Origin of the sequence: Allobranchiibius sp. GilTou38 (assembly GCF_017565325.1) — a bacterium.
Classification (GTDB): domain Bacteria; phylum Actinomycetota; class Actinomycetes; order Actinomycetales; family Dermatophilaceae; genus Allobranchiibius; species Allobranchiibius huperziae.
Map to the genome: position 1 here is coordinate 1 of NZ_JAGEKN010000018.1, position 57,255 is coordinate 57,255.

Below are 57,255 nucleotides of genomic sequence, written 5' to 3' on the forward strand. Positions count from 1 at the left end.
TGCGCGCCCTGTCCGCACCCGCACCACAGCCCTGCACTGTTGACACCACAGAACACGCGGCACCCGAATGGGACACCCGCACGCCCGCCAAGCGCCGGGCCGATGCCCTAGTCCGACTGGTCGATACCGCGGCCGGGGTGGTGGACGGCACGGCCCCGCGGCCGGTCGGGGAGTTCGGCGGCACCGCCAAGATCCTGGTCACGATGGATTACGCGACGTTGTACGAGGGGCTTCGCGACGCCGGCCGGCTCGGCCAACACAGCTCAGGTGGAGGCGGATTCGCACCGACCTACCTGCCGGGTATCGGGCGCACCACCGACGGTGAGCATCTCGACGCCGGGACTCTGCGACGGATGGCGTGCGATGCGGATCTGATCCCGGCTGTTTTGGGCACCGAGTCGGAACCGTTGGACGTCGGGCGCGCGAAACGCCTGTTTACCGGCGGACTACGCACCGCGATCATCCACCGCGACCAGCACTGCACCTTCCCCGGCTGCGAAAGACCACCCGACTGGTGCGATGCCCACCATGTGAGGCCCTGGTGGGCCGGCGGCGAGACAACACTGACCAACGCCGCACTGCTCTGCGCCCGCCACCACACCATCGTGCACCGCGACCTGCTCACCGCCCAGGTCACCACCACCGGCGTCACCTGGGACCTCACTCCCGGACTCATGCCCACCCGACCCGGCCAGAACCCACCAGCCTGACGCTGACGCTGTTTACGTTCGTTGACGGCGTTGCAACACCGTCAACGAACGCGAACACCGTCAGCGTGCGACGTGGGGCTGGCGGTGCGGACGAACGCTAGAGGGCTAGCCCGACGTACTTGGTCTCGAGGTACTCCTCGATGCCCTCGAAGCCGCCTTCACGGCCGTAGCCGCTCGCCTTGACGCCGCCGAACGGTGCAGCCGGGTTGGAGATGATTCCCTGGTTGACCCCGACCATGCCGTACTCCAGGCCCTCGCTCACCCGGATCGTGCGGGAGAGGTCGCGGGTGTAGAAGTACGACGCGAGGCCGTACTCGGTGGAGTTGGCGCGGTCGATCGCGTCCTGCTCGTCGGTGAAGGTCTGGATGGCCGCGACCGGTCCGAAGATCTCCTCCCGGACCAGGTCGGCGTCAGCCGGTACGCCGGTCAGCACGGTCGGCGGGTAGAAGAACCCCTCGCCGTCGCCGGGCTCTCCGCCGCAGACGACCTTGGAGCCGCGCTCCGCCGCGTCACGCACCAGGGCGGCGACCTTGTCGACCGCCTTGGCGTTGATCAACGGTCCGACAGTGACCCCGTCGTCCAGGCCGTTACCGACGACCATCGCGCCCATCCGCTGGGCGAGCTTGTCGCCGAACTCCTGTGCCACGTCAGCGTGCACGAGGAACCGGTTGGCCGCCGTGCATGCCTCGCCGATGTTGCGCATCTTGGCGAGCATCGCCCCGTCCACGGCCGCGTCGACGTCGGCGTCCTGGAACACGATGAACGGCGCGTTGCCGCCCAGCTCCATCGACAGCCGCAGCAGCTGGTCGGCGGACTGCTCGACCAGTTTGCGGCCCACCGCGGTGGAACCGGTGAAGGTCAGCTTGCGGGTGCGCGGGTCGCGGATGAGCGGCTCCATGACGCCGCCGGAATCGCTGGTGGTGACGACGTTCAGCACGCCGGCAGGTAGCCCGACCTCCTCCAGCAGTTGCGCCAGCGCCAGCATCGTCAGCGGCGTCTCGGCGGCGGGCTTGACCACCATCGTGCAGCCGGCCGCGATGGCCGGCCCGATCTTGCGGGTGCCCATCGCCAGTGGGAAGTTCCACGGCGTGATCATCAACGTGGGACCGACCGGAGCCTTCATCGTCACCAGCCGCGTCGCGCCGTTCGGTGCCGTCGACCAGCGACCGGAGATGCGCACCGCCTCCTCGGAGAACCAGCGGAAGAACTCCGCGCCGTAGGTCACCTCGCCCTTGGACTCGGCCAGGGGCTTGCCCATCTCCAGCGTCATCAGCTCGGCGAAGTGATCGGCACGCTGGGTGATGAGCTCGAACGCCGACCGCAGGATCTCTCCGCGGTCGCGCGGCGGCGTACGCGCCCAATCCGCCTGTGCCGCAGCGGCGGCCGCGAGCGCCGCGACACCGTCGGCCGGGGAGGCGTCCGCGACGGTCGCGAGTGCCTTCCCGCTGGCCGGGTTGTCGACCGTGAGGGTCTTTCCGCCCTCGGCGTCACGCCACTTCCCACCGATGAACAACTGCGTTGTGACCTGCTCGACCGCTCCGGTCATGTCATCTCCTCGTCGAACGCCGTGATGAATCGCTCAGCTGTTGATGTTGGCCATCACGTGCTTGATGCGCGTGTAGTCCTCGAACCCGTAGCGGCTGAGGTCCTTGCCGTAGCCGCTGTGCTTGAAACCACCGTGCGGCATCTCGGCGACGAGCGGGATGTGCGTGTTGATCCAGACACAGCCGAAGTCGAGTGCCTTGCTGACCCGCAGCGCGCGACCGAGGTCACGCGTCCACACCGATGACGCGAGGCCGTACTCCACACCGTTCGCCGCCCGGATCGCGGCCTGCTCGTCCTCGATGCGCTGCACCGAGATGACCGGCCCGAAGATCTCGTGCTGACTCATCTCGTCGTCCTGGGTGAGCCCGGAGACGACGGTCGGCTCCAGGAAGTAGCCGTCGCCGAGACCGCTCATCCGGTGCCCACCGGCCGCGATGTTCGCGTGGTCGGGCAGCCGGTCCAGCATCCCGGTCACGTGCGCGAGCTGGTTGGCGTTGTTGACCGGGCCGAAGAGCGCGTCCTCGTCGTCCGGCAGGCCCACCTTGGCCTCGTTCTTCGCGTACGCCGCGAGCGCCGCCACGAATTCGTCGTGGATCTTGGGCGAGACCAGCACCCGGGTGGCTGCGGTGCAGTCCTGCCCGGCGTTGAAGTAGCCGGCGGTGGCGATGCCCTCGACGGCGGCCTCGATGTCGGCGTCGTCGAAGACGATCACCGGAGCCTTGCCGCCCAGCTCCAGGTGCACCCGCTTCAGGTCGCGCGATGCGGCCTCGGCGACCTGCATGCCCGCCCGCACCGAACCGGTGATGGCCACGAGCTGCGGGGTCGGGTGCTCCACGACCTTCGCACCGGTCTCACGGTCGCCGGTGATGACGTTGAACGTGCCCGCGGGCAGGAACGGCGCCGCCAGCTCGGCCAGCAGCAGTGTGGTCTCGGGGGTGGTGTCGCTGGGCTTGAGGACGACCGCGTTGCCCGCGGCGAGCGCCGGCGCGATCTTCCACATCGCCATCATCATCGGGTAGTTCCACGGGGTGACCTGGCCGACCACACCGATCGGCTCGCGGCGGATCCACGAGGTGTGCCCGGCGAGGTACTCCCCTGCCGACACACCCTCCAGCACCCGCGCGGCGCCGGCGAAGAAGCGCAGCTGGTCCACCATGGGCGGCACTTCCTCGGATGCCGTGAGCGCGAACGGCTTTCCGGTGTTCTGCGCCTCCAGCTTCACGAAGTCGTCGGCACGCGCCTCGATGGCGTCGGCGAACTTCAGCAGCGCCTGCTGGCGCTCGCTCGGGGTGACCTGGCCCCACTCGGCGAAGCCCTTCTCGGCCGCCGCGTACGCCGCGTCGACGTCCGCCTGGCCGGAGATCGGCGCCTGCGCCACGACCTTCGCGGTCACGGGGCTGATCAGGTCGAGGCGCTCCTCGCCTCGACCGTCGACGTACTCGCCGCCGATGAAGTTGCGCAACTGGCGGGGGGAATCGGTCATGGTGCTGCTCTCCTTGTGGCTGCGAATCATGGGCGTCGTGTTCGTACTAGCACTCGATGACGTTCACCGCGAGCCCGCCCCGGGCGGTCTCCTTGTATTTCACGGACATGTCACGACCGGTCTCGCGCATGGTCTTGATGGCCTTGTCCAGGCTCACCGTGTGGATCCCGGTGCCGTTGCGGGACAGGCGTGCCGCGTTGATGGCCTTCACGCTGGCGATCGCGTTGCGCTCGATGCAGGGGATCTGCACCAGCCCGCCGACGGGGTCGCAGGTGAGCCCGAGGTTGTGCTCGATGCCGATCTCGGCGGCGTTCTCCACCTGGGACGGCGTGCCGCCCATGACCTCGCAGAGGGCACCGGAGGCCATCGCACAGGCCGAGCCGACCTCGCCCTGGCAGCCCACCTCGGCGCCGGAGATCGAGGCGCCCTCCTTGAAGAGGATGCCGATCGCGGCAGCCGTCAACAGGAACCGGACGATGCCGTCGTCGTCCGCGCCCTCGACGTAGGTCGCGTAGTAGTGCAGCACCGCGGGGATGATCCCGGCTGCACCGTTGGTGGGCGCGGTGACGACCCGGCCACCGGAGGCGTTCTCCTCGTTGACCGCGAGCGCCCACAGGTTGACCCAGTCCATGACCCGCAGCGGGTCGTCGCGCAGCTCACCGACCGTGAGCGCGGCATAGAGGTCAGGCGCCCTGCGCGGCACCTTGAGGCCGCCGGGAAGGCAGCCGCCGTGCCGCAGTCCGGACTGCACGCACTCGCGCATGACCTGCCACAGATGCAGCAGTCCGGCGCGAATCTCCGGCTCGGTGCGCCAGCTGAGCTCGTTGTGCAGCATCACCTCGCTGACACTGATCCCCTCCCGCTCGCAGATCGCCAGCAGCTGCCCACCGGTGGTGAAGGGGAACCGCACCTGCGTGTCGTCCAGGACGACGCGGTCCGCGCCGGTCGCCGCACCGTCGACCACGAACCCGCCGCCGACCGAGTAGTAGGTGCGCTCGAGTAGCAGGTGATCGCCGTCGTACGCCTCGAAGGTCATGCCGTTGGGGTGCGCCGGCAGCGACTTGCGCCGGTGCATCACCACGTCGTCCGCTGGGTCGAAGCGGATGGGTCGCTCACCGCCGAGCAGCAGCTCACCGACCTCGCGGACGGCAGCGACCTGCTCGTCGGCAGTGTCCGTGTCGACCGTCTCGGGCACCGCGCCCATCAGGCCGAGGACGACCGCCTTGTCCGAGCCGTGCCCGTGACCGGTCGCGCCCAGGGACCCGAACAGCTGCGCGCGCACCCGGGTGACCCGGTCGAGGATCTCGGTGCGGCGCAGCCCCGCGACGAACGTGCCGGCCGCGCGCATCGGGCCGACCGTGTGGGAGGACGAGGGGCCGATCCCGATGGAGTAGAGATCGAATGCACTCAGAGCCATGGCGTGCCACCTCCTGCAGGTCGGGTCGAGCCGTGTCCCGGCCGACGTCGCGCCGACCTTCGCAAAGTACCGCTGAGTAGGCTATCCGACAACGAAATCGGTCTCATACGCCTTGCCTACCTCCGAATTTCGTGAAAACCTACCGGTGTGAACGATGCTATTCGTACCTCGCCGGTGATGCTCGACGACACGTCGAAGGCCATCATCGCGCGCCTGCAGCAGGACGGTCGCGCGGCCTACTCCTCGATCGCCCGCGAGATCGGCCTGTCCGAGGCCGCCGTCCGCGGACGGGTGCAGCGGCTGCTGGACGCCGAGGTGCTGCAGATCGTCGCCGTCACCGATCCCGCCCAGGTGGGTTTCCGTCGGCAGGCGATGATCGGGTTGCGCGTCACCGGCGCTCTGGGCGACGTCGCCCAACGCCTCGGCGAGCTGCCCGAGATCGCGTACGTCGTGATGACGGCCGGCCGCTTCGACCTGCTCATCGAGGTCGTCTGCGAGGACGACGAGCACCTGCTGGAGCTTCTGACCGACACGGTCCGCACGATGCCGGGCGTCACCGACACCGAGACGCTCGTCTACCTGAAATTGCACAAACAACGCTACGACTGGGGCACGAGATGACCACAACTGCGCAAGAGACCACCGCACACGCCACGTCCAGCACCGGCGCGGGCACCACGCCTGCCGGCACGCCACGCTACGAGGCGGCCCGCGACCATCTCTGGGGACACTTCACTCGCCAGTCGGTCTACGAGCCGACGTCCTCCGGCGGCCAGGGCGCCAACGTGCCCGTGATCGTCAAGGGCGACGGCGCGTACATCTGGGACGCCGAGGGCCGCAAGTACCTCGACGGCCTCGCCGGCCTCTTCACCGTGCAGGTGGGCCACGGCCGCGAGGAGCTCGCGCAGGCTGCGGCCAAGCAGGCCAAGGAGCTCGCGTTCTTCCCGATCTGGTCCTACGCGCACCCCTCGGCGATCGACCTGGCCGAGCGGCTCGCGGCGTATGCGCCCGGCGACCTGAACCGGGTCTTCTTCACGACTGGCGGCGGCGAGGCCGTGGAGTCGGCGTGGAAGCTCGCCAAGCACTACTTCAAGTTGCAGGGCAAGCCCGGTAAGCACAAGGTCATCAGCCGCGCGATCGCCTATCACGGCACCCCGCAGGGCGCCCTGTCGATCACCGGCATCCCGGAGCTGAAGGAGATGTTCGAGCCGCTGGTGCCCGGCGCGTTCCGGGTGCCGAACACGAACATCTACCGCGCTCACGACGACCTGCGCGACGACCCGAAGAAGTTCGGTCGCTGGGCCGCCGACCGGATCGGTGAGGCCATCGAGTTCGAGGGCCCCGACACCGTGGCCGCCGTCTTCCTCGAGCCGGTGCAGAACGCCGGCGGCTGCTTCCCGCCGCCGCCCGGGTACTTCGAGCGGGTCCGGGCGATCTGCGACGAGTACGACGTCCTGCTGGTCTCTGACGAGACGATCTGCGCGTTCGGCCGGATCGGCGAGATCTTCGCCTGCCGCGACTTCGACTATCAGCCCGACATCATCACCTGCGCCAAGGGCATGACCTCCGGGTACTCCCCCATCGGTGCGATGATCGCCAGCGACAAGCTGTTCGAGCCCTACAAGCACGGCACGACGGCGTTCCCGCACGGCTACACCTTCGGCGGTCACCCGGTCTCGGCCGCGGTGGCGATGGCCAACCTCGACATCTTCGAGCGCGAGGGCCTGACCGAGCACGTGCACCAGAACGCCCCGGCGTTCCGCGCGACGCTGGAGAAGCTGAAGGACCTGCCCATCGTCGGCGACGTCCGCGGCGAAGGGTTCTTCTACGGCATCGAGCTGGTGAAGGACAAGGCCACCCGGGAGACGTTCAACGAGGACGAGTCCGAGCGGATGCTGCGCGGATTCCTCTCCAAGGCGCTCTTCGACGCCGGCCTCTACTGCCGCGCCGACGACCGTGGCGACCCCGTGGTGCAGCTGTCCCCGCCGCTCATCATCGGGCCCACCGAGTTCGACGCGATCGAGGGCATGCTGCGCGACGTGCTGACCCGCGCCTGGGACATGCTCTAGGCCTCATGCACGACCGATCAGGGTCGTCGCGCGCTCTATCGGGCGCGCGACGACCCTGTTCGTCCGTCAGTGACTGCCCCTAACCTTCGGCGCATGTCCCGCGCGGTCACCCACCAGCAGGTCGCGCGGATGCGGCTGGCCGCGCAGTGCCTCGCCGGACGATCGCTGCCGACGCCCGAGGACGTCGTGCGGCATCTGACCTGCACCCAGTCCCAGGACTGGCGCGCCTGCCGCATCGCCCTCGCGGCGCGCACGACTGCGCGTTCGGCGCAGGCCGTCGACGCGGCGTACGACGCCGGCCGCATCGTGCGCTCCTGGCCCGTCCGCGGGACGCTGCACACCGTGCTCGCCACCGATCTGCGGTGGTTGCTGGCGCTGACGTCCGACCGCATCCGCGCGCAGTACGCCACGCGTCTCGCGGGCCTCGGGGTCGACGCCGCGCAGCTCGACGGGGTGCGTGACCTGACCCGCGAGCTCTTGCACGGCGGTGCGGCGCTAACCCGCCGTGAGCTGTTGGACGCCTGGACCGCGGCGGGCCTCGACGTCAGCGGCCAGCGGGGCGCCCACCTGCTGGTCGACCTGTCGATCGACACGGTCGTCTGCCTCGGACCGATCCGCGACGGGGTCCAGCGGTTCGTTCTCTGCGACGAGTGGTTGCCGAAGGTGCAGCCGCCTCCCGACCCGGTCGCGGCCTGGGCACGGCGGTACCTGCTGTCCCACGGTCCGGCCGCCCGTGCCGACTTCCTGTGGTGGACCAAGCTTCTACTTCGCTTAGGGTGTCGCTATGGGAAGGACACGAGGCAGGCGGACACAGCGCCAAGACGACCAGACCGCCGTGATTTATGCGCGGCTGTCGCGTGACCGCAAGGGCACGAGTGAGGGTGTGGATAGGCAGATCGCCGCCTGTCGGGACCTGTGCGCCAGCAACGGCTGGGAAGTGGCCGACACATACGTGGACAACGACATCTCAGCGACGACCGGACGACGGCGGCCTGAGTTTGAGCGGCTACTCACGGACGGGCCGACCCGCATCGTTGTCTGGCACACGGACCGCCTTGTCCGACTGACCAGAGAGCTAGAGCGGGTCATTCAACTTGGCGTGCCAGTGAATGCGGTCACGGCTGGGCACTTGGACCTGAGCACTCCTGCCGGTCGGGCCACGGCGATGACCGTCACGGCGTGGGCACAGTACGAAGGCGAGCAGAAGACCCTGCGTCAGGAGTTGCAGTCTGACCAACGCGCCGACGCCGGGATGCCGAAGTGGGTCTACCGACCTTTCGGCTACAACCGAGACCTGAGCATCCGCGAGGAAGAGGCTGCGCTCCTGCGGGCGGCGTACGAATCGGTCATCGCCGGGATCGGCGTATTCAAGATCGCCAGGTCCTGGAATGACCAGGGCGTACTCACGTCGCAGGGTCGGGCGTGGTCAGGGCAACGGCTGGCCGAAGTGTTGAAGTCACCGCGCAATGCCGGGATTCTCGTCCACCTGGGGGAAGAGCACGGGTCCGGGAAGTGGGAGCCCATCGTCAGAGAAGCGACCTTCCGCGCCGTGGCAGACATCCTGAGCCGTCCCGAGCGGCGCGCTGGCGGCGTGAGCAGACGGTCCCGGCTCCTGACGGGCGTAGCCACCTGCGCCAAGTGCGAGAGCAACGTCAAGGGCAGTTCCCGCGCGCGCACCGGTCCATTCAAGGGCGAGGCCACCTACTCCTGTGTGAACGGGTGCTTTAGCCTTCCGGAGCCCTGGGTGGACCGGCTGGTCCTCGCGGCGATGCCTGCCGTCCTGGCCGATCATCAGCGCCACTGGTCCACCTTCACTGGGCAAGACACCGACAACAGCGCGGCCCTCATCACCGAGCGGGCACAGCTAGCCGAGCGGCTCGAAGCGCTTGCGGACGACTACGCAGACGGCGCGATCACCCGTGAGCAGATGCACCGGGGAACTGAGCGCGTCCGAGCGCGTCTGGATGAACTCGACGCCGAGCTAGCCACCGTGGGAGAGGCTGCCAGCTTTGCCCACCAGCTAGCCGATGAGGAATACGTGTGGCAGGTGCTCACCGAGCGCGGGAACGACGAAGCGCGAGCCCTCATCGGTGCGGTCTGCACCATCACCCTGCACCCGCGTGGGAAGGGCCAGAAGGGCCTGCGGGATGACCTTGTGGACATCAAAGTCAAGGGCACGGGCAAGCGGCCACGACGATAGAGGGGAACTCGAAATGCTAGCGAGCCCGCCAAGCATTGAAGCTGACCGGGCATGAAACTACGCCGCGATCTTTGAGATGACGAAAACCCATGGATGAAGACGCCATGGCAAGGCCGCACCCTCTTCCTTCGGATCCCCCTTCCAGCATGACTAACTCAGGTTCGCGATAAGCACCTTCACCGCAACAGTTAGCGCCGGAATCGCCGCACGCTCAGCTAACCGTCGAAGCGCTCCTGTCCGCTCCTGAACGAGTCGACCGCGCTCTCCCCCGTCCTCTCCGAGAGCACGCTCCGTATCTTCCAATGAGAGGGTCAGATCCTGCCGGAGGTCATCGTCCGCGATCTGGCCTATCTCCTGCCTGAGGGTTGCGAGTGCGTCCGCGACATCCCCATCGTGATGACTCTGATCAACGACCTGCTGAACATGCCTCCCTTGCCCGACGACCCCTTGGTTGTTCTCGGCATTGACGGTGTAATTGTCGCTCACGTTACTGACTCCTTGATTTATGAAAAGGGTGACCGCTCGGTCGGTAGCTTCGGTCGTAGGGGTGGCCAGATCTTGGTCGTATGCAGCCAGCTCGGTAACCAACTCGACAAGGGCAGTGCGTACGCGCCCCACGAGAGCGCGGATGGAGGCAGAGGATACTGTGAAATATATTCGGTCGACGTGTTGAAGCGAGTCGCTGCTACGATTCATGTATAGACGTGCGATTTCTAGCGAGCCGTGCCCCATCTTCGTGAACCCACCCTCAACCCTCCCAAGACTCTCGATTTCTTCAAGTGGTTGAGTTAGTGGCAGCCGCTCCGGAACGCGTTCGCGAGCATCCTTAGGCAGGTCCCAGACGCTCATCGCTTGGCCTCTGATCTGAGAATATCCAGATATGCCATCTAACGCTATGGCTGCCGCCAAGCGTCGGTAGTCAGGAACATTGTCAGGCGACCCGTAACCGTTGAGTTCCTGACGCGCCCAACTCTTGAGCTTCTCCGACTTTGCCTCCCCTCCAAGCGCCAAGGCTGTCCTCAGCACGTCAGTCGTGGCAAAGTCGGGGTCAAGGGCTTGCGCCCGCAAACGAGCGAGCACAGTTTCAGTCGTCACTTGGACATTATGGTCGACTCGACCTGACTGGCCACGCGCACCGGTCCCGATGGGCCCGCTTCAGAGGGCAAGTGCTGTCCCAATCTGCCCTGAGTGGTGAACCCAAGGCACGAGGTTTGACAGGTTCCGCGACTCAACTTCACGAGCGGAGTCCAGCCAGCGGTCGCACTGTCTGCGTCCGGGACGCGGGTGTCAGTGGGCCGGGTGACACTTGCGCGGACTTGACCAAGAGCGAGAGGACCGAGATGACTTACGCATTTCACCAGCAGGGGTACTACCGGGACCAGGTCGTCACCATCACCAAGGCGCCCAACTGGGTACGCCTGGGGTGGCTGGCCAATGGCACACACATGGCCAATGGGCACGCGACCTTCAGCCCAGGTGAGATCGCGGACTGGCTCGGCAAGATCGACCTGGAGACCGGCCAGGTTCTGGAGCCTCTCCCACGCAATCGGGTGAACGACGCTATCCGGGAGGCAATAGCAAATGGAATGGTTGCCGAGGGGTCGTGTCGTCAGTGCCTCATCGTTCCGTACCCCGGAATCTGGCAAGGGCCAGGGAGCGACGCTGCGCCGTGCCCGATCCATGCAGACGCTCTGGACAGGCGACTCCTCGCGGACGCGGCAGCGGCTCTGGCACGCGAGCGCGAAGCTGAGGCGACCACGAGTCACACCAAGGAGTACCGAGACGGCCGGCGTGACCTTGATCGAATGGATGCCTTCGCCCGTGGCGGCACCCCTGGTGCTGGCACTAGGCCCAAGTCTTGGACGCGTGGCTTCGTTCAAACGACCGGATAAACCGGCCACCTGACCGTGCAGTTGCAAGGCTAGAGGGCACCTCCTTATTGGCTATGCAATCCGACGTTGCAGTTCTGGCCCTACAGGCCCGAGTGCCAAATGCCCTGGGTTCGTCGGCGGCGGCGGTATCCGATAGGCCCGCGAGCCCCTAGGCGAGCGGGAACCGGTGACCGTAAGCCGCTTCACGCCCAAGCTCGACCTCGTTCAAGCGCTGGCGTTTCCGAGAGGAAGCAACGCGCAGGATCAAGGGCCTAGCCCAGAGACCACGTCCTGGACCTGGAACAGACCGGGCCCTGGGTCTGACCCTGGAACAGAACCCCAACCGTGATCTGGACCTGGACATGGACCCCGGACAGAACCAAGGACCTGGACCTGGACCTGGACCTGGACCTGGACCTGGAACAGACCTAGACCTGGGTCTGGACCTGGACCTGGACCTGGACAGAACCGGGGACCGGGACCTGGGTCTAGACCTGGAACAAAACCGGGACCGGGACCTGGGTCTAGACCTGGAACAGAACCTCAACCGTGACCTGGACCTGGACCTGGACCTCGACCCCGGACAGAACCGGGGACCGGGACCTGGGTCTAGACCTGGAACAGAACCTCAACCGTGACCTGGACCTGGACCTGGACCTGGACCCGGACAGAACCGGGGACCGGGACCTGGGTCTGGACCTGGAAGAGAACCGGGGACCTGGAACAGAACCTCAGCGGGGCCACGACCTGGGAGTCAGCCTTCCTAGGTCCCTGGTCTCTAAACTGTGGAACAAGACCAAACTCGAGACCACTCATTGGCCTGCTAAGTTAGTTCCAAGCGTCCGACTGAAGGTCCTAGGTCTAGAATTGGGTCTAAGGACCGGAAGTAGTGAAGCCGGAGACCTGAGCGCGTTAGGGATGTCGGGTCGGATTCTCTACGGGGGGAAGCTATAAATGGGCAACTCTGGTGAGTCCTTCCGGGATGAGACTCGTCGGTTGCGTAGATGACCCGCCCCCAGCGGTCGTCACCCATCCGTCGAGAGCCTCCTTTTATGAAGGCTTATCTATCAGCCCGATCCGTGGGGCTGGGAAATATTGGGACCGAGACTCGCCGCGAGATATGGTCTAGGTTGCCACGCGACCAGGCGCTGGTCTTGCTAGCGCAAATGTTGGCTGATGTGGATTTGTCTGTGCTTCCCGGACCCATTCAGTACGAAGCCGACGAAGCATGGGCATCGCGCGTAACAACTCCATCTCTAAGGACGCGCATCCAACTTGGTCTACGGCCCGTGTCGGGCCGCCAGAGTGTCCTGCTGGCACCGCAGTTGCTGCTTTCTGCCGTCGGGGAGGCTATTCGATTCTGCCCTGATGGGATCCAAGAGGATTCCTTCAAAGGCACGGACGGCATCTTGGCGTGTCTGCTCGGCATAGCTGACGACCTCGAGGTAGGCGATGACGCTCTTGCCAGCTCTCCCCCAACCGCCGAGCTGTGGGGCGGCCTTGATCCGCGCCTCGCAACCGATCTTATCGCCAATCAGCACTTCAACCGGTACTCTCCGCTGCATCACCTGATGGCTGCGGCGGAGCGCAGGTGGAGTGAGCACTGGCCGAGTATCACCCCAGCCGCAGACGTATCCGGGGTCGGAGGACAACCTGATCAACTCTTCCTCGAAGCTACTGGCGTGGATCCAAGCACGCTGCATCATGTAGCTGTTCATTTGTTTGTTCAGTGTATGCGGCACAGATATTTGCGATTCCCAGAAGAATTCTTCTCGAGAATTGGCCTTGACGTGGACTCGACCCACAATGTCTTAAACCTTATAAGCACGGACGCCGCCAGCCTGGGACGCGCGCTCGATGGCGAGTCTGCGTTATCGCGGTGGTCCTTCGATCCCATGCGTCGATGGCCCCTCTTGCGACTTGACGATGGTTGCTATCTGATATTACGACTTGGGTGGCTTATCGAGCGTGGCCTGAGTGATATCACCTACTTCGACATCCGAGAGAGTCTTCGCAGGTTCGATGTTGAACATACCTCATCTCGAGTAAAGCACTTCGACCGATGTATTCAGGCGCGGTTGGAGTATGACGTGGGTGAGGCCCTTAGGAGAACATTTGATAGACGCGGCGGGCAGGTGTGGGATGAGAAGGCATTGAACACAACGCTGGCTGCATCGTTCTCTAGTGCTCATAAGCCGAAAATGTGCGACTACGTCGTGCGAGTTGGACATATTTGGCTAGTCGTCGATGCTACTCGACGTGCGCTCCGTAGAGACGTTGTGCTGGGAGTAGCTGGCACCGGAGGTATCGAGGAAGAGCTAAACCGGGTGCTATTCGACCGGAAAATAGAGCAACTTGAATCAACAATCGACCTACTACGCACACAGATGCACCTGCTGACCGGAGAAGGTGTCGATGTGGAGGCAATTTTCGTGCCGATAGTCGTTACGGCAGATCAGGGTCTGGGCTGGGGCCCTTTTATTGCCCTCGAAGTAGAGAAGCGGACGAGCCGGGATGGGCTCCTGCAGGGGGAAGACCTAGCACCAGTGGCACTTATGTCACTGAAAGACATCAGTTTGCTAGAGCATGAAGGGGAGAGTCAAGGTGTGCGAGCCATAGATGCACTCTTGGAATGGCGCAGGGGGCCGAACGCGGCTTGGGCATTTGATCAACACTTGAGCCTGTCCGGGCGAAGGCTTGCAGCGACAAGACTCGAGCGGAAGGCCGCAGCGCGCATGATGACGGAAGCTGGTAAGCGGCTTCGTACTGGACGCGGCTAGTCGACGCCTACGAAACAACGTGAGGCACCGTTGGCTTCGACAAATTTGGAGATTCACTCGACAGGCCCAAGTTGGCCCGCTCTAATGTTGATTTGGATGAGGTGGATCGGCATTCGGCTCTGATTGAGAGCACCTTGCAACCTGCGCGCGGAAGGGGCGACTATGTACGACTGGTCAACGAGATCCGGTCGGCTGGGGGTCTACCCCCTGGGGGTTGCCATCCGTTTCATCGTCGGTCACATCGTCCCAGTCAGTGACCCACAGTCGCTGGAGGTCGCCGGGCTTCAAGTCCTTGTTGGACTGACCCGCGTCGGCCCGCATAGCCAAGAACACCCGCTCAAGGCTTAGGAGCTTCGAGCGGGCACCCAGACTGTCGAGTCCAGCCTCGGCCTTCCACGTCCGGATGGCCTGCAGCACTGCTGGCGAACCCCACAGAATCATGCCCTCCGTCAACCTGCCGAACACTCGACGCATCTCGTCGGTGTCCAGCTTGCGATCCGACTCCGGCACGGTCGCACCCATGGCCCGCAACAGCTCACTTGCGAATGCTTGATACACCGGGGATACCCGGTCGCGCCGCGTGGCGTTCCGCGCTGCCCGCGCACTCATCACCTGTCCGACAATGAGCGTCAAGGACCCAACGAGGATGGTCACCAGGCCGGTGATGACGGCCGCACCGACCGGCCCCTGTAGCTGCCTTAGCAACAAGGCGAGGCGCACCAGCAACCACAACACGAGCGCGCCGATCAGGACGATGAGAGCGAAACCCACCGCCGTCAGCCAACGAGGCTGATCCTCGGTGGAAACTTCCGAACCCTGCTGACTGTCGGCCATGGTCAGATGCTAGACAGCGAGACAGACACTCACGCCGCAATGCAAGGCCCTACACCGCCTGAGTGGTGGGGGTGGAGTGGCCTATCCCACCTGAGTGCCGTCGGGGAAATGGCCCGCCTGAGTCGGTGGAGTAGCACTCACGTGTGCGAAATACCGCCTGTGAGATGAAATCGCCGAAGGGCAACATCACTCCTAGCGAAGTTGCATCAAGCTGCTGGTACGCGAGGTCGCGCCCGCCTGGGAGCAGATCGTCGACGGCCTGGACGAGCTCACCCTGGACGGGGTGAGCCTCTACGCGGCACCAGAGGTCGTCGAGGCCGCGATGTCCCGCGCGACCCTCGCTCCACTGCTGACCGCGGCGTTCGACGAGATCCTGCTCGGGTACGCCGACCGGTCCGCGACCGTTCCCGCGCGGTTCGCCGACCACATCGTGCCGGGCGGGAACGGGATGTTCCGGCCCGTCGTCCTGGACGGCGCGCGTGCCGTCGGCACCTGGTCGGCGCCGATGAAGCCGGGAGCGCCGCCGCGGGTCGAGCTCTTCGAGCACCCGCCGAGCAGGCGCCTGGCAGCAGCCCGGCTCAGCATGCCCGCCCGCTGACGGTCACCGGTCCGTACCAGAGCGCGGGATCGATAGCCTTCGGTCCATGGCAACTCCCCGTGACCAACGCGAGCTCGACATCGTCCTCTTCGGCGCCACCGGTTTCGTCGGGAAGCTGACCGCCGAGCACCTCGCGGCGTACGCGCCCGAGGGCGTGCGCATCGGCCTCGCCGGGCGCAACACCGGCAAGCTGGAGGACGTCCGTAGGTCGCTGGGCCCCTCGGCTTCGGATTGGCCTCTGATCACCGCGGATTCGGATGACGACGCCGCTCTGGCGGTGCTCGCCGAGCGCACCCGCGTGGTCATCACCACCGTCGGCCCCTACGCGAAGTACGGCCTGCCCCTGGTGAAGGCCTGCGCCGAGGCCGGTACGGACTACGTCGACCTGACCGGCGAGGTGCTCTTCGTGCGCGAGTCGATCGATCGCTACCACGAGGCCGCGGCCGCCTCCGGAGCCCGCATCGTGCACTCCTGCGGGTTCGACTCGGTGCCCTCCGACCTGGCCGTGCTGACCCTGGCCGAGCGCATCGCGCAGGACTCCGCGGGCGAGCTCACCGACACCACCCTCTTCGTCACGATGAAGGGCGGTGCCAGCGGCGGGACCCTGGACTCGATGAAGGGTCAGATCGACGAGGTGCGCTCCGACAAGGCCAAGCGCGCGGTCGCCGTCGACAAGTTCGCGCTGTCCCCCGACCGCTCGGCGGAGCCGAAGGGCGAATGGCGCGACAGCGTCTCCGTGCGGTACGCGCCGGAGGTGAAGGCGTGGACGGGACCGTTCGTCATGTCCACCTTCAACACCCGGATCGTGCGGCGCAGCAACGCCCTTCGCGGTCACGACTACGGCAGCGCGTTCCGTTACCGCGAGGTGCAGAAGACCGGAGCGGGCCTCGCGGGACGCGCCACGGCGTACGCGCTCGCCGGCGGACTCGCGGTCGCCGTCGGTGCGCTGAGCCTGTCGCCGCTGCGGCCGCTGGTCAACCGGGCGCTGCCCAAGGCCGGTGAGGGCCCGGGCGCCGAAGCACGCGCCAAGGGCTTCTTCAAGGTCGATGCCCGCACGACGACCACGGACGGCAGCGCGTACCGCAGTGTCGTTGCGGCACAGGGAGATCCGGGCTACGCCGCGACGTGCGTGATGCTCGGGGAGGCCGCGCTCGCGCTGGCGACCCAGCGCGAGCAGTGCCCGCTGCCGGACGGTCTCACCGGCGGCGTGCTGACCCCCGCCACGGCGCTCGGCGACGTCTATGCCGCACGACTGCGCGACCGCGGTTTCACCGTGCAGGCCGAGCGCGTCTGACGAGGGGGGGTTCTGCGTCTGCGGCCAGTGCTGCAGCCCTGACCACGAACGCAAATCGCTCACACGGTCGCCGCGGCGTCCCTCACCGGCGGCGCAGCACCCGGGCCAGCGCGTCGAGCACCGCTGTGTCCTCGATGGTGCCGGGCACCTGCGGTTCGTCGCCGTCGGCGAGCTGACGCATCGTGCGCCGCAGGATCTTGCCCGACCGGGTCTTCGGTAGCGCCGCCACGATGTCTACCCGCTGCAGACCGGCGATGGCGCCGACCTGGTCACGGACCAGTCGGGTGAGCTCGGCGCGGATGCGCTCCTGCTCCTCCTCGGTGGGCTCCTCAGCGCCCTTCAGCACCACCAGTGCTCGCGGCACCTGACCCTTGAGCTCGTCAGCGACTCCGATGACGGCGCACTCGGCGACAGCCGGGTGGCCGGCGACGACGGCCTCGAGGCCGCCGGTCGACAGGCGGTGCCCTGCGACGTTGAGCACGTCGTCGGTGCGGCCCATCACCCAGACGTACCCGTCGTCGTCGATGTATCCGCCGTCGCCGGACAGGTAGTAGCCGTCGTACGCCGACAGGTAGGACTCGACGTAGCGGTCGTCGTCACCCCACAGCGTCTCCAGCGTGCCGGGCGGCATCGGCAGCTTGATGCACAGCGCGCCCTCCTGGCCCGGTGCGCACCGCTCGCCCTCCGCGTCGAGCACCTGCACGTCGTACCCCGGGCTCGGCATCGTCGCCGAGCCGGGCTTGATCGGGAAGAGCTGCGTGCCGATCGGGTTGGCGCCGATCGGCCAGCCCGTCTCGGTCTGCCACCAGTTGTCGATGACCGGCACCTGCAGGCGGTCCGTCGCCCATTGCCAGGTGTCGGGGTCGGTGCGCTCGCCCGCGAGGAAGAGGGTGCGCAGGCTCGACAGGTCGCGACCGGCGATCAACGTGCCCTCCGGGTCCTCCTTCTTGATCGCCCGGATGCCGGTGGGAGCGGTGAAAAGGCCTGCGATCTTGTGCTCTTCGATCATCCGCCAGAACGTCGACGCGTCGGGTGTGCCGACCGGCTTGCCCTCCAGGAGCACAGTCGTGCAGCCGGCGAGCAGCGGCGCGTAGACGATGTAGGAGTGCCCGACCACCCAGCCGACGTCGGATGCGGTGAACCACACATCGCCCGGCTGCATCCCGAAGATGTGCCCCATCGACCAGTGCAGCGCGACCGCGTGCCCGCCGTTGTCGCGCACGATCCCCTTCGGCCGACCGGTGGTGCCGGAGGTGTGCAGGATGTAGAGCGGGTCCGATCCCAGCATCGGCACGCAGCCCGCGGCGCCGACACCATCGGGACGCATCGCCGTACGCCAGTCGATGTCCCGCTCCCCCATCGCGGCCTCGGCCTGCGGCCGCTGCAGCACGACGACGCTCTCCGGCGGGTGCTGCGAGCGTTCGATCGCCGCATCGACCATCGGCTTGTACTCCACCACCCGGGTGCGCTCGACTCCGCAGGACGCGGTGATGAGCACCTTGGGGCGTGCGTCGTCGATGCGCGCGGCCAGCTCCGCGGGTGCGAACCCGCCGAAGACGACCGCGTGCACCGCACCGATGCGCGCGCAGGCCAGCATGCTGACGACCGCTTCCGGGATCATCGGCAGATAGATGACGACGCGGTCACCCTTCTGCACCCCCAGCGCGGTGAGCATCCCGGCGGCCCGCCCGACCAGGTCGAGCAGCTGCGCGTACGTGTAGGTCCGGCTGTCCTGCGTCACCGGGCTGTCCCAGACGACCGCGGGCTGGTCGGCCCGTCCCGCGATCACGTGCCGGTCGAGCGCGTTGAAGCAGGTGTTCATCCGGCCGTCGGGGAACCATCGGTACAACGGCGGATTCGACTCGTCCAGAACGGTCTTCGGGAAGTTGATCCAGTCGATGCCTCGAGCGGCCTCTGCCCAGAACGCCTCCGGGTCCTGCATGCTCGCTTCGTATGCCGCTTCGTACGCGCCGCTGCTCATGCCCGTCATTCTCCACGCGGAGGCGGCCGACCACCCCCGGTATGACGCGGCCCGGTCAGTAACCGGCCTCGCAGACCAGGTGCAAGTCCGACCGCAGCGAGGCGGGCACGGCGCAGCCGACCCCCGCCGTGCCGAGCGTGACGACGGTCCACCGACCGTCGACCCGGTGCAGCGCGACGAACGCGTCGTCGGTGCGCTGGTCGATCGGGTGCACCACGGCCGATGCCCACGACGTGTTGGCCGAGGCCACCCGGATCGAGCGCACCGAGACATCGGACGCCGGCACGTCCCCGAGCAGGGCGCTGTGGTCGATGGCCGACGTGATCGCAGCGCTCGTCGTGATCCCCCGATGGGTCACGGCGGCGGGCGACGTGCGGTGAACGACGGCCTTCGTCACACTGGTCACGCTTGTCGTGTGCTTCACCGGATGTGCCGCCGGGGTCGCCTGAGCCACCGAGACCGCCCCCGCCGCGGCGATCGCCACAGCCACCGGAACCACACACATCGCACGCTTCATCTGCTGTCCTACTCCCTTGCTCTGCGACCGATCGGCCGCTTCCCCGAGTACGCCGGCGATGTCCGCCGGCACATGGTCAGACGCACGAACCCCCGAAGAGGTTGTCTCGCCCGCGGGTTCGAGACCGAACCGTGATCCCACCGGGCAGGATGGAGGCGTGAGCACCCGCGAGATCACCGACAGTCGGGCGCTACGCAGCCGGATCGCCCGCGGCGACTCATTGCGAGGGCTGCGGCTGCAGGACGTGGACCTGCGCGACGCGGTGCCCGATCTGCTGCGCATGACCGACCTGACCGGTCTGGTCGTCCTCGGCGGCATCGTCCCGGACATCTTGGTACGACACCTTCGGGTGGCGGGCGCCCTGGTCTTCCCGCCGGACCCGTCGCTGCCGGTCGACCCCTACAGGTCTCGGTTGTACGAGCCGCGCGCGCTCTACGCCGGACTTACCGCCCACGGCTATGACGGCACGCCCGATCGGCGTGCGTACGACTGGCTGCTCGACCCCGTCACTGCCCACGACGTCTACGCAACGGTGATGCGGGCCGTCCACGACCAGTCGATCGACGACGCGCTGGACGAACGACTGGAGGGGCGGCGCGTCGTGGGCGTGATGGGCGGCCACGACGAGCCGCGCACCAGCGCGGCGTACGCCGACGCTGCGCGACTCGGACGCGCGCTCGCCGACGGCGACTGTCTCGTCCTCACCGGAGGCGGCCCCGGTGCGATGGAGGCGGCGAGCCTCGGCGGCTGTGTGACCGATGAGGCCGCCCTGCGGTCGGCCCTGCAGGAGCTGGCGAGTGTGCCGTCGTACCGGCCGGACATCGGGCGGTGGGCATCGACCGCCCTGGCGGTGCGCGAGCGCCACACCGACGCGGTGCACCGGGCCCGGGTGATCGCCGTCCCCACCTGGTACTACGGCCACGAACCGCCGCATGTCTTCTGTGCCGGCATTGCCAAGTTCTTCAGCAACGCGCTGCGAGAGGACACCCTCCTCGCGCGTTGCGACTCCGGCATCGTCGTCCTGCCGGGCGCGGCCGGCACCGTCCAGGAGATCTTCCAGGCCGTCACCCGGATGTACTACGCCACGCCCTCCGACGCCACCGATCCCCTGCCACCGCTGGTGCTCGTCGGCGAGCGGCAGTGGACCCGCGACGTGCCGGTCTGGGAGCTGCTGAAGACGCTCGCCGCCGACCGCCCGATGTCCGCTGCCGTGCACTTGGTGGACTCCACGCAGGATGCGGCCGAGCTGATCCTGCGACGAAACGGCCGACGCTGAGGCTCTGGGTCAGGCGGTAGAGGCCGCCAGCTGCCCGCAGGCGCCGTCGATGTCCGAGCCGCGGGTGTCGCGCACGGTGGTCGGGATGCCGCGGGCGCGCAGCCTTTCGACGAACTGCTGCTCGACGCCGTGCCGCGATGCGGTCCACTTCGAGCCCGGCGTCGGGTTGAGGGGGATCGGGTTGACGTGCACCCAGCCGCTGCCGCGGGCGGCGAGCTTCTCCCCCAGCAGGTCCGCGCGCCAGGCGTGGTCGTTGATGTCGCGGATCAGCGCGTACTCGATGGACACCCGACGTCCGGTCTTCTCGTAGTAGCGGTACGCCGCGTCGAGGGCCTCGTCGACCGACCACCGGTTGTTGATCGGCACCAGCTCGTTGCGCAGCTCGTCGTCGGGGGCGTGCAGCGACAGGGCCAGCGTGACCGGGATGCCCTCGGCGGCGAGCTTGTCGATGGCGGGCACCAGCCCGACGGTCGACATCGTGATGCCGCGGGCACTCATCCCGAGGCCCGAGGGCGGCGGCTCGACCAGCCGGCGGATCGCGTCGATGGCGCGCCGGTAGTTCGCCAGCGCCTCGCCCATGCCCATGAACACCACGTTCGACACCCGCAACGGCGACTCCCGGTCCTCGTCGACGCCCCCGGGCAGTTGGCCCGACCGCAGCATCCGGGCGCCCGCGACGACCTGCTCGACGATCTCGGCGGTCGACAGGTTGCGGGTCAGCCCCTCCTGGCCGGTGGCGCAGAACGGGCAGTTCATCCCGCACCCGGCCTGGCTGGAGATGCACATGGTCACCCGCCCCGGGTAGCGCATCAGCACCGACTCCACCAGGGCGCCGTCGAAGAGGCGCCACACGCTCTTGATCGTCTGGCCGTCATCGGCCTCCAGCGTGCGCACCGGCGTCAGCAATGGCGGCATCAGCTCCTGCACCAGACTCGCCCGCTCCGCCTTCGGCAGGTCGGTCATCTGCGCCGGGTCGTCCACGAAGTGTTCGAAGTAGTGGGTCGACAGCTGGGCTGCCCGGAAACCCTTGTGCCCCAGCGCCTCGACGGCCGCCTTGCGACCGGCAGGGTCAAGATCGGCCAGGTGCGTCGGCGGCTTGGAGCGCCGGGGCGCGGTGAAGGTCAGCTGCCCCGGCGTGGGACGCGGGGTCGGGGCGGGCAGATCGACGGTCGGCATACGACCATCGTCCCAGGTGCGGGCCGAGCCGCGAAAACTCCCAGCCTCGCGGATCAGGAGACGAACGGGGTGAGGATCGCCCAGACGACCGGCACCGTGATCAGCAACGAGTCCAGTCGGTCCATCAGGCCGCCATGGCCCGGGATCAGGTTGCTCATGTCCTTGATGCCGAGGTCGCGCTTGATCATCGACTCGCACAGGTCGCCGACCGTCGCGGTCACGACAGCCAGCGCCCCGAGCAGCGCGCCGATCCACCAGCGCCCGTCGAGCAGCAGGGCGACCGACAGAGCTCCGGCCAGGATGCAGCAGGCGACCGACCCGCCGAAGCCCTCCCACGACTTCTTCGGCGACACGCTGGGGGCCATCGGGTGCTTGCCGAAGACGACGCCGACCGCGTAGCCACCGACGTCGCTGGCGATGGTGACCAGCACGAAGGTGACGATGCGCAGCGGCCCGTCGTGCTCGTCGAGCAGCAGCATCGCGAAACCGACCAGGGCGGGCACGTAGAGCACCACGAAGGTGCCGCCCGCGGCGTCCTGCACGGCTGATTCCTCGTCGCCGAAGGACCTCCAGACCACGACCACCAGAACGGCGAGCACGACCGACGAGGCGAGCGCGACCGGTCCCCACTGATAGGCGATCACCGGTACGGCGGCTGCCGCGACGAGCGTCGGAACGGCCGGCGGGTAGATCCGACCGTGCTGCATCGCGCGCAGCAGCTCCCACACCCCGACGACCGAGGCGAGCGTCGCGAGTGCGACGAAGAACTCCTTGCGGATGAAAAGGGAGGCGAGCACCAGCACGCCGAGGAGGACGCCGACGCCGACCGCGGCGTAGAGGTTGCGACCCGCCCGCGGGGTGGGGTTGCTCTTGTCGGCGGTGGCGTCGACGGGTGCCGCGTCGGAGCGGCCCGCTCGTGCGTCCCGTCGGGTCAGCGGTCCGGGAGGCGGCGACTGATCGGGCATGGGCAGGGTGGGGTGGAGCGCGCTCAGACCGAGAGCAGCTCCGACTCCTTGCTCTTCATCATCTCGTCGACCACGTCAACGTACTTCTTGGTGGTGCTCTCCAGCTCCTTCTCCGCGCGGGAGCCCTCGTCCTCGCCGACGTCGCCGTCCTTGACGTGCTTGTCGATCTCTTCCTTGGCACGCCGGCGGATGTTGCGGATGGACACCTTGGCGTCCTCACCCTTGTTCCGGGCCAGCTTGATGTAGTCGCGGCGCCGTTCCTCGGTCAGCTGGGGCAGCTGGATCCGGATCAGGTTGCCGTCGTTGCCGGGGTTGACGCCCAGATCGGACTCGCGCAGCGCCTTCTCGATCGCGGCCATCGAGCCCTTGTCGAAGGGCTGAATGAGCACGGTGCGCGCCTCGGGCGTCTGGAACGACGCGAGCTGCTGCAGCGGAGTCGGGGCCCCGTAGTAGTCGACCAGCAGCTTGTTGAACATCCCCGCGTTCGCACGGCCGGTGCGGATGCCGGAGAAGTCCTCCTTGGCGACCTCGACGGCCTTCTCCATCTTCTCCTCGGCGTCGAAGAGACTCTCGTCGATGCTGCCGTCCATGGTGGGGAACTCCTTCGATACTGCGTGGTTGAGGGGTGGGCGTCGTACGACCGAGGGGTCAGGCCGGCGACACCAGCGTGCCGATCCTCTCACCCTGCAGCGCGCGGGCGATGTTGCCCTGACCCTCCATGCCGAACACCACCATCGGCAGCTTGTTCTCCGCGCACAGCGCGAACGCGGTCTGGTCGAGCACCTTCAGGTCCCGCTCGACGGCTTCGGCGTAGGTGAGCTCGTCGATCCGGGTCGCTGAGGGGTCCAGCTTCGGGTCGGCTGTGTAGACCCCGTCCACGCCGCTCTTGGCCACCAGCACCACGTCGCAGCGGCTCTCCAGGGCACGCTGCACGGCGACGGTGTCCGTGGAGAAGAAGGGCATGCCCATCCCCGCACCGAAGATCACGACGCGGCCCTTCTCCATGTGGCGGATCGCGCGGCGCGGGATGTACGGCTCGGCGACCTGGCCCATGGCGATGGCCGTCTGCACCCGGGTGTCGACGTCCTCCTTCTCGAGGAAGTCCTGCAGGGCCAGGCAGTTCATCACGATGCCGAGCATGCCCATGTAGTCGGCGCGGACCCGGTCCATACCCTTCTGCTGCAACTGGGCGCCGCGGAAGAAGTTGCCGCCGCCGATCACGACGGCGATCTGCACGCCGGAGCGCGCAGCGACGGCGATCTGCTCGGCGATGTCCTTCACAACGTCGGGGTCGACCCCGACGGCTCCCCCGCCGAAGACCTCGCCGGACAGCTTGAGCAGTACCCGAGCCGGGCGGTCGATGGGGGTCTGGGTGGTCACGTGGTTACTCCCGAGTGATCGGCGTCCAGGGGTCGGTAGATACTTCCACAGATTCTCGAAGTGCTGCCACGCCGACGTCCGCGGCCTCGTCGCTGCGGACCCCCGTACGCGCAAAACTGCGCGGGATCCAAGGGCTGACCCTCGTATCCCGCGCGGTTCACGCGTTCCGGTGCTGCGCGGTGTGACTAGACCTCGAGCCTTCTCGGCGACTTCCTCACACTTCGCTGCGGGCGCGCCTCGCTACGCTCGGCACACCCTGCGCCGCGTGTTTCGTCAGACCCCGAGCCTTCTCGGCGTCTTCCTCACACTTCGCTGCGGGCGCGCCTCGCTACGCTCGGCACACCCTGCGCTGCGTGTCTCGTCAGACCCCGACCTTGAAGCGGACGAAGTTGACGATCTGCACGCCCGCCTCGTCGGCGACCTTCGCGACGGTCTTCTTCGGCTCCTTGGCGAACGGCTGGTCGTGCAGCACGTTCTCCTTGAAATAGCCGTTGACCCGTCCCTCGATGATCCGCTGCAGGGCCTGCTCGGGCTTGCCCTCCTCGCGGGCCGTCGCCTCGGCGACGCGGCGCTCGTTGGCCACCGTCTCCTCGTCGACGTCGTCGCGGTGCAGGACCGTCGGGCTGAACGCCGCGACGTGCATCGCGACGTCGCGGGCGGTCTGCTCGCTGCCGCTCGCACCGACCAGGACACCGATCTGCGCAGGCAGGTCGGGGCTGGTCTTGTGCAGGTACGCGGCCACGACGGGGGCCTCGACACGGGCCACCCGCTTGATCTCGATCTTCTCGCCGATGGTGGCGTTGGCGTCGTCCAGCAACTCCTTGACGGTCTTGCCGTCCTCGCCGGTCGCCACCAGCAGGCTCTCCGCGTCCGGGGCGCCCGAGGAGACCGCGACCTTCAGCACGGCGTCCGCGAGGTCGCCGAACTTCGCGCTCTTGGCCACGAAGTCGGTCTCGCAGAGCAGTTCCACGAGCGTGCCGACGCCGTCACCGGCGGAGGCGGCCACGAGGCCGTTCTCCGTCGTGCGGCCCTCACGCTTGGAGACGCCCTTCTGGCCCTTGACCCGCAGGATGTCGGTCGCCTTGGCCTGGTCGCCGTCGGCCTCGTCGAGCGCCTTCTTGACGTCGAGCATTCCGGCGCCGGTCGACTCGCGCAGCGCCTTGATGTCAGCGGCGGTGTAATTCGCCATAGCTATGCCTCGCTCCTTCGCGAAGAGTCGTGAAAAGTGGGTACGACGAGCGAACGCTCAGGCGCCCGCGGTGTCGTCGGCCGGTGCCTCGGTGGTCGCGGCCTCGGCAGCCGGAGCCTCGGCAGCGGCCGCAGCCTCACCGGTGGTCTCGGCAGCGGCGGCTGCGGTGGCGGCCTCGATACCCGCGGCGTCACCGGTGGTGACATCGGCGTCGGCGGTCTCCACGGCGGCCTCGGCCGTCTGCGACGGACCGGCAGCGGTGTCGGTGTCGGCGGCAGCGGTCTGGGAGTTCAGCAGCTCCTGCTCCCACTCGGCCATCGGCTCCGCAGCCTCGCCCTCGCCGGAGCGACCCTGCGAACGGGTGATGAGACCGTCGGCGACGGCGTCGGCGACCACGCGGGTCAGCAGCGTGACGGAGCGGATCGCGTCGTCGTTGCCCGGGATCTTGTAGTCGACCTCGTCGGGGTCGCAGTTGGTGTCGAGGATCGCGATGACCGGGATGTTCAGCTTCCGGGCCTCGGTGACGGCAAGGTGCTCCTTCTTGGTGTCCACGATCCAGACGGCCGAGGGGACCTTGGCCATGTCGCGGATACCGCCGAGGGTGCGCTCCAACTTGACCTTCTCGCGGTTCATCACCAGAAGTTCCTTCTTGGTGCGACCGGAGCCGGCGACGTCGTCGTAGTCGATCTCCTCGAGCTCCTTCAGCCGCGCGAGGCGCTTGCTGACGGTGCCGAAGTTGGTGAGCATGCCGCCCAGCCAGCGGTGGTTGACGTAGGGCATGCCCACGCGAGTGGCCTGCTCGGCGACCGACTCCTGGGCCTGCTTCTTGGTGCCGACGAACAGGATCGTGCCGCCGTGCGCCACGGTCTGCTTGACGAAGTCGTAGGCCTCGTTGAGGTAGGTCAGCGACTGCTGCAGGTCGATGATGTAGATGCCGTTGCGCTCGGTCATGATGAAGCGCTTCATCTTCGGGTTCCAACGGCGGGTCTGGTGCCCGAAGTGGACGCCGCTCTCGAGGAGCTGGCGCATTGTGACGACGGCCATGCCGAAGTCCTTTCGTCGTATGTTTCCAGTTGTCTTCCACCGGCACGGGTGCGCCGGCGAACCTGGTGTCCAGACGACCCGGACCGCTCGCCCAGCGAGTGCTGCGGACGGACTGACGGGTGCGCCCCGGCATGCACCTCCCGGAGGAAGCGCGGCGCCGGACGTGGACACGCGAATTCGACCCTCGCAACATCACCCGAGGTGATCTCGCCAAGGCCGTGGATCCAGTGTATGGCGCACGCGGGCCGTGGAGCGAATCGGCCCGCCTAGCATGGCGGGATGACTGCTTCCCCGGTGCCGCTCGCGGCCCTGGTCGCCCGGATGCGCGGTTTCGGCGAGACCGTCTTCGCCGAGATGACCCAACGTGCGGCCGCGGCCGCGGCGGTGAACCTCGGCCAGGGCTTCCCCGACGCGGACGGTCCGCACGAGGTGCTGGACGCGGCGAAGGGTGCCATCGACTCCGGCCAGAACCAGTACCCGCCGGGCATCGGCGTGCCGGTGCTGCGGCAGGCGATCAGCGCCCACCAGCGACGGTTCTACGACCTGCACGTCGACCCGGACACCGAGGTCCTGGTGACCGCGGGGGCCACGGAGGCCATCGCCGCCACCATCCTCGCGCTCTGCGAGCCGGGTGACGAGGTCGTCACCTTCGAGCCCTACTACGACTCCTACGCCGCCTCGATCGCGCTGGCGGGCGCCGTACGCCGCACGACGTCGCTCGCTTTCCCCGACTTCGCGGTCGACGAGGACGCGTTGCGCGCGGCGTTCTCGGACCGGACGCGGCTCGTGCTGCTCAACACCCCGCACAACCCCACGGGCAAGGTCTTCAGCCGCTCCGAGCTGGAGTTGATCGCGTCTCTGGCCCGCGAGCACGACGCCGTGGTCGTGACCGACGAGGTCTACGAGCACCTGGTCTACGACGGCGAGCACATCCCGGTCGCGACGCTGCCGGGCATGGCCGAGCGCACCCTCACCATCGGCTCGGGCGGCAAGACCTTCGCCACCACCGGCTGGAAGGTCGGTTGGGTGCACGGGCCGGCGCAGCTCGTACAGGCCGTCCGCACGGTGAAGCAGTTCCTCACGTTCGTGGCCAGTGGACCGTTCCAACCGGCGATCGCCGTCGGCCTGGGGCTGCCCGACCGCTTCTTCGCCGAGCTGAGCGACACCATGCGACGTCGACGCGACCTGCTTGTCGACGGGCTGCGGCGGCTGGACGTGCCGGTCAGCGTGCCCGCGGGCGGCTACTTCGTCATCGCCGACCTCGCCCGCTTCGACCCCGACGCGCTGCGGTTGTGCCGGGCCATGCCGACGCAGGTCGGGGTGGCAGGCGTGCCGGTGAGCGCGTTCATGGACAGACCCGCCGACCCGGCCGCCGAGGTTGCTGCTGCGTCGCTCGTGCGGCTCGCGTTCTGCAAGCAGGACGACGTCCTGGCCGAGGGCGTACGGCGACTGGCCCACCTGGCGGACTGAGCGGGTCTACGTTCGAGCGATGAGCGATCACGCGGTGCGAACGGTGCTGTCCGGGATGTCCTACACCGAGTGCCCGCGGTGGCACCAGGGTCGGTTGTGGTTCGTGGACTTCTATCTGCACCAGGTGTATTCGGTCGCCGAGGACGGTTCCGGCCTGCGGGTCGAGGCGGACGTGCCCGCCCAGCCCTCGGGGCTCGGCTGGCTGCCGGGTGGAGATCTGCTGGTGGTCTCGATGAAGGACGCCAAGATCCTGCGCCGGACCGCGGACGGGTCGCTCGTGGAGCACGCCGACCTGGCGCGCCATGTGGCCGGGCTCCCCAACGACATGGTCGTCGACGGGCAGGGCAGGGCGTACGTCGGCAACTTCGGCTTCGACCTGATGTCCGGCGACGACGTCGAGACGGCTCCCCTCCTGCGGGTCGACCCGGACGGCTCCGTGACGAAGGTCGCCGACGATCTGTGGTTCCCCAACGGCAGCGTCATCACCGACGACGGAGTGCTGCTGGTGGACGAGACGTTCGGCAACCGGGTGTCCGCGTTCGACATCGGCGCCGACGGGTCGCTCGGCCCGCGCCGGGACTGGGCGAAGTTCGGCGAGCTGCCGTCGGCGCGCGACCTGGCGACCGCCGTACCCGAGGCTGTGGTCGCCCCGGACGGGTGCGGGCTGGACGCCGAGGGCTGCCTCTGGATCGCGGACGCCACCTACGGGCGGGTCGTGCGGGTGCGCGAGGGCGGCGAGATCGTCGACGAGGTGCATCCGGGGACAGGGGTCTTCGCGTGCATGCTGGGCGGCTCGGAGGGCACCACCCTCTTCATGTCGTGTGCGCCCGACTTCGACGAGCACGCCCGAAGCGCGGCCCGCGAGGCACAGATCAAGGCGGTCACCGTGTCGGTGCCGCGTGCCGGCCGCCCCTAGTCCGCTCGTCCACATCCCCCTCGGCGATCCACAGGCGCCCGCGTCGCCCATGACCGTTCAGGCGCCCCGCATCCACGCTGCTGCCCATGGATCTGATGCTGGTACTCGCCACCGTGTGGTCACTGTTGGCCGGCCCCGCCGCGGTGCCCGCTCCCACCACCGGCTACGTCTGGCCGCTCGACCCGCGACCGAGCCTCGTGCGCGGGTACGACGCGCCACCGCAGCCCTGGGCGGCCGGGCACCGCGGGGTGGATCTACTGGGTCGTCCCGGTCAGCCGGTGCTCACCGCCGGTGACGGAGTCGTGCTCTTCCGTGGGGCGGTCTCCGGACGCGGGGTCCTCACGGTCGCGCACCCGAACGGGTGGCACACGACGTACGAGCCGGTCGCCGGCGGTCTCGCGGTCGGGACGCAGGTGCGTGCCGGTCAGCAGATCGCCACCCTCACCGCGGTGCACAGCCACTGCGCGCCGCGGGCCTGTCTGCACTGGGGGCTGCTCGTCGCGCCGGACGTCTACCGAGATCCGCTCACTCTGCTGCGGGCTCTCGTCCCGATCCTGGTCCCGCTGACACCGTGACGATTCACGTGCACGCGCGGGACCGGCACCCATCGTCGGACGAGTGCCGGCCCGCTGCTGCCGTTCGATCTGTCAGTGGTTCGCCTGGAACCAGGGCTGCGCCCACCCGACGTAGTGCTCGCCCCACTTGCTCTTGATCTCGGCGATCGTCGTCGTGGTGTAGGTGCCGTTGCCGTGGATGTCGTTCGAGGCGAACTTGCCGCCGCCGAGCGAGATCATCACGTGCCCGAAGCTGCTGCTGTGGAAGAACGCCAGGCCGCCCGCGGGGACCGTCGTGTCACCACTGTGCTTGTACTTGCCCGGGATGGCCGCCCAGTGCGAGTTGGCGGACTGCGAGCCGCTCGCGCCGAATCCGTAGGCCAGGGCCACGACGTGGTCGCACCGGTGGGCGTAGTCCGAGCTGCTCCGGCCGAGGTGGGCCTTGGCCCACGCCACCGCTGCACCACACGAGTGCGGGTCGTTGAGACCCTTGGTCGAGCAGCCCTTGGTGGACGTCGGCGGGGCGGGGGTCTTGCCGCACTGCGGCGCGACCCGGCCGTCGCTGCCGGTCTTGACGTACGTGTCGGAGACGTAGCCCTTGCCGACCTTGTCCCACAGGGTGCTGGTGCCGTAGATCCCCGTGACCTTCGATCCGTTGGTCTGGCAGGAGATCGTCACCTTGGCACCATTGGCGTAGCTGCCGGTGCTGCGCGCCGAGGTCGACGCCGACGCGCGTGCCGTCAACGGAGACCCGTGGGTGTGGACGGTCCCCGCGTGACCCGCGGCGGAGGCAGCTCCGCTGAGGGCCAGCAGGCCGGCGGCGCCGATGCCCGCGACGGCTCCGGCTCGGGTGGCGTACTTCGTGATGGTGGTGCTCATGATCGTGCTCCTTTGTGACGGTTGGGTTCTCGGGGTTGACGTTGCGATGTGACGTAGCGAGTCGCGTTCAGGTTTCACACAGGTCGGACGACGTACGGCATGAGGTCCGAGCCCGGTGCGCTCAGCGAGGCCTCACGGACGCTGTGGCTGTCGCGAGGCACATCGGCCTCGAGAATCCGTCCCTTGCCGAGATAGATCGCGACGTGGTGGGTGCTCGATCCGCTGCCCCAGAAGACGAGGTCGCCCCGCTGCATCTGGGATCGCTTGACCCGGTGCGCGTGCGCGTACTGCGCCGTGGTGTTGGAGCCGACGTCCACGCCCGCGCCCTTCCAGAACGCGTAGAGGGTGAAGCCGGAGCAGTCGAAACCGAACCGGTTCGAGTCGTGGTAACCGCTCGGGGAGGTGCCGACGCCGTACGCGGGGCCGCCCTTGCCGCCTGCACCCCAGGAGTAGGTGAGGCCCTTGCCGGTCTGGGACGTGGCGGCCGCGATGACCCGGTCGACCTTCTGTTCGTGGGTGCCGCCCTGCGGCCCGCGCGGGCCGTCGATCCGGCCATAGCGCTTGGACGCCAGCGAACCGTCGTCCTGGGCGCACTTGGACATCCCGGACACGTAGCCGTCGGTGCCGGTGGTGAGGTACTTGTCCGGCACCCAGAGCTTGTCGGTCGTCTTGTCCCACAGCGTGCCCTTGTGAGCGGCCTGACAGGTGACGGGCACCTGGTGGCCGGCCTTGTACTTGTCGACGACGGCGCCCTTGGCGTTGGCGCTGTCCCCGATGTGCTGGCGCCCGTTGAGCGTCACCTTCGCCGGGAACGATCGGGTGGCCGCGTCGGCGCTCATCCCGTGACCGACCGTGGTGACCCCGATGGCAGCGGTCAGGCCCGCCACCGTGAGGATCCGAAGCGGTGTTCTGGTGCTGGTACGGATGGACATGCGATGCCTCCTTCGTCGCTGCGCCGGATGCGCGGCATGGCAACGAAGTTCGCAGGCAGGACGGGCTGTTCGGCACCCGTGGACGGAACCTGACGACACCTGACACCGTCTTACAGACACGTTCTGCCGTTACATTGCGGCGGGAGCAACCGTTGGGGGACGGTTGGACGACGCGACGACCGAGGAGCACGAGCGTGCCGACCAACGACCGTCAGCAGACGGTGCAACGATTCGCCGACGAGCTGTCCGCGCTGCGGGAGTCCGTCGGCAGCCCCTCGTTCCGCAAGATGGCCGAGACCTCCGGGTGCATCTCGCACACCACGTTGCACGAGGCGGCCTCGGGCAATCGTTTCCCGTCATGGGACACCACCAAGCAGTTCGTCCTCGCGTGTGGTGCCGACCCCGCGCCGTGGCAGGAACGCTGGCACGCGGCCGCGCGCCAGGTCGACCCGTCGACGGAGCCCGCCACACCGAGCACCTCCCCCGTAGCCTCCGAGCCCGTCGCCACGTCTGCGGCCTCCGCGGGCCCACCCCCGGCTGACGGCACGACCGGCGCCGCGGTCTCGGCGGACCGCCCCCGCCACCGCTGGTGGGAGCCGACCTGGGTGCCCGTCGCGATCGTGCTGGTGGCGGCGATCGCCGTCGCCGGCCTCTTCCTCGCCCTGAGCAGGCGCTCCTCTTCCGCGAGCCCGTCCAGAACGTCGTCCACGGCCGCTCCGCAGGTGGCCGCGGGGCAGACGGACCCCGGCCAGTCGGGCGGGAGCTCGTCCGGATGCGTGGTCTCGAAGGCAGCAGCGTCGCCGATGTCGCCGGTCACCCCCGGGGACTCCTCGACGTTCGGTGCGGACATCTCCTATCCGGACTGCGCAACGGTGAAGGTGGGGCAGAAGTTCACCAAGGAGTGGCGCCTGGACAACGTCGGGTCGGTCACGTGGACCGGTCGCTCGCTCTCGCGGATGGGTCCGCCCCAGGGCGCCACGGACTGTCGGACACCGAAGCGCGCCGTGGTCCCCTCCACCGCACCCGGACACTCGGCCGTCGTCTCCATCGCGGTGACCGCACCGTCGACGGCTCGGACCTGTTACGTGAAGTTCGAGATGCTGGACGCTCAGGGACGACGTACGTTCCCGGGCAATCGTCCCGTCTACTTCTACGTGTACGTCGTGAACTGACCTCTCAGGCCCTCGGGTGGGCCTGGGTGTACGAGGCCCGCAACCGTTCCACGGACACGTGGGTATAGATCTGGGTGGTCGACAGGCTGGCGTGACCCAGCAGCTCCTGCACCATCCTCAGGTCGGCGCCGCCTTCGAGCAGGTGTGTGGCGGCGCTGTGCCGCAGGCCGTGCGGTCCGAGCGCCGGGGCCTGCGGCATCTCCCGCACCAGGGCGGTGAGGCTGGTGCGCACGGTGCGCGGGTCGACCCGACCGCCGCGGCGGCCGAGGAACATCGCGGCCCCGGAAGCCGGGGTGACCAGCGTGGGCCGGTGGGAGATCCACCGGCGCATCGCGTCGGCCGCCGGCACCCCGAAAGGCACCGTGCGCTCCTTGTCACCCTTACCGATCACGCGGACCACCCCCGTCGCCAGGTCGACGTCGTCGACGTCGAGCCCGACCAGCTCGCCGACCCGGATCCCGCTGGCGTAGAGCAACTCGAGCATCGCGTGGTCGCGCACCCGCACCGGGTCGCTGTCGTCGGCCGCCGTACCGGCCAGTGTCAGGAGCTCGTCCGCCTCCTGGCGACGCAGGACGGCCGGTAGATGACGGCCGCGGGCGGGTGAGACGAGGCGCAGCGCCGGATCCACCTCGATCCGGCCCGAGCGCCGGGCCCAGCGGAAGAAGCCCCGCGCCGCGGCGGCGCGGCGGGCGATGCTCGTGCGCGCCGCGCCCGCCCGGTCCTGCTGGGCGAGCCAGGACCGCAGATCCGCCAACCCGATGTCGGCGAGCGCCGTGACGCCGGCGTTCGAGAGGAAGTCGGCCAGGCCGTGCAGATCGGTCAGGTAGGCGCGGACGGTGTGCTCCGAACGGCCCTTCTCGAACCGCAGGTGGCGCTCGAAGGCCGGCAGGGATTCCAGCACCTCGCTGGGTGCCGTGCTCACGTCCGATGCGTCGCTCGTCACCCGGCCACGCTAGCCCGCGCGCCGCCACCCGTCCGAGGAGCGCGCCGCCAGCCCGCGCATCTCCAGTGCCCCCAGTCCGCCGAGCACGTCACCCACGGACAACCCGGCGGATCGCGTCAACTGGTCGACCGTCGAGGATCTGCGCACCGGCAACGCCTCCAGCACGCGACGTGGCACCTCGGGCAGGTCGTCTCCGACCGCCGGCGCCCCCTCGACCCGTGGCGCGAGGTCCGCGCCGAGCTCTCCGAAGAGTTCCGCACACTCCGCCGCGTCGGTCACCAGCGACGCGATTCCCTGCCGGATCAGTTCGTTCGTGCCGACGCTCGCCGTCGAGGTCACCGGCCCCGGCACCGCGGCCACGACCCGGTGCAGCCGCTCGGCGTTCCGCGCCGTGTTGAGCGAGCCGGACCGGATGCCCGCCTCGACCACCACGGTGCCCGGCGTCATCGCCGCAATCAGGCGGTTGCGTGCCAGGAAACGGTGACGCTGCGGTGACGCGCCCGGTGGGCACTCGGACACCACGGCACCGGTGCGGGCGATCTCCTCGAGGAGATCGTGATTGCCGGCCGGATAGAGCCGGTCCACGCCGCCAGCCATGGCCGCGATCGTCACGCCGTCACCGGCCAGTGCGCCGCGGTGGGCGGCGGTGTCGATGCCGTACGCGCCGCCGGACACGACGGCGAAGCGGCGCACGGCCAGATCGTGGGCGATCTCGCCGGCGACCGACTCGCCGTACGCCGTCGCGAGCCGCGCACCGACCACCGAGACGCTGCGCGCGAGGACGGCGGCCAGATCGACGAAGCCGCGCACCCACAGGCACAGCGGCGCCAGCTGCAGATCATCCAGCCCGCGCGGCCACCCCGGGTCGCCGGGCACCAGCACCTCGATGCCGAGGCGGTCGGCCGCGTGCAGGACCCGGGCCAGATCGAGGTCGGACACGCGGGCGGCGAATCGGTCGTAGGCACCGTCGGCGTTGGTGGCGATCGCCTGCCACGCGCCGACCGTCCCCCTCTCCTGGACCAGGGTGGCGATCGTCGGGTCCATCGGCTCACACACCTTGCACAGGGCCACCCGGGCCGACCGGTCGTCCGGCTGTGCCTTCGCGGTCCTCACGCCGCCGCCGCACTGGTGCGCAGGGCCAGGGCCTGCAGCAGATGCTCCGGGCCGGGCGCGTCCGACTCCTGCAGGTCGGCCAGGGTCCACCCGACACGCAGGCACCTGTCGTAGCCGCGCATGGTGAGCGTGCCGGTCTCCAGGGCGCGGTCGAGCACCGCGGTGGTCTCCCGCGGCAGGCGCCAACGACCCCGCAGCGCCGGCCCCGGTGCCGTTCCGTTGATGAGCCACCCGCAGCCGTGCCAGCGACGTGCCTGCCGCTCGCGGGCACGTACGACGCGCGCTGCCACGGCGGCGCTCGGCTCGCCACCTGGTCCTGCAAGGCTCGCGCGGGTCACCGGCGCGACCTGCAGATGCACGTCGACACGGTCCATCAACGGACCGGACAGCTTGTTCAGGTAACCGCGACGCATCAGCACCGAGCAGCTGCACGCACCGCCCTTGCCGAAGTTCTTGCCACACGGGCACGGGTTCGCGGCCAGCACGAGTTGGAACCGTGCCGGGTAGGTGGCGACCCGGTCCGCGCGGGCGATCGTCACCCGCCCGGCTTCCAGCGGCTGCCTTAGTGCGTCGAGGACGTCGCGCCGGAACTCCGGCGACTCGTCGAGGAAGAGCACCCCGCGGTGGGCGCGGCTGACCGCGCCCGGCCTGATCGGGCCGCTCCCGCCGCCGATCACCGCGGCCATCGACGCACCATGGTGCGGTGCGACGAACGGCGCCCGCTCGATCAGCACCTCTGCGCCGAGCGCCCCGAGCACCGAATGGATGGCGGTGACCTCCAGAGCCTCGGCACGCTCGAGGGGCGGCAGGATGCCCGGCAGCCGCTCGGCGATCATCGTCTTACCCGCACCGGGCGGGCCGATCATCGCCATGTGGTGCCCACCGGCGGCCGCGACCTCCAACGCATGCCGCGCCTCCTGCTGCCCGGAGACGTCGCACAGGTCGGGAAGCGCTCGGGGGACCGCGGCCGCCGGCGGGTGGATCGGCAGGTCGGGCAGCGGGCGTCGCTTCCGGACCAGGTCGTAGCGGGCGACCAGCTCCGGAAGCGTGCGCATCGGCGTCACGAGGACACCCGGCACGAGGGCAGCCTCCGCGGCGTTCGCAGCAGGGACGACGACGTGCGTCACCCCTGCCGCCACCGCGGCGAGCACCGCGGGCAGGACACCGTGCACCGGGCGGATCGACCCGTCGAGCGCGAGCTCGCCCAGGTGGACGATGTCGCGCACGACCTCGCCGTCGACGGCGCCGGTGGCCGCGAGCGCGGCCACGGCGATCGCCAGGTCGAAGCCGGATCCGTGTTTCGGCAGGGCGGCCGGCGAGAGGTTGACCGTGATGCGGCCCGAGGGCAGCTCCAGCTCGCTGTTGCCGCAGGCCGCGCGAATGCGCTCCGGCGACTGCCGGCAGGCGGCGTCCGGCATCCCGGTGATCGTGAACGCGGGCAGGCCCTGCGACGCGTTGGCCTCCACGTCGACCACCGTCCCGTCGATCCCTCGCAGCGTGACGCTGCGGGTCCTCCCGAGGCTCACCAGACGTCCCGGACGTGCTCGACGACCGGTGCACTGTGCGGCCGGACCAGAATGCCGACGACGTCGATGCGCACCGCTGCCACACCGACCGGGTGCTCGCGCAACCAGGCGTGCGCGAGATGCCGCAGTCGCGCGGCCTTCAGCCGGGTGACCGCCTCGACCGGTGATCCGAACGTCGTGGTGCGGCGGGTCTTTACCTCGACGATGACGAGAGTGTCGTGCGCCTCGTCGAAGGCGATCACGTCCAACTCACCTTCGCGGCACCGCCAGTTGCGCTCGACCACCACCATGCCCTGCGACCGCAGATAGTCCACGGCGTAGTCCTCACCCGCGCGCCCGAGCGCATGACGCGGATCGACCCGATGTGCTGGTCCCGAACTCTTCATCCCTCATCACCTCCGCCACCGACCCTGGCGTGGGAGCGCCAGGGCCGGCAGCCGCCGTCATCGCGGCTGTGGACGGGCTGCGACAGCGGAGGGGGATGTGGACGAGCACGGACTCCCGTGACGACATGCCGTCGCGCCGCTACCGTCGGACGGACTGGACCGGACCGTTCCCGAGTCGCGAGGACCCCCGATGAACGCTCGTCGCATCACTCATGCCGCCACCATCTGCACCGCCACCCTGGCCGCCGTCTTCGTCACCGGCCCCCTCACGTCCACCGCACAGGCCGCGAGCGCGGAGCGGCACGGCCACGGGCACCGGCCGGTCTACGACTGCCCGCCGCGCGCCCGCGCGGTCGGCTACAGCGACGCCCTCGACAAGCTGAACATCCTGGGCGCCGAGGTGGGCGGGCTGTCGGCACTGACGTACGACGCCCGCCGCCACGCGTACGCCGCGATCGAGGACCACTCCGGTGACCAGGCGTCCCGGATGTGGTTCTTCCGCGATGCCGCGCACCCCCAGGTGACCGGCACCCTCACCCTGACGCAGGCCGACGGGACGCCGTACACCGGTGCCGACTTCGATGCCGAGGGCCTCGCGGTGCTGCCGAACGGCGACTACCTCGTCAGCTCCGAGGTGGAGCCATCGATCCGCGTCTTCGACCGGTCGGGACGCGAGGTCGGGCAGCTGCCCGTCCCCGCGCGCCTGCACGTCCCACCGACCGGCGAGGCCACGCCGAACGCCACCCTCGAAGGCCTGTCGATCTCCCCCGACGGGGCCACGATCTACGCCGCGATGGAAGGCACCCTCAGCGGCGACGTCTCATCCACCGGCGATGCCGGTTACCGCCGGATCCTGGTCTACACGAAGGGCCGTTACGGCTACGCACTCACGCGGCAGCTCGGTTACCACGTCGATCCGGGAATGCGGATCTCCGAGGTCGCCGCCTACGGTCGCGACGGGCTGCTGGTGATGGAGGCCGCGTACGAGCCCGCCACCGGCAACGCGATCGAGCTGTACGCCGTGCACACCCGCCACGCCCGCGACGTCAGCGCGATCGGCGACCTCGGGAACTCTCCGCACGCGGTGCTGCGCAAGACACTGGTGTCGAACGTGACCGCGTGCCCGAGCCTCGGGGCCACCGCGAAGGAGCCCCAGAGCAACCCGCTGATGGACAACTACGAAGGCATGACGATCGAGACGCGGCACGGTCGCGATGCGCAGGTGCTGCTCATCTCCGACGACAACTTCAGCGCCACCCAGACCACCCGGCTGCTGCGCCTGCAGGCCGCACTGCCCCGACACTGACGTCCCCCACTCAGTCGGGCAGCTCCATCTCGCGGGCCGGCAGCTCTTCCACGTTCACGTCCTTGAAGGTGATGACGCGTACCTGTTTGACGAACCGGGCGGGACGGTAGACGTCCCAGACCCACGCGTCGCTCATCCGCACGTCGAAGAACACCTCGGCGCCCTCACCGCGGACGAGGACGTCGACCTCGTTGCACAGGTAGAACCGGCGCTCGGTCTCCACGACATGGCTGAACAAGCCCACCACGTCACGGTATTCGCGGTAGAGCGCGAGCTCCTGCTCCGTCTCGTACTTCTCCAGGTCCTCCGCGCTCACGCCCACTCCTTCATCGCGTCCGGTGCACCCTGTTCGACCGTATCGGCGGCGCCGGCGGACGCGCGGACGATTGCGCCATCGGCGCCGTCGCCCATACCGCCGAACGGTCGCCAGCTGCGCCGATGCAGCTCGCACGGCCCGTGCAACTGGATGGCTGCCAGATGGTCGGGCGCCGAATATCCCTTGTTGCCGGCCCAGTTGAACTGCGGATACGCCTCGTGGAAGTCCCGCAGCATCGCATCACGCTCGACCTTCGCCAGCACGCTGGCCGCAGCCACCGACGAGCACTTCATATCGGCCTTGATCATCGTGGTGACCGGCGGGATCGGGCGGCCGACACCGTCCGCTCCGGCCGCCGTCAGATCCGGCTGGGCCCCGGTCACCTGCTCGACGGACAGCAGCACCGGTGCCGCCTCGCGATCCGACAGCCAGTCGTGGTTACCGTCCAGGATCACCAGGTCGGGCTGCACGTCGAGCATCGCCAGGGCACGTCGGCCGGCGAGGCGCAGCGCGGCCATGATGCCGATGCGGTCGATCTCGGCGGCACTGGCGTGGCCGACGGCGTACGCCACCGCCCACCGACGCAGCCGGGGCACCAGCCGTTCGCGCGCTGCGGGGGTGAGCAGCTTGGAGTCGCGCACCCCTTGAGGCGCGGTCGGGCAGTGCTCGTCGATGACGACGGCGCCCACCGAGACCGGCCCGGCGAGAGCACCGCGACCGACCTCGTCCATGCCGCAGAGCAACCGATGGCCCTCGCGCTGCAACGCACGTTCCACGCGCAGGCTCGGTCGAGCGGGTGTCATGGCGTCATGGTCTCGGCTTGGGCACATCGGCGAAGACCGAGCCGTACGTCGGCAATCCGCCGATACGGCTGATCGGCCAGGCGATGGCGACGACCTGACCGGTGATGTCGGAGATCGGCACCGTCCCGTCGACGCCCTTGCCGTCCAGATTGTGCACACGCGAGTCGGCGGAGTCGGCGCGGTTGTCGCCGAGCACCCACACCTTCCCGGCGGGCACCGTGATGTCGAACCGGGCGTCGGGTCCGTCGTCGGACTTCTCGCCCGGCGGCAGGTACTTCTCAGTGATCGCGTACTCGTTGACGGTGATCTGGTCCTTGGAGTTGCAGCACACGACGTGGTCCCCGGGCAGTCCGATGACCCGCTTGACCAGGTGGTCCGGCCCCCCGGGCAGCACCCCGACGCCGATCAGGGCGTCCTTGACGATCCGCTTGACCGGGCCGGGATTCGACTCGTCCGGACCCCAGGTGTTCGGTTTGGAGAAGACCACCACGTCGCCGCGGTGCAGCGCCGAGTGCTGCGGGGTGAACTTGCTGACCAGGATCCGGTCGCCGGTGATGAGGGTGTTCTCCATCGAGGGCGACGGGATCGAGAACGGCTGCACCAGGAAGGTCTTCACCAGGAAGGACAGCGCGAGCGCGATGACGACGACGATGGCCAGTTCCCGCAGGAACACCCAGCGGTGATGAGGCCGGGGGTGCTCGGCGGTGGCTGGTACCTCACCCGGTGCCGGGCGGTCGTCGGGGGTGTCCGATGCGGCGCGGTGCGCCGATGCGTCGGAGGAGGCGCCCGATGGGGGGCGGTTGCGGGAGTCGTCAGTCATACGTCCGTCAATGGGAAGGAACCTTCGCGAAGGTCGCGGAGTAGTTGCCGAGCCAGGTTATGCGGTCGAGGGGCCAGACCACTGCATCGGCCCGCCCGGTGACGTCTTTGATCGGCACCGACCCGGTCGCACCCGACCCGTCGTCGTGATAGCGCGAGTCCCCTGAGTCGCCGCGGTTGTCACCCATCACCCAGATCCTGCCCGCCGGAACGGTGATGTCGAATCGGGTGAGGCTGGGCTTGGTGCCCGCCGCCAGGTACGGCTCGGTGATCGCCACGCCGTTGATGGTGATCTTGCCGGCGCTGTCGCAGCACGTCACATGGTCACCGGGCATCCCGATCACCCGCTTGATGAGGTGGTTGTCCCCCGCGGGGTAGAGACCGACGAATTCGAGCAGCTTCTGCACCGGGCCGGGATTGGGGGCGCTCCCCTCGTCACCGAGCCAGTTGTCGGGATCATCGAAGACCACGACGTCTCCGCGGTGCAGGTCGAACGGTCCCGGTGTGAGCTTGCTGACCACGACACGGTCACCGGGCACCAGCGCCGGCTCCATCGACTCCGAAGGGATCCAGAAGGGCTGCAGCAGGAAGGTCTTGATGACGAACGACAGCAGCATCGCGATGACCACGACCAGCACGAGTTCGCGGATCGCGACGAGCCAGCGCTGCGTACGACGTGGCGGCGCGGCGGGGGCCGGTTCCTGCACCGGCTCCTCGGTCGCCGCTGGGACCGGGACGTCGCTGCGCGGAATCTGCGTCGCGGTGGCGTCAGCGGTCGGTTCCGGGCCGGGCTGGGGAGGCCGGTGCAGCCGCAGACCGAGGGTGGGCTCGTCGGCCGGGTCAGCGGCGACGGGAGACGCAGACTGCGGGAGCGGCCCGAGCCTGCGCTGGGGAAGGGTGGGGCTGTCGGCGGGGTCCTGGACGGGACCGACCCGCATCGCGTCCGTCGTGTCGGAGCCATCGGTGGAGGGCTGCGCGGGGCCCGGTAGCGGGCCCAGCACCTTCTGTGGGCGGGTGGCGCCGGCCGGCAGCTTCCAGGCGTGGGTACCCGGACGCAACCACCGTCTGGGTCCGCGTCCTCTGCCCCCGGGATCGGATGTCACCACGAGAGTGTGCCCCACGAAGATGGGACGGGGCCGTGCAGGGACGACCTCAGCGGGGCGGCGAGTCGCGGCGAACGCGACGATGGCGCGACCCCCGCGGGGATCGCGCCATCGTCGGTGCTTGCTGAGTCGATGACTCGGGCGGTTCAGGCCTTGACGGGCTTGACCGAAGGAACGTCGCGCTTCTCCTTGATCTTGGCGGCCTTGCCGCGCAGGTCGCGCAGGTAGTACAGCTTCGCGCGGCGCACGTCGCCGCGGGAAGCGACCTCGATGTGGTCGATCACCGGGGTGTGCAGCGGGAACTTGCGCTCCACGCCGACGCCGAAGCTGACCTTGCGGACGGTGAAGGTCTCGCCGATCCCGCCGCCGTGACGGCCGATGACGACACCCTGGAAGATCTGCACGCGGCTGCGCGTGCCCTCGATGACCTTCACGTGCACCTTGACGTTGTCACCGGCGCGGAAGTCGGGGATGTCGCTGCGGAGGCTGGGGGCGTCGATCGCGTCGAACTTATGCATGACGAGCTACTTCCTCGTGGCGCCACAGGTCGCCACCGTTGATGAACGGGGAGTGCGTCGAGCTGCTCGGACCACATGCCCCGAAGGTTCTCGGGGTCACGTCCCCCTGTGGCGGGGGTCCGCTTGCGTGCACGGCGCGACTGCACAGTCTGCCAGACCGGGGCGCCAGGGCTGAAATCGAGCACACCGGACCGGCGCGGGTCAGACGCGCGGCTTACGCAACCGCACGGTCCGCCCGAACGGACCCTGCCCGGCGCGCCGGTATCCCGCCCTGCGGTACATCCGCAGCGGACCGAGGCTGCGTTCGCCGGTGAAGAGGCTGTACGCCGTCGCCTCGGCGGGCGCCTGCGCCTCGATCTGCTCCAGCAGCCATCGCCCGAGGCCCCGTCCGCGCAGGTCCGGCGCCACCATGACCCGCTCGATCTCCCACGCGTCACCGTCGAGCCTGCCCCGCGCCGACGCGACGAGCCGGCCGTGGGAGCGCGCGACGTACGTCGACGTCGTCAGCAGCGAGGCGGCCAGCGACTCGTAGGTCTCGTGCTGGGCCGGGATCTGCAGGGTGTCGTTCTCGATGCCGGTCGTGAGCCAGCAGGCGTGCGTCAGGGTGAGCAGCTCCCCCACGTCGCCCGGGCCGGCCGGGACGAGTGCCAGGTCGTCGGGATCCGCCGCGGCGGAAGCGTGCAGCAGGTCGGGGCGCCGACGGGCGGTGCGATGCAGCTGCTGCTCGCGGCGCCAGCGGGCGATCGCGCCGTGGTCGCCGGAGAGCAGGACGTCCGGCACGGCACGGCCCTGCCACTGCGCGGGCTTGGTGTAGACGGGGTATTCGAGCAATCCGTCCTCGTGCGACTCCTCGTCGAGCGACGCGGCGTTGCCGATCACGCCCGGCAGCAGCCGAGCGACCGCTTCGATGATGGCGAGCGCGGCGACCTCGCCGCCGTTCAGCACGTAGTCGCCGAGCGAGACCACGCGCACGTCCATCCGGTCGGCGGCGTGCTCGTAGACCCGCTCGTCGATGCCCTCGTAGCGACCACACGCGAAGACCAGCCACTCCCGGTCCGCGAGCTCACGGGCGGTGTGCTGGGTGAGGGGCTCGCCACCGGGCCCCGGCACGATCAGGACGGGCCGCGGATCACCCTGCATCGCCAGGGCGTCCAACGCCTCACCCCACGGCTCGGGCTTCATCACCATGCCGGCGCCGCCGCCGTACGGCGTGTCGTCGACGGTGCGGTGCCGGTCGTGGGTGAAGTCGCGCAGGTCGTGCACCCGGATGTCGAGCAGGCCGTCACGCCGCGCCTTGCCGATCAACGACAGGTCGAGCGGGGCGAGATAGTCGGGGAAGATCGAGACGACGTCGATGCGCACCGGTCAGTCCCGCCCGAGGTCGAGCAGGCCGGGCGGCGGGTCGATCTCGATCCGACCGGCCTCGATGTCGACGACGGGCACGATCTGCTCGACGAACGGCACGTACGCGGTACCGCCGCCCTCCAACGCGATCTGCAGCAGGTCCTGTGCCGGGCGCTGCAGCAACGCGACGACCGCCCCCACGAGAGTGCCGTCGACGTCGTAGACGATCAGGTCGACCAGATCGTCCTCGTACCAGCCGTCGTCCTCGTCCTCGTCCGGCGCGGCCATGAGCCGGGTGTCTCGCAGGCCTTCGGCGCCGGTGCGATCGTGCACCTGCTCGAAACCGAGGACCCACGTCGTGCCCTGCACGCGCGCCGAGCGCACCGTCAACTCCCCGATCGACGGCTCGGTGCGGAAGCGCGCACCGGGGGTGAACCGCTCCTGCGGCCGGTCGGTGTGCAGCTGGACCGTCACCTCGCCCTTCAGCCCGTTCGCGCGGCCGATGCGGGCCACCATCACCTCGTCCATGCCGGAAAGTCTCCCAGCTACCGCTCGACGCCGCCTCGACCCGTCTGCCGCTATCGGCCCCAAGCGGTCTGGTACGTGGTTGGATCGGCGCACGATCGGCCATCCGGCAACCGTCACTTCTTTCGGAGGAAGCATGAGTTACGACCAGTCAGCGCCACCGCCCCCGCCCGGCGACTACGGCCAGGGCGGCGGTCCCGGCGGCGGTTACGTGCAGCCTCAGAAGAACACCAAGGGCGTCGTCGCCGTCGTCCTCAGCGTGCTCGGCCTGTTGTGCGGCGTGCTCTCGATCGTGGGCATCGTGCTCGGTGTCATCTGCCTCAACGAGTCCAAGACCCCCGGCCGCGAGAACCAGCGCACGCTGGCGATCGTGGCGATCGCCGTCGGCGTGCTGACGCTGGTCCTCAACGTGATCGCCGGGATCATCCGCCTCCGTTGACCTCGCGAGCCGTCTGACATCGAACGGCGGGCACCGGGGATCCCCGGTGCCCGCCGTTCGCGCATGCCACCCGTCAGGGAGCGAGCGCAGCCCCCCAGGGCGTGTTGCGCACGATCATGAAGATCACCGCGACGACGGCGATCACATAGGTCAGGACCGTCGCGTGCTGCCGTGCGAACGGTGCTCCGGGCACGCCGCGCCAGCGGTTGCGCAGTGCCGTGAGCCACCAGCCGACGGCGACCGGCATGAGCAGCACCACGAAGACATTGCTGGAGAGCGCGGCCCGCAGGTTGCTGTTGGTGAGGTCGTTGACGGCGCGCAGGCCCCCGCACCCCGGGCAGTAGATCCCGGTGAGCGCATAGAGCGGGCACATCCCCCACGACCCGTGCTGGTGCGGATCCCGAAAGTGCAGTGCCACGGTGGCGACGCCCACGAGCAGTCCGCCGACCGCGAGCGGACGCATGCGGCGCCACGGCGACGTGGCATCGCGCGATGCGGCGTCGTAGGTCGTCGACGACTGCGCGGGCACTGCTCCGAGCTGGGTCATGCCGTCAGTGTCTCAGGCGCCGCTCGCGACCGGGGTCGGTTCGGGCTCGGCATCTCGGCGCACGTCGGGCATCACGACACTCAGCGCGGACAGCGCGGCCGCGAGCACGAGCGGGACGATCAACGCGTCGGCGATGCCGAACGCGTGCACCAGGCTCCCGATGACCCCCGGGCCGAGCAGCCCCGCGGCGTATCCCATCGACACCACGACGGACAGCCCGCGGCCCCCCGCGAGGTTGCCCGCGGATCCGTAGACCTGCGGGGCGACCAGACCCATGCCCAGGCCGACCACCGCCCACCCGAGCAGCAGCAGCCACAGCGGCGACGCGATGACGGCGATCAGGTATCCCGCCGCGGCGACGGCGGCGCCGAACCGCACGACGGCACGTCGTCCGATCAGGTGCACGGCCGCGTCACCGCACAGCCGGATGGTGACCATGGTCGCCGAGACCGCGACCACGCCGAGTGCCGCAGTCGAATCAGACACGCTGGCAATCGATTTCACGTCGTACGCCGACCAGTCCATGGCCGTGCCCTCAGCGACCGCGAAGCAGATCGCCATGAGGCCCAGCAGCCAGGCGGCGCGCGGGATGGCGGAGCGCGCACCGTGCGCGTCGGCGTGTCCGACGATCTGGGACTGCGCGGAGAGTCGCTCCTGGAAGACCAGGCTGACCAGCAACGTGATGCCCACGACCGTCATCGCGGCCAGCACCAGGTGGCCACCCGACAGGTGCGCGCGGCCGAGCAGCAGTACGAGCAGTGACACGGCGAGCGTGCCGACGGAGAAGAAGGCGTGCAACCGGCTCATGACGGGACGCTCGCGGTGCTGCTCGACCTGCACCGCGAGCGCGTTCATCGACACGTCGAGCGCTCCGTTGCCCACGCCGAGCAGGACCCCGGCCACGCAGGCGGTCCACACCGATCCCGCCCACGGGAGCAGCAGCAGGCCGAGGGCCATCGCCAGGGTGCCGGCCTGCATCGGGCGCAGCGCGCCGTGCGCGTCGGACAGACGCCCGCCCAGGTTGATACCGACGATGGCGGCGAGCCCCAGCACCATCAGCAGCACGCCGATGCCGAGCGCGTCGGTGTGCAGCTGCTCGCGTAGCGCCGGGGTCAGCGCACCGACGGCGCCGTACCCGAATCCGTTGGCGACGAAGGCCACGAGCACTCCTGCCAGAGCGGAGGAGCTCCCGAGAGCCGGGCGGCGTACGGAGTGCATGAGCGGGTTCCTTCGAGGTGGGAAAACGACGACGCCAGGTGTCCGGGATGTTCCCGGGCCACCTGGCGTCGCTGGAGTGCTGTCGAGCCGGTCAGCGCACCTGGTCGGTGTCGACGATGTCCACGCGGATGTTGCGGCCGCTCGCGAGAGCGCCCACGACGGTGCGCAGCGCGGACGCGGTGCGACCGGAGCGTCCGATCACCCGGCCGAGATCGTCGGGGTGCACGCGCACCTCGAGCATCTCGCCCCGGCGGCCGTCCTTGTGCTGGACCACGACGTCGTCATCGTGGTCGACGATGCCCTTGACCAGGTGTTCCAGCGCCTCTTCGAGCAAGGTGCTCAGCTCTCCGAGGGGGCGGCGGTGTCGTCCGCGGCCTTGGCGTCAGCCTCGTTCGACTTCTCCGCCTTGTCCGACTTCTCCGCGGCGGGCACGTCGTCGGCGGGAGCCGCGGCGGCCTTCTTACGGGTGGTGGTCGCGCTGCCCTTGCCCGCGTCGTCGGACGCGTTCTGGGCGGCGGCCAAGGCGGCCTCGTACGCGGCCTTCTTGTCGCGCGGGGCTTCCTTCACGCGCAGCGTGCCCTCGGCACCCGGCTCGCCCTTGAACTTCTGCCAGTCGCCGGTCACGCCGAGCAGCGCACGCACCTGCTCGGTGGGCTGCGCGCCGACACCGAGCCAGTACTGCGCGCGCTCGGAGTCGATCTCGATCAGGCTGGGGTCTTCCTTGGGGTGATACTTCCCGATCTCCTCGATCGCCCGGCCATCGCGCTTGGTGCGCGAGTCCATGACGACGACGCGGTACTGGGGGGTGCGAATCTTGCCGAGTCGCTTCAAACGAATCTTGACGGCCACGTTGGTGGTGTCTCCTGTATCTCATTGGTGAGCGCGGCGAGACCGGGTGGGGAACACACGGGGAGCCGATGCTCGGGGTAGGCGCGCGGGCACAAAAAGGGCCGGCCGCACGCGGGTACGCCGATCAGTCTGCCAGAACGCCGCGCCGCGCCGAAATCGTCACGACGCCGGGTAGAGCCCCGACACGCGCGCTCTGCTGCGCGCCAGCCCGAAGAGCATGCGGGCGATCGGCAGCGGCACACCGGTCAGCTCCCCCAGCTCGACGACGGCGCCGAGCAGCGCATCGAGCTCCACCGGTCGTCCGGCGTCCAGGTCCTGCAGCATCGAGGTGCGGAACGCTCCGAGCCGCCGGGTGATCCGGTGCCGATCGGAAGGGTCCTGGTCCATCGGGATCCCGAGCGTCGCACCGAGGGCCTTGGCCTCGAACATGACGGCGTCGACCAGCTCCATCACCAGGTCGTCGTCGAGGATCGTGTCCATCGTGCCGGTCGTGAGCAGGCTGACCGGGTTCATGGTCATGTTGCCCCACAGCTTCCACCAGACGTCGCGTTGGATCTGCTGTGACGTGGTCACCGACAGGCCACCGCTGCCCAGCACGCCCGCCACGCTCTGCGTCACTTCATCGGCGCCGCCCGCAGGATCGCCCAACACGAGGCCGTCCCCGGTCTCCCACCGCACCACCCCCGGCGCCGGCGTACTGGCGCCGAGGTGCACGACGGAGCCGATGACGCGCTCGCTCGGGAACGCGCGTGCGAGCGCACCTTCGGGGTCCACACTGCGCAGGGTGCGGCCGGAGACCGGGCCGCCGAATCCCCCGTCCAGGAACCACCAGGGCAGTCCGTTCATCGCGGTCAGCACCCTGGTGTGGTCGCCGAGCAGCGCCGCGACCGAGGTGGCGACGGCCGGCAGGGAGGGCGCCTTGACCGCCAGGACGACCAGATCCTGGGGGCCGAGGTCGGCCGGGTCCGCGCTCACCGGGAGGGGATGGCGTTCGGTGGCGCCGTCGTGATGGAGCACCAGACCGTCACGGGCGAGGGCGGCGAGCGTGACGCCACGCGCGAGCAAGGAGACCTGCGCGCCGCCGCGGGCGAACGCCGCAGCGAGGGTGCCGCCGATGGCGCCGGCACCGACGACGCACACCCTCATGAGCCCGCCGCGACCGCGGGGCAGGAGCCCAGCGCGTTCATCGCCCGCGTGGTGCGGCCCCACGACGCGGGGTCCGACTGCGGCGTCGACAGCCGGACGGTGTGCTTGTCCGCGTCGTCGACACGGGTGGGCTGGTAGCGCGCCCGCTGGCTCCAGGTGCCCGAGGCGGTCTTGGTGAAGGTGATCTGCGCGAGCACGCCGTCCTGGTTGGAGTCCGTCTGGCCCCCGCCACGGGTCGGACCCTGGTTAGAGATGAAGTTGCCGAGGCCGTAGAAGACGTACTTGCCGTGGATCGTGGTGCACGGCTGCACGACGTGCGCATGGGTGCCGAAGATCGCGTCCACGTACGGCGACGCGAGCAGCCGGCCCGCCAGCGTGGTCTGGGCCGGCGTGGGGTGCTGCACCCCCTCCTTGCCCCAGTGGATGTTGACGACCACGATGTCGGCGCCCGCCTTCTTGGCGGCCCGGGCGTCGGCGATGATCGCGGAGGCCCCGATGGCCGGCCACAGATAGGCCTTCAGCCACGGCGCGTCGGACGGCACGTGCGTGGTGGGCGTCGCGGAGTTGGGCAGCGTGTAGGTGAACGCCAGATCGGCGACCTCGACGCCCTTCGCCTCGTACATCGCCGGAATGCCCAGCAGCCCCGGCGCGCCCGTCGGCCCCGCGACCTTCAGCCCCGCCGCCTGCAGTTGCCGACGGGTCGACACGATGCCCGCCACTCCCCTGTCCATGGTGTGGTTGGACGCCGCGTCACACCCGTCGTACCCGGCCCGCTTCAAGGTGCCGGCGATCTCCCGCGGCACGTTGAAGGACGTCGAACCCGGGGCGCTCAGATCCGCATCGGTGGAGGAGATCGGGGTCTCCTGATGGCAGATCGCGATGTCCGCGGCGCTGATGGCGCTCTTGACCTGCGCGAACATGGGATCGAAGTCGTAGCCGGTGCGACCCGCGGCCTTCGCGTACGCCGCGGCCTCCCGCCACAGCGGCGAGTGCAGCAGGATGTCGCCGCTCCCGCTCACCGTGACGCTCGGCGTGCGAGAGCGGGCGCTCGCGGCGCTCGCGCTCGAACCGCCGGCGCTCGTACCGGAGGACGGGGTCGGTGACGGGCGCGCGTGGGGCGATGGGCTGCAGCCGCACAGAGCGACCATCGCCGTCGCGGCGACCACCGCGCTGCCCCGGGTCCCCCGGCCTCGTCCCATCCCGGCACGCTATTGCATCGGCCGCGCGATCTTCCCGGTCACGCCGGAGCGTGTCGGTCGAGGAAGCGGTAGACCTCGGTGTCGTCCACTCCGGGGAACACACCCGGCGGCATGGCCGCCAGCAGGTGGGAGTGCGCCCGGGCGCTCGGCCATGCATTGCCGCTCCACCGGTCGGCCAGGTCGGCGGGCGGCAGGTTGCAGCAGGTCGGGTCCGGGCAGCGGGACGTCGCCCGGTGGGTGGTCTCGCGGCCGCGCATCCACTTCACGTCCTGGTAGCGCACCCCGACGTTGACCGAGAACACCCCCGCCGGCGTCCGGTCGATCGCTGCGGTGCACCAGTAGGTGCCGGACCGGGTGTCGGTGTACGCGCAGAACGCCTGCGACAGATCCGGCTGCTCGAAGACCCGGCGTGCCGTCCACGCGCGACAGACCCGCTGGCCCTCGATCGCCCCTGTCGCGTCGCTGGGGAAAATCACCCCGTCGTTCTCGTACGCCTTGTAGATGACGCCGTCCTGCCCGATGCGCATGAAGTGCACCGGGATGCCGAGGTGACGGGTGGCGAGGTTGGTGAAGCGGTGGGCGGCAGTCTCGTACGAGACGGCGAACGCGTCGCGCAGGTCCTCGATCGCGATGTCCTTGGCGTCCATGGCCCGCCGTAGCAGCTGGACCGCGCCCTCCTGCGGCATCAGCACGGACGCCGCGAAGTAGTTGATCTCCACCCGCTGGGTGAGGAACTCGGCGTAGTCGACCGGCACGTCGTGCCCCAGCACCAGATGTCCCAATGCCTGTAGCGCGAGCGAGCGCGAATCGTGTTGTCCCGCCTCGGGTTGCGGCAGGTAGATGCGCTTGTGCTGCAGGTCGGTCACGGTGCGCGTGGAGCCGGGCAGGTCTCCGGTGTGCACCAGGGAGAAGCCGAGGTGCGCGGCCATCCGGTCCACCGAGACCCGACCCACCGGACCGCCGGTGTAGTTGATGGCACCCAGCAGCTGGGCCGCCTCGTCCTCGATCTCGCCGAAATAGTTGTCCGCGGCCCGCATCCGCTCGCGCAACCCCAGGTTGGCGCGTCGTGCGTGCTCCGGCGTCGCCGCGCGTTCGGCCGACGAGGCCGCCATCGCCTCGTGCAGGCCGACCAGCGCCTCCAGCGCCTCGGTCGGCAGACGAGGACCGATCTTGACCCGGGGCAGACCGAGCGCGTCGTACCCCTCCCCGCGCTGGGCGCGTTCGAGGCGGATCTCCAGAGCCGCGCGCCGCGAGGGCGGGGCCGTCGTCAGCAACTCCGACAGCTGGGTGCCGAGCGCCTGGGCGAGCGCGTTGAGCACGGACAGCCGAGGTTCGCGCTTGCCGTTCTCGATGAGCGACAACGCCGACGCCGACATCCCGATCTCCGCGGCGACGTCGCCGAGGGTGCGACCGCTCTCCTGGCGCACGTGGCGCAGGCGCCGGCCCACCGTGAGCGGATCGGGGACGTCACCGCCGCCGACGCTGGTGCTCGGGGCGGGGTGCGGTGAGGTCAGGCGACCCGTCGGCGCATCGGGGACGCCGTCGACCTCGGGAGGGGTGGGACCGGCGGTGGTCATCTGGACAGAGTTGCGCTTCTTGACGCCCGTGCGAGGGGCGTTGCGGCGGTCAAGACCTGGCATCAGCGCACCCTAGCGCAATTTGCGCACTTTTTGACTGCGAATTTCTTCGTACTTGCCGGTTACATCCCGCAGGATCGTCACAACGCCGTATCCGAAGCGGCCCACTGAGCACCCCGAAAGGACTGCCCGGAGCCATGACCTCCACGATTCCCGACAATGAGATCAACCAGGCCCCCAGCACCGCTGCCGCCGACCGCAAGGCCGAGGCTGCAGCCGCCCTCCAGCAGGAGTGGGACGCCAACCCCCGCTGGAGCGGCGTCGCTCGCGACTACACGGCCGCCGACGTCGTCACGCTCCAGGGCTCGGTGCAGGAGGAGTTCACCCTGGCCCGCCGTGGCTCGGAGCAGCTCTGGGAGAAGCTGCACACCGAGGACTACGTGAACGCCCTCGGCGCGCTCACCGGCAACCAGGCCGTCCAGCAGGTCAAGGCCGGACTGAAGGCCATCTACCTGTCCGGTTGGCAGGTCGCCGGTGACGCCAACGCGGCCGGCCAGACCTACCCCGACCAGTCGCTCTACCCCGCCAACTCGGTGCCGCAGGTGGTGCGTCGCATCAACAACGCGCTGATGCGCTCGGACCAGATCGAGTACGCCGAGGGCATCAAGACCGTCGACGAGTGGATCGTGCCGATCGTCGCCGACGCCGAGGCCGGTTTCGGTGGCCCGCTGAACGCGTTCGAGCTGATGAAGTCGATGATCGCCTCCGGCGCCGCCGGTGTGCACTGGGAGGACCAGCTGGCCTCGGAGAAGAAGTGCGGCCACCTCGGTGGCAAGGTGCTCATCCCGACCCAGCAGCACGTGCGCACCCTGAATGCCGCGCGCCTGGCCGCCGACGTCAGCAACGTGCCGTCGATCGTCATCGCCCGCACCGACGCGGAGGCCGCGACGCTGCTCACCACCGACGTGGACGAGCGCGACCAGCCGTTCATCACCGGTGAGCGCACCGCGGAGGGCTTCTACAAGGTCACCAACGGCATCGAGCCGTGCATCGCGCGCGGCCTCGCCTACGCCGAGTACGCCGACCTGCTCTGGATGGAGACCGGCACCCCGGATCTGGAGCACGCCAAGAAGTTCGCCGAGGGCATCAAGTCCAAGTTCCCCGACCAGATGCTGGCCTACAACTGCAGCCCGTCGTTCAACTGGAAGAAGCACCTGGACGACGAGACGATCGCCAAGTTCCAGCGTGAACTCGGCGCAATGGGCTTCAAGTTCCAGTTCATCACCCTCGCCGGCTTCCACGCCCTGAACTACTCGATGTTCGACCTCGCCCACGGCTACGCCCGCGAGCAGATGAAGGCGTACGTCGAGCTGCAGGAGAAGGAGTTCGCCTCCGAGGCCCGCGGCTACACCGCGACCAAGCACCAGCGCGAGGTCGGCACCGGCTACTTCGACGCGGTCTCCACCGCGCTGAACCCCGACAGCTCCACCACCGCCCTGAAGGACAGCACGGAGAACGCCCAGTTCCACTGAGTTCACCCCACGAAGTTCTCCGTCTCCACCTAGTACCGCTCAGGGCCCCCACGGCCACCTGGCTCCGGCCGTGGGGGCCCTGAGTCTCCCCCTCCATCTCCCGCCCACCACATCAGCACCCGCAGCAGGGAAGGTCAGATCATGCGCGACACCTACGGCTCACCGAAGATCCGCGGCGCGTTCGGCGATCGCTACGACGAGATCCTCACCCAGGACGCGTTGGCGTTCGTCTCCGCACTCGACGGGGAGTTCGCCGGGCGTCGCGCCGAGCTGCTCGCCCGCCGCCGGGAGCGCGCCCGCGCCATCAACGCCGGCGAGGACCTGGAGTTCCAGGCCGACACGGCGCCGGTGCGCGCCGACAGCAGCTGGCAGGTCGCGACCCCCGGCCCCGGGCTCGAGGACCGACGCTGCGAGCTGGTCGCGCCGGTCTACCGCAACACGGCCATGCACGCGCTGGAGTCCGGTGCCGCCGTCTGGGTCGCCGACCTCGAGGACGCGATGGCCCCGAGCTGGTCCAACCTCATCCAGGGCCAGGTCACCTTGTACGACGCGGCACGCGGCGAGCTCAACCTGCGCCGGGAGGACGGGCAGGTGCGCCGCCAGCCCGAGCACACCCCGACGATCGTGCTCCGCCCGCGCGGCTGGCACCTGTGCGAGAAGCACATCAGCGTCGACGGCCGCCCGGTCTCCGCGACCCTGGTGGACTTCGGCCTGTACTTCTTCCACAACGCCCAGGCGCTCATCGAACGCGGTGCCGGCCCGTACTTCTACCTGCCGAAGATCGAGTCGCACGAAGAGGCGCGGCTCTGGAACGACGTCTTCCGTTTCGCCCAGGACGCGCTCGGCATCCCGCAGGGCACGGTGCGGGCAACCGTCCTGATCGAGACCCTCACCGCGGCGTTCGAGATGGACGAGATCCTCTACGAACTGCGCGAGCACTGCGCGGGTCTGGCCGACGGCCGCTGGGACTACCTCTTCAGCTACGTGCGCACCTTCGCCCACCGCGGCGTCGAGTTCGTGCTGCCCGACCGCGACCACATCACGATGGCCACGCCGTTCCTGCGCGCGTACGTCGAGCTGTTGGTGTCCACGTGTCACCGACGTGGGGCGTTCGCCATCGCCGGCCCGGCCGCGGTCAACCCGACCCGCCAGGACGAGGACGCGCGGGTGCGCGCACTCGCCCAGGTGCGTTCGGAGAAGGAACGCGAGGCCGCCGAGGGCTTCGACGGCTCCTGGGTGGCCCACCCCGCGCTGGTGGAGGTGTGCCGCTCGGCGTACGCCGCCGTGCTCGGCACCAAGCACGACCAGCGCGACATCCAGCGGCCGAGCCGCACCACCGCGCGTGACCTGGTCTCGCTCGTCGGGATACAGCAGACGATCAGTCTGCAGGGCGTGCGCACCAACGTCTCGGTCGCGCTGCAGTACCTCGCGTCGTGGATCGGCGGACGGGGTGCTGTCGCGATCGACAACCTGATGGAGGACGCGGCCACCGTCGAGATGGCGCGGGTCCAGTTGTGGCAGTGGCTCTTCCACAACTCCCAGCTGGCTGAGGGACCGCAGGTGACCCGTGAGCTGCTCGACCGCGTGGTCGAGGAGGAGCTCGCCATCCTCACCCGCGGCCAGGACGAGGACATCGTGGCCCGTTACGACGGCGCCCGCGAGATCCTCGAGCGGGTGGCGCTGCAGCCGCATCTGCCGGGCTTCTTCACCAACTACGGCTACGTGCGCTTCCTCACCGAGACGTCGCTGCGGATGCAGCCCGGTGTCGACGAGGCGGATCTGCACCAATCCGAGCGGGTGCACGCTCCCGCCTGACCACGTCCCTCTCACCGCCGAGTGGCAGACCTATGTTTCGAGTGGCGCACCTGTTGGTGCGCCACTCGAGACATTTCCATGCCACTGGACGGAGGCGGCCGGCGGCGCGGGAAAGCGACCGCGGGGCGCCCTATGGGATGACGACGTCGGTGAGGGTGACCGGGTTGTGGGCCGTGTAGTCCAGCTCGTCCGCCTGCGTGGTGCCGGCGGGGGTGATGGTGTCGAGCACCTTCGGCACCGACGCCGGGTCGGCGCTGCACGCCGGTGAGGTGGACGCGGTCGCGCACACCCCGAACGCGTACGGCTGGGGTGTCGCGGCGAACGCGCGTGTCTGGTCGGTGCCGTGTGTGCCGTCCTGACCGGTCAACGCGACCGTGAATCCCCAGCCGGCGGAGGGCGTCCCAGCCAGCGAGTCCTTCTGGACCGAGAAGGTGATGTAGCGCGAGACGGAGTTCGCGGAGGTGGTCAGAGGACCCGCGGACGTGCCGTCGGGATCGACGAACTTGCTGCCGGCGAACCCTTGCACCTCGATCAGCCGGCTCCACCTGGCGGCATCGGCGATCCGGTAGTTCATGCCGGGGTAGGACGAACTCGTCGATGTCCCGGAGGCGGTGGGGTTGTGCACGTAGACGTCGACGAGCTGGGCGCCGTTGGGCTGACCGAAGGTGGCGGTCAGGTCGCGCGTCTGCACCCGGAAGGTGATGGTCGACCCGGTGTCGTAGACCTCGAACCGGGTGAGGTCGAACGCACCGGCATGGAACGCCGAATCTGTCGGGTAGGCGTAGTGGCCCGGCCCGTTGTCGTCGCCGATGGGGTCGGTCACGGAGTACAGAAGTTTCCCGTCGACCACGTCGCTGACCACCCGGCGCACGACCTGGGCGGTGCCGCCGCCCCGCGCCGTGCTGCTCACCGCGATCACGTCGGTGCCGCCGCTCACGGGGACGGTCGTCGTGAACCCGCCCCACGCGCTCACCCGCAGCGTACGCACGGTCGTCGCGTTGGACGCGTCCGTCGCCGACATCGAGATGTCGACGGTCGCCCCGGGCGCCGCCCGGCCGCTCACGGTGACGGTCTTGCCCACCGACGAGCCGTCCGCCGGGGCGGTGACCGTCAGCGGCGTCGTCTGCTGGTGGTGGGTGACGTAACGGTCGACCGTGATGCTCGGCTGCTCCAGGCTCCTGCCCGCGGCCAGATCGGCGGTCAGCCGCACCTGGGCACCGGCGCCCCAGGTCAGCGGGGAGGCCGACCCGTCGGGCTTGCCGTTGACGAAGCCGATGGACGCGGTCGCTGGGTTGCTGCCGTATGGCGAGGCCGCGAGTGACGGGTAGTCCCAGACCTGTTCGGGCACCAGCCCAGGTCCGGAGTTCATCGCGTTGACGGTCGATAGCAGTTTGAGAGCACCGGAACGGTCACCGGTGGCGAGATCCTGCTGAGCGCGTTCGACGCCGAGGACCGGCCACGGGTGCCCCGTGCCCATGTTGCCGTTGGTCCAGGGTGCCCCCGCGACCGTGCAGCTGCTGGACGACGGGACGGCGCAGTCGCCGTACCCGTCGCCGTTGTACCGCAGCCAGCCCGGACCCGATGCGGTGTCCTTGCGCAGCACCTTGTCCGCGACGGTGAGGCTGTTGGCGATGGTGGCGTCGTTCGCGGGCAGCATGCCGAGCCGCACGTACTCCAGGAAGCCCAGGTCCATCACACTGCGCTGGTCCAGCGTCGGGCCGCCATTGCCCACGTTGTAGCTGATCGCGGCGTTGGGATCGCCGGTCTTGGACAGTCGGATGAAGTAGGGGGACGACGAGAGTGCCCCGGTCGTCGTCACGCCCCACTTCTTGATGCTGCGCTGCCAGGAGTCGGCGGTCGCGAGCCAGATCCGCGCGGCGGCCGCGTCACCCTGGGTGCGAGCGATGGACGCGGCGGCGACCAGACCTGCGATCTCGGCGGCGATCGTCGAGGGTGAGTAGCCGGTCTGCTCCTCCCAGCGCTCGACGCCGTAGCTCGGTCCGTTGGCCACCAGATAGTTCGCCTCGGCGCGCACGTGCGGGTAGAGCGTCTTGTCACCCGCGAGGCCGGACTGCCAGGCCATCAGCAGCGGGTACGCGGTCTCGTCCGGCTGGGTGTTGAACGAGTCGGGGGCCTTGACACCGTTGAGCAGTGAGTTGCGCGGCTGCGACCCGTCGGCCAGCTGGCTCTTGGTGAGCAAGAAACGCGCGGTGTCCTGGGCGGTCGCGCGGTCACCGTCGACCAACAGCGCCGTGAACGCCTCGTAGAGGTCGCGCGGGAAGACCTCCCAGTAGCTGGTGGTGAAGAGGTTGTCCGGGTCGTTGGCGGGCGTCGACTGGCCCCACGGCTTGTCGATGCCGGCGACGATCGCGCCGGGGTAGGTCTTGTCCTCCGAGGCCTTCACCACATTGGCCGACTGGTAGTAGTCCCGGACGGCGGTCGGGTCGCTGTGCCACCCGCCACGCAGCCGGTCGACCCTGCGCAGACCGCGGTCGTATGCGGTCCACCCGGCGGTGTAGCTCGCGGCGGTCGCCGCGAAGGACCCGCGCGCCGATGCCGACGCCGTGGAGACCGCGGACGCCTGCGTGGTGCCGAACCCGAGCGCCAGGGTGAAGGACCGCTGCGCGTCCGGCGCGACCTGGGCGGTCTGCTCGACGTTGCCGTCGGCCGCGGTGGCGTACGTCGGGCTGAGCGTGTGGGTGGCGTCGAGCTGGGTCAGCCCGTCGCTGCCCGCGCCGACGAACCCACTGCTCACCTGCGTGAACGGCCGGTCGCCGGTGAGGGCGAGGAAGGACGGCACGGCGTACGAGCGGCCCGTCGCCTGGCTCTTGGTGCTCGTGTCGTAGCTGACCGGCACCGGGTGTCCGCCGGAGGTGTCGACCACCGCGGTGTCGGCGCCGGCGTTCGAGGTGCCGCCGCCGCCGTTGCCGCCGGCGTTCGCGTCGAGACGGACGTAGATCTTGTAGGCCGCGGCCGCAGTGGTGAGCGGTTGGAACTGGGTGTGCGTCACGACCGAATCACGTTCAGGGTCGGTGATGTACGTCGTCACCAGCCGATACCGGCCGCTCTTCGCGGTCGACGTGACGGTGCACGCCATCCCGCTCGCGTCGGCGCGCACCGTGTAGGTCATGTCGCGCGTCTGCAGGTCGGTGAAGGAGCTGCCGTCGCTCACGATGTACTGCATCGTCTTGACGTTGGTGGCGTCGACCGTGGGCGCGAAGACGTCGGACAGCACGCCGTTCGCGACGGTGTACCAGACCTTCGAGGTCCGGTTGCGTGCCGTGCCGACACAGTCCTTGCGCGACTGCGCCTGGTAGCTCGCGGCGCCCGGACCGTCGGTCGCCGCCCCCGGTGTGGCGGCGCGCGCCGGGGCGCTCACGTAGCCGGTGCCGAGCGCGAGGGCGCTGGAGGTGAGGGCGACGGCGACGCGGCGGGAGAGACGAGTGCGTGCGGAAGGCAGTGCGGACATGGCTGACTCCATGTGATGGGTGTGTGACGTGGATCACGTACGACGCCCAAGGTAGACCCTGCCGGCGACAGACCGCCGCGACACGCCTCAGGGGAATGCCGCGCGCACGCGCAGGGCCACCCGGCTCACGTCGGAGGGACGCAGCGCTGCGGACACCTCGATGGGCGCCGCACCGTCGGGCGGGTCGTCCGCGAACCGTCCGTCGCCCCGCAGTCGGGGCACGACCGCGGGATCGAACCCCGCGCGCTGCAGACCTTCGTGCACGAACGCCTCCGCCTCCCGTGGCCAGACGCCCTCGACGACTCCCCCGACCGGCGATGCGGCGAGCAGCTCCCAGAGAGCATCGTCGGGCACCAGGGCACGCGGGAAGAGCGGCAGGCCCAGTTCTGCGGCCAGGGCGGGAGCCAGCCCGGACGACTCGGAGCGGTCGGGTGCGCCGAAGTCACTGACGAGCAACGCCATTCGGGCAGGTCGGTGAGCGGCGTACGGCGTCGCGGGCCACTCCCCGCG

Annotated in this window: 52 protein-coding genes (1 of these 52 only partly in view); 16 read left to right on the forward strand and 36 right to left on the reverse strand. The window is 69.2% G+C overall.

The genetic code is table 11. From position 1 onward, the window contains the following. Positions 1-710: HNH endonuclease signature motif containing protein (locus JOB34_RS16965; RefSeq protein ID WP_208053813.1), on the forward strand; the 710-nt coding region annotated here is incomplete at its 5' end. Between the two features lie 97 nt (positions 711-807). Here JOB34_RS16965 and JOB34_RS16970 read toward each other — a convergent pair. Genes JOB34_RS16970 through JOB34_RS16980 form a run of 3 tightly spaced genes read right to left on the reverse strand, consistent with a single transcriptional unit; the run spans position 808 to position 5,155 of the window. Next, positions 808-2,256 carry an NAD-dependent succinate-semialdehyde dehydrogenase gene (locus tag JOB34_RS16970; RefSeq protein ID WP_208053814.1) on the reverse strand — a complete coding sequence of 483 codons (1,449 nt, stop codon included), beginning with the start codon at positions 2,254-2,256 and terminating at the stop codon, positions 808-810. Between the two features lie 33 nt (positions 2,257-2,289). Continuing rightward, positions 2,290-3,738 (reverse strand): gamma-aminobutyraldehyde dehydrogenase, encoded by a 1,449-nt coding sequence (locus JOB34_RS16975; RefSeq protein WP_208053815.1) that lies wholly within the window; start codon positions 3,736-3,738, stop codon positions 2,290-2,292. A gap of 46 nt (positions 3,739-3,784) precedes the next feature. Then, positions 3,785-5,155: an L-serine ammonia-lyase gene (locus JOB34_RS16980; RefSeq protein ID WP_208053816.1), complete on the reverse strand. Its 1,371-nt coding sequence runs from the start codon at positions 5,153-5,155 to the stop codon at positions 3,785-3,787. A gap of 177 nt (positions 5,156-5,332) precedes the next feature. Between JOB34_RS16980 and JOB34_RS16985 the strand changes: the two genes are divergently transcribed. The 4 genes from JOB34_RS16985 to JOB34_RS17000 all read left to right on the forward strand — a co-directional run bounded on the left by JOB34_RS16985 (position 5,333) and on the right by JOB34_RS17000 (position 9,424). After that, positions 5,333-5,776, forward strand: coding sequence for an Lrp/AsnC family transcriptional regulator (locus JOB34_RS16985; protein WP_208053856.1), 444 nt, complete (start codon positions 5,333-5,335; stop codon positions 5,774-5,776). Continuing rightward, on the forward strand, positions 5,773-7,224 hold the full coding sequence (locus tag JOB34_RS16990) for an aspartate aminotransferase family protein (protein WP_208053817.1): 1,452 nt from the start codon (positions 5,773-5,775) through the stop codon (positions 7,222-7,224). Before JOB34_RS16985 ends, JOB34_RS16990 begins: the two co-directional genes overlap by 4 nt. Before the next feature lie 93 nt (positions 7,225-7,317). Beyond that, positions 7,318-8,085 (forward strand): crosslink repair DNA glycosylase YcaQ family protein, encoded by a 768-nt coding sequence (locus JOB34_RS16995; RefSeq protein ID WP_208053818.1) that lies wholly within the window; start codon positions 7,318-7,320, stop codon positions 8,083-8,085. Next, the gene (locus JOB34_RS17000) at positions 8,060-9,424 is read left to right on the forward strand and encodes a recombinase family protein (RefSeq protein WP_208053819.1); all 1,365 of its coding nucleotides are present in this window, start codon (positions 8,060-8,062) and stop codon (positions 9,422-9,424) included. The genes JOB34_RS16995 and JOB34_RS17000 overlap by 26 nt, the downstream gene beginning before the upstream one ends. A 150-nt stretch (positions 9,425-9,574) precedes the next feature. Here JOB34_RS17000 and JOB34_RS17005 read toward each other — a convergent pair whose 3' ends face one another. From JOB34_RS17005 to JOB34_RS17015, 3 genes are all read right to left on the reverse strand, one after another. Beyond that, positions 9,575-10,519, reverse strand: a complete 945-nt coding sequence (locus JOB34_RS17005; protein WP_208053820.1) for a hypothetical protein — start codon at positions 10,517-10,519, stop codon at positions 9,575-9,577. A gap of 2,056 nt (positions 10,520-12,575) precedes the next feature. Continuing rightward, entirely contained in the window at positions 12,576-13,013 is a 438-nt protein-coding gene (locus JOB34_RS17010) for a hypothetical protein (RefSeq protein ID WP_208053821.1), read from the reverse strand. A 1,236-nt stretch (positions 13,014-14,249) separates the two neighbouring features. After that, on the reverse strand, positions 14,250-14,909 hold the full coding sequence (locus tag JOB34_RS17015) for a hypothetical protein (protein ID WP_208053822.1): 660 nt from the start codon (positions 14,907-14,909) through the stop codon (positions 14,250-14,252). 214 nt (positions 14,910-15,123) lie between these two features. On the opposite strand from JOB34_RS17015, the gene JOB34_RS17020 reads away from it, so the two are divergent. Continuing rightward, entirely contained in the window at positions 15,124-15,507 is a 384-nt protein-coding gene (locus tag JOB34_RS17020) for a crosslink repair DNA glycosylase YcaQ family protein (RefSeq protein WP_279538983.1), read from the forward strand. 46 nt (positions 15,508-15,553) lie between these two features. After that, positions 15,554-16,801, forward strand: a complete 1,248-nt coding sequence (locus JOB34_RS17025) for a saccharopine dehydrogenase NADP-binding domain-containing protein (RefSeq protein ID WP_208053823.1) — start codon at positions 15,554-15,556, stop codon at positions 16,799-16,801. 82 nt (positions 16,802-16,883) lie between these two features. On the opposite strand, the gene JOB34_RS17030 is transcribed toward JOB34_RS17025, so the two are convergent. Then, complete coding sequence (locus JOB34_RS17030; protein ID WP_208053824.1) at positions 16,884-18,782, reverse strand: acetate--CoA ligase; 1,899 nt, start codon at positions 18,780-18,782, stop codon at positions 16,884-16,886. Positions 18,783-18,837: 55 nt separating this feature from the next. Then, entirely contained in the window at positions 18,838-19,188 is a 351-nt protein-coding gene (locus JOB34_RS17035; protein WP_208053825.1) for a hypothetical protein, read from the reverse strand. A 268-nt stretch (positions 19,189-19,456) separates the two neighbouring features. Between JOB34_RS17035 and JOB34_RS17040 the strand changes: the two genes are divergently transcribed. Beyond that, positions 19,457-20,575 carry a Rossmann fold nucleotide-binding protein gene (locus tag JOB34_RS17040; RefSeq protein WP_347813914.1) on the forward strand — a complete coding sequence of 373 codons (1,119 nt, stop codon included), beginning with the start codon at positions 19,457-19,459 and terminating at the stop codon, positions 20,573-20,575. A 9-nt stretch (positions 20,576-20,584) separates the two neighbouring features. Here the strand turns inward: JOB34_RS17040 and rlmN are convergent, their stop codons facing one another. The 6 genes from rlmN to rpsB form a co-directional block, all read right to left on the reverse strand. Further along, the gene (gene rlmN, locus JOB34_RS17045) at positions 20,585-21,751 is read right to left on the reverse strand and encodes a 23S rRNA (adenine(2503)-C(2))-methyltransferase RlmN (RefSeq protein ID WP_208053827.1); all 1,167 of its coding nucleotides are present in this window, start codon (positions 21,749-21,751) and stop codon (positions 20,585-20,587) included. Positions 21,752-21,804: 53 nt separating this feature from the next. Then, the gene (locus JOB34_RS17050) at positions 21,805-22,716 is read right to left on the reverse strand and encodes a phosphatidate cytidylyltransferase (RefSeq protein WP_208053828.1); all 912 of its coding nucleotides are present in this window, start codon (positions 22,714-22,716) and stop codon (positions 21,805-21,807) included. A 23-nt stretch (positions 22,717-22,739) separates the two neighbouring features. Continuing rightward, positions 22,740-23,306, reverse strand: coding sequence for a ribosome recycling factor (gene frr, locus JOB34_RS17055; RefSeq protein ID WP_179479812.1), 567 nt, complete (start codon positions 23,304-23,306; stop codon positions 22,740-22,742). Between the two features lie 58 nt (positions 23,307-23,364). Further along, the gene (gene pyrH, locus JOB34_RS17060; protein ID WP_347813915.1) at positions 23,365-24,096 is read right to left on the reverse strand and encodes a UMP kinase; all 732 of its coding nucleotides are present in this window, start codon (positions 24,094-24,096) and stop codon (positions 23,365-23,367) included. A 361-nt stretch (positions 24,097-24,457) separates the two neighbouring features. Beyond that, positions 24,458-25,285 carry a translation elongation factor Ts gene (tsf, locus tag JOB34_RS17065; RefSeq protein WP_208053829.1) on the reverse strand — a complete coding sequence of 276 codons (828 nt, stop codon included), beginning with the start codon at positions 25,283-25,285 and terminating at the stop codon, positions 24,458-24,460. Positions 25,286-25,342: 57 nt separating this feature from the next. Continuing rightward, positions 25,343-26,329 carry a 30S ribosomal protein S2 gene (rpsB, locus tag JOB34_RS17070; protein WP_208053830.1) on the reverse strand — a complete coding sequence of 329 codons (987 nt, stop codon included), beginning with the start codon at positions 26,327-26,329 and terminating at the stop codon, positions 25,343-25,345. A 279-nt stretch (positions 26,330-26,608) separates the two neighbouring features. Here rpsB and JOB34_RS17075 point away from each other — a divergent pair, with 279 nt between their 5' ends. The 3 genes from JOB34_RS17075 (at position 26,609) to JOB34_RS17085 (ending at position 29,290) form a co-directional block, all read left to right on the forward strand. Continuing rightward, complete coding sequence (locus JOB34_RS17075) at positions 26,609-27,799, forward strand: pyridoxal phosphate-dependent aminotransferase (protein ID WP_243758337.1); 1,191 nt, start codon at positions 26,609-26,611, stop codon at positions 27,797-27,799. Positions 27,800-27,818: 19 nt separating this feature from the next. Then, positions 27,819-28,715, forward strand: coding sequence for an SMP-30/gluconolactonase/LRE family protein (locus JOB34_RS17080; protein ID WP_208053831.1), 897 nt, complete (start codon positions 27,819-27,821; stop codon positions 28,713-28,715). 86 nt (positions 28,716-28,801) lie between these two features. Continuing rightward, on the forward strand, positions 28,802-29,290 hold the full coding sequence (locus JOB34_RS17085) for a M23 family metallopeptidase (protein ID WP_208053832.1): 489 nt from the start codon (positions 28,802-28,804) through the stop codon (positions 29,288-29,290). Positions 29,291-29,362: 72 nt separating this feature from the next. Here JOB34_RS17085 and JOB34_RS17090 read toward each other — a convergent pair whose 3' ends face one another. Together JOB34_RS17090 and JOB34_RS17095 are read right to left on the reverse strand one after the other, a co-directional pair. Continuing rightward, a complete protein-coding gene (locus JOB34_RS17090; RefSeq protein ID WP_208053833.1) occupies positions 29,363-30,148 on the reverse strand; it encodes a hypothetical protein in 786 nt (261 codons plus the stop codon). Between the two features lie 74 nt (positions 30,149-30,222). Then, on the reverse strand, positions 30,223-31,080 hold the full coding sequence (locus JOB34_RS17095) for a C40 family peptidase (RefSeq protein WP_208053834.1): 858 nt from the start codon (positions 31,078-31,080) through the stop codon (positions 30,223-30,225). A gap of 194 nt (positions 31,081-31,274) precedes the next feature. On the opposite strand from JOB34_RS17095, the gene JOB34_RS18230 reads away from it, so the two are divergent. Then, positions 31,275-32,252 carry an NBR1-Ig-like domain-containing protein gene (locus tag JOB34_RS18230; protein ID WP_208053835.1) on the forward strand — a complete coding sequence of 326 codons (978 nt, stop codon included), beginning with the start codon at positions 31,275-31,277 and terminating at the stop codon, positions 32,250-32,252. Positions 32,253-32,256: 4 nt separating this feature from the next. On the opposite strand, the gene JOB34_RS17105 is transcribed toward JOB34_RS18230, so the two are convergent. The 4 genes from JOB34_RS17105 to JOB34_RS17120 form a co-directional block, all read right to left on the reverse strand. After that, entirely contained in the window at positions 32,257-33,195 is a 939-nt protein-coding gene (locus JOB34_RS17105; RefSeq protein WP_208053836.1) for a tyrosine recombinase XerC, read from the reverse strand. A gap of 9 nt (positions 33,196-33,204) precedes the next feature. Next, positions 33,205-34,239: a DNA-processing protein DprA gene (dprA, locus tag JOB34_RS17110; protein WP_208053837.1), complete on the reverse strand. Its 1,035-nt coding sequence runs from the start codon at positions 34,237-34,239 to the stop codon at positions 33,205-33,207. A 65-nt stretch (positions 34,240-34,304) separates the two neighbouring features. After that, positions 34,305-35,834 carry a YifB family Mg chelatase-like AAA ATPase gene (locus JOB34_RS17115; protein ID WP_208053838.1) on the reverse strand — a complete coding sequence of 510 codons (1,530 nt, stop codon included), beginning with the start codon at positions 35,832-35,834 and terminating at the stop codon, positions 34,305-34,307. Then, the gene (locus JOB34_RS17120) at positions 35,831-36,220 is read right to left on the reverse strand and encodes a YraN family protein (protein WP_179479796.1); all 390 of its coding nucleotides are present in this window, start codon (positions 36,218-36,220) and stop codon (positions 35,831-35,833) included. The genes JOB34_RS17115 and JOB34_RS17120 overlap by 4 nt, the downstream gene beginning before the upstream one ends. 190 nt (positions 36,221-36,410) lie before the next feature. Between JOB34_RS17120 and JOB34_RS17125 the strand changes: the two genes are divergently transcribed. Continuing rightward, positions 36,411-37,526, forward strand: a complete 1,116-nt coding sequence (locus tag JOB34_RS17125) for an esterase-like activity of phytase family protein (RefSeq protein WP_208053839.1) — start codon at positions 36,411-36,413, stop codon at positions 37,524-37,526. A 10-nt stretch (positions 37,527-37,536) separates the two neighbouring features. On the opposite strand, the gene JOB34_RS17130 is transcribed toward JOB34_RS17125, so the two are convergent. The 7 genes from JOB34_RS17130 to rimM form a co-directional block, all read right to left on the reverse strand. Continuing rightward, the gene (locus JOB34_RS17130) at positions 37,537-37,842 is read right to left on the reverse strand and encodes a DUF2469 domain-containing protein (RefSeq protein ID WP_179479794.1); all 306 of its coding nucleotides are present in this window, start codon (positions 37,840-37,842) and stop codon (positions 37,537-37,539) included. Beyond that, positions 37,839-38,645 carry a ribonuclease HII gene (locus tag JOB34_RS17135; RefSeq protein ID WP_208053840.1) on the reverse strand — a complete coding sequence of 269 codons (807 nt, stop codon included), beginning with the start codon at positions 38,643-38,645 and terminating at the stop codon, positions 37,839-37,841. Before JOB34_RS17135 ends, JOB34_RS17130 begins: the two co-directional genes overlap by 4 nt. Positions 38,646-38,649: 4 nt before the next feature. Next, positions 38,650-39,465 carry a signal peptidase I gene (lepB, locus tag JOB34_RS17140; protein ID WP_208053841.1) on the reverse strand — a complete coding sequence of 272 codons (816 nt, stop codon included), beginning with the start codon at positions 39,463-39,465 and terminating at the stop codon, positions 38,650-38,652. 7 nt (positions 39,466-39,472) lie between these two features. Further along, positions 39,473-40,567, reverse strand: a complete 1,095-nt coding sequence (gene lepB, locus JOB34_RS17145) for a signal peptidase I (RefSeq protein WP_347813916.1) — start codon at positions 40,565-40,567, stop codon at positions 39,473-39,475. Between the two features lie 146 nt (positions 40,568-40,713). Next, the gene (rplS, locus tag JOB34_RS17150) at positions 40,714-41,085 is read right to left on the reverse strand and encodes a 50S ribosomal protein L19 (RefSeq protein ID WP_179479789.1); all 372 of its coding nucleotides are present in this window, start codon (positions 41,083-41,085) and stop codon (positions 40,714-40,716) included. A 201-nt stretch (positions 41,086-41,286) separates the two neighbouring features. Continuing rightward, positions 41,287-42,447: a tRNA (guanosine(37)-N1)-methyltransferase TrmD gene (trmD, locus tag JOB34_RS17155; RefSeq protein ID WP_208053842.1), complete on the reverse strand. Its 1,161-nt coding sequence runs from the start codon at positions 42,445-42,447 to the stop codon at positions 41,287-41,289. Positions 42,448-42,450: 3 nt separating this feature from the next. Beyond that, on the reverse strand, positions 42,451-42,957 hold the full coding sequence (gene rimM / locus JOB34_RS17160) for a ribosome maturation factor RimM (RefSeq protein WP_208053843.1): 507 nt from the start codon (positions 42,955-42,957) through the stop codon (positions 42,451-42,453). A gap of 133 nt (positions 42,958-43,090) precedes the next feature. Between rimM and JOB34_RS17165 the strand changes: the two genes are divergently transcribed. Further along, the gene (locus JOB34_RS17165; protein WP_208053844.1) at positions 43,091-43,393 is read left to right on the forward strand and encodes a DUF4190 domain-containing protein; all 303 of its coding nucleotides are present in this window, start codon (positions 43,091-43,093) and stop codon (positions 43,391-43,393) included. Positions 43,394-43,466: 73 nt separating this feature from the next. On the opposite strand, the gene JOB34_RS17170 is transcribed toward JOB34_RS17165, so the two are convergent. The 7 genes from JOB34_RS17170 to JOB34_RS17200 all read right to left on the reverse strand — a co-directional run bounded on the left by JOB34_RS17170 (position 43,467) and on the right by JOB34_RS17200 (position 49,992). Beyond that, entirely contained in the window at positions 43,467-43,940 is a 474-nt protein-coding gene (locus JOB34_RS17170; RefSeq protein WP_243758339.1) for a DUF2752 domain-containing protein, read from the reverse strand. A gap of 12 nt (positions 43,941-43,952) precedes the next feature. Further along, the gene (locus JOB34_RS17175) at positions 43,953-45,158 is read right to left on the reverse strand and encodes an MFS transporter (protein WP_208053845.1); all 1,206 of its coding nucleotides are present in this window, start codon (positions 45,156-45,158) and stop codon (positions 43,953-43,955) included. Positions 45,159-45,249: 91 nt separating this feature from the next. After that, entirely contained in the window at positions 45,250-45,492 is a 243-nt protein-coding gene (locus JOB34_RS17180) for an RNA-binding protein (RefSeq protein ID WP_179479777.1), read from the reverse strand. A 5-nt stretch (positions 45,493-45,497) separates the two neighbouring features. Further along, entirely contained in the window at positions 45,498-46,007 is a 510-nt protein-coding gene (gene rpsP, locus JOB34_RS17185) for a 30S ribosomal protein S16 (protein ID WP_208053846.1), read from the reverse strand. Between the two features lie 159 nt (positions 46,008-46,166). After that, entirely contained in the window at positions 46,167-47,153 is a 987-nt protein-coding gene (locus JOB34_RS17190) for a 2-dehydropantoate 2-reductase (RefSeq protein WP_208053847.1), read from the reverse strand. Then, positions 47,150-48,352, reverse strand: coding sequence for a CapA family protein (locus JOB34_RS17195; protein WP_208053848.1), 1,203 nt, complete (start codon positions 48,350-48,352; stop codon positions 47,150-47,152). The genes JOB34_RS17190 and JOB34_RS17195 overlap by 4 nt, the downstream gene beginning before the upstream one ends. Positions 48,353-48,390: 38 nt before the next feature. Next, positions 48,391-49,992 (reverse strand): helix-turn-helix domain-containing protein, encoded by a 1,602-nt coding sequence (locus JOB34_RS17200; protein ID WP_243758341.1) that lies wholly within the window; start codon positions 49,990-49,992, stop codon positions 48,391-48,393. 134 nt (positions 49,993-50,126) lie between these two features. Between JOB34_RS17200 and aceA the strand changes: the two genes are divergently transcribed. Then, complete coding sequence (aceA, locus tag JOB34_RS17205) at positions 50,127-51,461, forward strand: isocitrate lyase (protein WP_208053849.1); 1,335 nt, start codon at positions 50,127-50,129, stop codon at positions 51,459-51,461. A gap of 141 nt (positions 51,462-51,602) precedes the next feature. Then, complete coding sequence (gene aceB / locus JOB34_RS17210) at positions 51,603-53,276, forward strand: malate synthase A (RefSeq protein ID WP_208053850.1); 1,674 nt, start codon at positions 51,603-51,605, stop codon at positions 53,274-53,276. Between the two features lie 130 nt (positions 53,277-53,406). Here aceB and JOB34_RS17215 read toward each other — a convergent pair whose 3' ends face one another. Beyond that, entirely contained in the window at positions 53,407-56,745 is a 3,339-nt protein-coding gene (locus JOB34_RS17215; protein WP_208053851.1) for a glucodextranase DOMON-like domain-containing protein, read from the reverse strand. Between the two features lie 87 nt (positions 56,746-56,832). Continuing rightward, positions 56,833-57,255: the 3' portion of a GNAT family N-acetyltransferase gene (locus JOB34_RS17220; RefSeq protein ID WP_208053852.1), read on the reverse strand. 558 nt of this gene lie beyond the right edge of the window; 423 of the gene's 981 nt are visible here — the last part of the coding sequence; the start codon falls outside the window, past its right edge — the gene reads right to left on this strand; the stop codon is at positions 56,833-56,835.

What these genes read in the sequence shown, in the direction of transcription:
- JOB34_RS17215 (WP_208053851.1), bottom strand. Translation starts at nt 56,745, where the DNA reads ATGTCCGCACTGCCTTCCGCACGCACTCGTCTCTCCCGCCGCGTCGCC.
- JOB34_RS17030 (WP_208053824.1), bottom strand. Translation starts at nt 18,782, where the DNA reads ATGAGCAGCGGCGCGTACGAAGCGGCATACGAAGCGAGCATGCAGGAC.
- JOB34_RS17170 (WP_243758339.1), bottom strand. Translation starts at nt 43,940, where the DNA reads ATGACCCAGCTCGGAGCAGTGCCCGCGCAGTCGTCGACGACCTACGAC.
- aceA (WP_208053849.1), top strand. Translation starts at nt 50,127, where the DNA reads ATGACCTCCACGATTCCCGACAATGAGATCAACCAGGCCCCCAGCACC.
- rpsB (WP_208053830.1), bottom strand. Translation starts at nt 26,329, where the DNA reads ATGGCCGTCGTCACAATGCGCCAGCTCCTCGAGAGCGGCGTCCACTTC.
- JOB34_RS17015 (WP_208053822.1), bottom strand. Translation starts at nt 14,909, where the DNA reads ATGGCCGACAGTCAGCAGGGTTCGGAAGTTTCCACCGAGGATCAGCCT.
- JOB34_RS17165 (WP_208053844.1), top strand. Translation starts at nt 43,091, where the DNA reads ATGAGTTACGACCAGTCAGCGCCACCGCCCCCGCCCGGCGACTACGGC.
- JOB34_RS16995 (WP_208053818.1), top strand. Translation starts at nt 7,318, where the DNA reads ATGTCCCGCGCGGTCACCCACCAGCAGGTCGCGCGGATGCGGCTGGCC.
- JOB34_RS17025 (WP_208053823.1), top strand. Translation starts at nt 15,554, where the DNA reads ATGGCAACTCCCCGTGACCAACGCGAGCTCGACATCGTCCTCTTCGGC.
- JOB34_RS17095 (WP_208053834.1), bottom strand. Translation starts at nt 31,080, where the DNA reads ATGTCCATCCGTACCAGCACCAGAACACCGCTTCGGATCCTCACGGTG.
- aceB (WP_208053850.1), top strand. Translation starts at nt 51,603, where the DNA reads ATGCGCGACACCTACGGCTCACCGAAGATCCGCGGCGCGTTCGGCGAT.
- rlmN (WP_208053827.1), bottom strand. Translation starts at nt 21,751, where the DNA reads ATGCCGACCGTCGATCTGCCCGCCCCGACCCCGCGTCCCACGCCGGGG.
- JOB34_RS17135 (WP_208053840.1), bottom strand. Translation starts at nt 38,645, where the DNA reads ATGACACCCGCTCGACCGAGCCTGCGCGTGGAACGTGCGTTGCAGCGC.
- dprA (WP_208053837.1), bottom strand. Translation starts at nt 34,239, where the DNA reads ATGGACCCGACGATCGCCACCCTGGTCCAGGAGAGGGGGACGGTCGGC.
- JOB34_RS17195 (WP_208053848.1), bottom strand. Translation starts at nt 48,352, where the DNA reads ATGGGACGAGGCCGGGGGACCCGGGGCAGCGCGGTGGTCGCCGCGACG.
- JOB34_RS17050 (WP_208053828.1), bottom strand. Translation starts at nt 22,716, where the DNA reads ATGCCCGATCAGTCGCCGCCTCCCGGACCGCTGACCCGACGGGACGCA.
- JOB34_RS17200 (WP_243758341.1), bottom strand. Translation starts at nt 49,992, where the DNA reads ATGCCAGGTCTTGACCGCCGCAACGCCCCTCGCACGGGCGTCAAGAAG.
- lepB (WP_208053841.1), bottom strand. Translation starts at nt 39,465, where the DNA reads ATGACTGACGACTCCCGCAACCGCCCCCCATCGGGCGCCTCCTCCGAC.
- JOB34_RS17080 (WP_208053831.1), top strand. Translation starts at nt 27,819, where the DNA reads ATGAGCGATCACGCGGTGCGAACGGTGCTGTCCGGGATGTCCTACACC.
- JOB34_RS17010 (WP_208053821.1), bottom strand. Translation starts at nt 13,013, where the DNA reads ATGAACAGCTACATGATGCAGCGTGCTTGGATCCACGCCAGTAGCTTC.
- JOB34_RS16985 (WP_208053856.1), top strand. Translation starts at nt 5,333, where the DNA reads ATGCTCGACGACACGTCGAAGGCCATCATCGCGCGCCTGCAGCAGGAC.
- rplS (WP_179479789.1), bottom strand. Translation starts at nt 41,085, where the DNA reads ATGCATAAGTTCGACGCGATCGACGCCCCCAGCCTCCGCAGCGACATC.
- JOB34_RS16980 (WP_208053816.1), bottom strand. Translation starts at nt 5,155, where the DNA reads ATGGCTCTGAGTGCATTCGATCTCTACTCCATCGGGATCGGCCCCTCG.
- JOB34_RS17175 (WP_208053845.1), bottom strand. Translation starts at nt 45,158, where the DNA reads ATGCACTCCGTACGCCGCCCGGCTCTCGGGAGCTCCTCCGCTCTGGCA.
- JOB34_RS17085 (WP_208053832.1), top strand. Translation starts at nt 28,802, where the DNA reads ATGGATCTGATGCTGGTACTCGCCACCGTGTGGTCACTGTTGGCCGGC.
- JOB34_RS17075 (WP_243758337.1), top strand. Translation starts at nt 26,609, where the DNA reads ATGACTGCTTCCCCGGTGCCGCTCGCGGCCCTGGTCGCCCGGATGCGC.
- tsf (WP_208053829.1), bottom strand. Translation starts at nt 25,285, where the DNA reads ATGGCGAATTACACCGCCGCTGACATCAAGGCGCTGCGCGAGTCGACC.
- JOB34_RS16975 (WP_208053815.1), bottom strand. Translation starts at nt 3,738, where the DNA reads ATGACCGATTCCCCCCGCCAGTTGCGCAACTTCATCGGCGGCGAGTAC.
- JOB34_RS17190 (WP_208053847.1), bottom strand. Translation starts at nt 47,153, where the DNA reads ATGAGGGTGTGCGTCGTCGGTGCCGGCGCCATCGGCGGCACCCTCGCT.
- JOB34_RS17125 (WP_208053839.1), top strand. Translation starts at nt 36,411, where the DNA reads ATGAACGCTCGTCGCATCACTCATGCCGCCACCATCTGCACCGCCACC.
- JOB34_RS17090 (WP_208053833.1), bottom strand. Translation starts at nt 30,148, where the DNA reads ATGAGCACCACCATCACGAAGTACGCCACCCGAGCCGGAGCCGTCGCG.
- JOB34_RS16970 (WP_208053814.1), bottom strand. Translation starts at nt 2,256, where the DNA reads ATGACCGGAGCGGTCGAGCAGGTCACAACGCAGTTGTTCATCGGTGGG.
- JOB34_RS16990 (WP_208053817.1), top strand. Translation starts at nt 5,773, where the DNA reads ATGACCACAACTGCGCAAGAGACCACCGCACACGCCACGTCCAGCACC.
- JOB34_RS17120 (WP_179479796.1), bottom strand. Translation starts at nt 36,220, where the DNA reads ATGAAGAGTTCGGGACCAGCACATCGGGTCGATCCGCGTCATGCGCTC.
- frr (WP_179479812.1), bottom strand. Translation starts at nt 23,306, where the DNA reads ATGGACGGCAGCATCGACGAGAGTCTCTTCGACGCCGAGGAGAAGATG.
- rimM (WP_208053843.1), bottom strand. Translation starts at nt 42,957, where the DNA reads ATGGACGAGGTGATGGTGGCCCGCATCGGCCGCGCGAACGGGCTGAAG.